The following is a 57,671-nucleotide window of genomic DNA, read 5'->3' as shown; positions in this document are numbered from 1 at the left end:
TGGCGGACAAAGCCAACTACGTGCTGATGGCGTTCCAGCTGCTAGTCATCGTGTTCTTTGTGGTGCTCTCTATCGGCAACGTGGTGTCCACGCAGGGCGCCGGGGGACTGGCCAGCACGCAGCCGTTCTTCAACGACACCTCCAGCTTCGCCACCATTTCCGCCGGTGCCGCCATCGCCGCGTACTCGTTCCTCGGGTTCGACGCCGTCACCACCCTCACCGAGGAGACCATCAACCCGCGCAAGAACATGCCCCGCGCCATCATGCTCATCGCCCTGATCGGCGGCGGCATCTTCGTGACCGTGTCCTACGTGACCCAGCTGGTCCACCCCGGCGGGGTGTTCGAGGACTCCGCTTCCGCAGCCAGCTCCATCGCTTTGCAGATCGGCGGGCAGCTGTTCGGAGCCGTGTTTCTCGCCGGCCTGGTGGTGGCGCAGTTCGCCTCCGGCCTCGCCGCGCAGGCCAGCGCCTCCCGTCTGCTGTACGCGATGGGCCGGGACTCCGTCCTCCCTAAGGCGGTCTTCGGTCGGCTCAGCGCGAAGTTCCACACACCGGTTGTGAACCTGATCCTCACGGGCATTGTCGGCCTGATCGCGATCTTCCTGGACGTGGCCACCTCCACCTCGTTCATCAACTTCGGCGCCTTCACCGCCTTCACGCTGGTCAACGTCTCGGTGGTGTTCCACTACATGCGCCAGCGCCGGGCCGGGCACCAGCTGAACCCCGTGTCCTACGTGGTGGTCCCGGTGGTGGGAGCCGTCATCTGCGCCTACCTTCTCTCCCAGCTGGACAGCAACGCGATTACGCTGGGACTGTCCTGGCTGGTGCTCGGCATCGTGGTCCTGGCCCTGATCACTCGGGGATTCAAAGCGGCACCGCCGGAAATGACGGCGACTGAAAAGGCGACGGTCGAGGCGGCCGCCTGACCTGGACACTTGAGTTCGGGCCGCCGCCTGACCGAAGGGAAGGAACCATCGTGAGGATAGCGCTCGGGCAGCTGGAGTCGGGGACCGACATCCAGGCCAACCTCGCTGCGATCGACCGGTTCACCGCCGAGGCCGCGCTCGACGGCGCCACGCTGGTCGCCTTCCCGGAATACGCCACCTACGAGAAGAAGAAGGTGGACGCGACGTTCCCCGAGATGGCCGAGCCGCTCGACGGCCCCGTCTGCCAGGAGCTGGCCAGCATCGCCCGCCGCCACCGGATCGCGATGGTGGCGGGCGTGGTGGAGAGCTCGGACGAGCCGGGTAAGGCCTACAACACGCTGGTGGCTTACGGGCCCGACGGCGGCCTGCTGGCTTCCTACCGGAAGATCCACCTTTTCGACGCGCAGGGCTTTGGGGAGTCGGAGTTCATCAAGCCGGGGTCCTCCACCGGCCCCGTGGTGTTCGAGTCCGGGGGAGTGCGGTTCGGGCTGATGACCTGCTACGACCTGCGGTTCCCCGAGCTGGCCAGGTCCCTGGCCGACGCCGGTGCCGAGGTTCTGCTAGTGTGCTCGTCCTGGGTGCCGGGCACGCACAAAACAGAGCAATGGCTGGCACTGAACGCGGCGCGCGCCATCGAGAACAGCGTGTACGTGGCAGGCGCGTGCCAGGCCCCGCCGGTCTCCGTGGGGCGGAGTGTCCTGGTGGATCCCATGGGGGTTATTGAAACTGACCTTGGCTTGGAGGCTGGGGTCCGGGCGGTGGATGTCTCGATGGAGACGGTGGCGCGGGTGCGGGAGCTGTTCCCGATGTTCCGGCAGCGGCGGTTGTAGGGCCCGTGCCATCGGCCCGCGGGTCTGTTCACGGCCGGGCCGGCCGTGCTGATCTCCTACCTCGGGGCAGGCACCTGCATCATCCAGGTGATGTGGGCGCTCGAGAGATGGCAGCCGCCAATCCGGACACCGGTGCCTTCTCCATCTACACCGCGATTGCCAAGGGGCCCACTGGCCGGTGCCATCATGGGCTGGCTGGGCTGGCTGTGCTGGATGCAGCTTGTGCTGGTCATCGCGGTCGAAGCACTCGGTGCTGCGGGCCAGCTTGCCACATCTTCCCGGTGCTGCCGGTGTGGCTGAGGTCCTTCGTGTTCATCGTGGTGCTCACTGCCGTGGACATGACGAGCGTGAAGAACTTCGGCGAGCTTGAGTGCTAGTTCGCCGGCTCAAGCTGGTGGCTATCGTCGGCTTCCTCCTGTTGGGTGCCTGCCCTGCTGTTCGGCTGGCTGCCGGGCGACGTCCTCGGACTCTTCGGGTCGGGGCGACATGGAGCTACGCGGAACTGCACCTGCCGACTATTCAAACGACGGCAAGCGTTGACGTCTCGATGACCACTCGCCTTGCGGAGAAAAAATACAGGACCGGCCGATCCTCGGGGATTGCTTTAGTTGGAATTGGTCGCGACATGGCGATATTTACCGGGGAATCCGAAGCTCGTTTGATCTACTAGCCAGAGAACTTATGCCACGCAATAACGCGCTGGTGTCTAACTATGGGGAGTCAAGGGGAGCAGTGACTGGTGTAGGCAGCAACGCTAGCGGCATGGAATTTGAACGCGAAGTGCTTCGGTTGGCACGGCTCCTGTACCCTGGAGACCCGTCGGGTGGAGCCACCAAAATTGATGGACAGGAACGGGACGGCATCTTCGTAACTGAGGACCTAGTAGTGGCGATTGAGGCTACGACGTCTCCCAGGAAGGACAAAGCGGAGAAGGACGGCAAGAAGCTGAAGGCTTTGGCGTCGCAACTTGCCACACAGTATCCGTTCAAGGCTATAAAGTGCTTTTTTGTAACTCAAGAAGAACCTACCGCCGATCAACGGGACGCTATTAAGCGGTTAGGCACTCCCCTAGCTGCAGTCGGATTCGATGATCTTAGGTCTCGACTGATTGACGTTCGGTCATATCTAAGCGCCCGTGGCGATCATGAGTTCGGCAGTGCAAGAGATCCTGAAACCGATGATAAGCGGGTCACGGATAAATATGTTGAGCTAGATTTCGTAGACAGCGCAAGCAAAGCCACTATAGGTGTTTCGGACCTTTATAGGATGATGCAGGACGGACGTCAAGTTGTTCTGATTGGTGATTACGGTACCGGAAAAAGCATGACCTTGCGGGAAATATACCTCCGCTTCCGCAAGGACTACTTCAACAAGGTAACGACGAAGTTTGCGCTCCACCTGAACCTGAATGATCACCAAGGGCAGTCTGACCCCTCAGAGGCGTTAATCCGGCATGCGAACTTAATCGGCTTCTCACAGCCGCACCAGCTTGTGCGCGCATGGAAGTCCGGCGAGGCCCATATCATTCTGGATGGATTTGATGAAATCTTCGGTTCGGGAGGTGCTGGCCGGCCAATCGCTGAAGTGCGCGAAAAAAGCGTGGAACTAGTCCGAACTTTCTCCCGAAAGACTCCACGCGAGGCGGGCCTGCTTATAGCCGGACGCGAGCACTTCTTCGACTCTACCCAGGAATTGCGCCGAGCCCTCGGTCTTAGACCAGAAGTAACAATTGCGAGTGCAAGTGAATTCACTGAGGACCAGGTCCGAGCCTACCTACAGCAGCGTAATTGGTTAAAGGAGTTGCCCAGTTGGCTTCCAAGGCGCCCATTGATAGTGGGCTACCTTGCGGGGCATAGACTGTTCGACTTGGTTGATGATATTGGCTCGGTGGACTCCGGCGAAGGATGGCACAGATTAATTCAAGCGGTTTGTGCACGAGAAGCTCGCATCGAGGCCGGCCTCAACGAAGATGCCATTCGAAGCATGCTAGAGAAATTGGCCACTCTCGCTCGAAAAACGAGCAGCGGCTTGGGCCCTCTTCAATTTGAAGATCTCATTACTGCCTTTCGCGATTTGAGGGGATACCTCCCCGATGAAGGCGCTTATGGTGTGCTTCAGAGACTGCCCGGTTTGAGGGTTAGTGACGGCCGCACAAACTCTCGATCCTTCGTCGATGACGATTTCGTCGATGCCGCCCGCGCGGGTGACATTTATAACTTCATTCTCAATCCATACCAGCCTAATTTTGGTGATGCATTTACGGGTGCTCAAACTTTGCTGGGTGAGGTTGGCTTGGCCGTGCTCGGCTATCGAGTAAATGGAGCGTCGTTGTCAGAAGGGGCGATAACGACATCGCTCACCAAAGCGCAGAGCATTGCCCGAACCGAAATCGTGCAGGCTGACATACTCCGATTGATACTTTCCCAAGGAATGTCCCCTCAGCGAGCAATCACTATCAATGACCAACATATTCCTTCTCTCCGAGTGACTGATGGTGCAGATTGCTCGTCGGTGGAATTTTCTAATTGCATCATAGAGGTTTTGGACCTGTCCGGCCTTGAGTATGCCGGAGATATCCCGAGGTTCACGGAATGCATAATAGAGAGAATTGATGGTATTGCGGCCCTGGATGAGCTGACGACGGAGCGAATCGTTGCCTCTGAAATTGGTGACTTCAGCGAGAGCAGTGAAACCATGGCCGCTATACTCAAACTCGACCTGCCAGATCGCAAACGAGTAGCTTTGACGCTTTTACGCAAGATCTTCGTTCAGTCAGGGCATTCCAGGAAAGAAAGCGGCCTCTATCGTGGTTCCTTGGAAGGACAGAACCTACGTAGCTTCGTTCCTGCGGTTCTAGATGAATTGAGAAGTATGGATGTTATAAGGAAAACTCGGCGACGGGATACCACTCTCTGGGAACCGAACAGAGTTCTATACTCGCGCGTGAAGCGCATACTTGAGAACCCGACAACTAGCGTCGACCCAATCATTTCTAGGTTTTAGGAGCCGGCGCGTGCAGGACATGTTTATGATACGAAAGTAATGCCATGACCGACATGATCGATATCCGCGTTGGTTCTGTAGCTGAATTTATGCAGGAAATTGCGTTTATTAGCTCTGATTATCCCGCACCGCTGTGGTATAGGGGCCAGCGTGATGCCTCTTGGCACGTGCAAGCGGCCTTGTGGAGGGAGGAGGAGAATCGACGGCGACCTTATACGCCGGCAGATGAAAGGAACTTCACCCACAGGTTCCGCACGCGGGCAGCTATGCGTTATCCAAATGAGCGCCTTGACTATGACGATCATTCAGCTTGGCTGAGCTTGATGCAGCACTATGGGTTACCAACTCGGCTCCTTGACTGGAGCCGTTCACCCCTGGTTGCCGCCTATTTCGCCGTGGAGGCTTACTTCAATGTCGATATGCCTGCGCGCGACGCTGCCATCTTTGTGCTTTCTCCTCATCAGCTGAACCGTGATCATGCCTATATTGAGTTCACACCCGCCATCAACTCCAGGGTCTGCGACGACTGGATAAAGCCTGCTTTTCTTGATCAAGACCGCGAAAGAAATCCTCCACGTGATTTGGGTAATGATGGTCCGATAGCAGTCATGGCCACTGAGTTGGATTTGCGTATGTTCGTGCAACAGGGGTGCTTCACCATACACAAACCGCACACCATGCCGCTAGATTCTCCTGAGGTATCTGGTCTTAGATGGCGCTTTGTGGTTCCAGCGCGCCATGTGCATGACTTCGCGAGGCAGATGGATGTACTAGGATTTCGTGGCGGTGACCTTTTCCCGGACCTACAGAATTTGGCTGGTGAGCTCATTCGATCTCATCCAGCGGGATCTATTAGACCAATGAAGTTCTAGTGGGTCCCACGGACTGTTCCTAGGTATCGGAGCTCCCATGTATAGGCACGGCTATGCCCTTTGAAATTTTGAATCTCTTAGTCGTACGAGGGCCTGATACCGTCTCGATGCGCCGCTCGCTTCTCCCTCCGTACTTATGTGCGTCATGACTCGTTCTCGACCATGTGTAGCCAGCAGCTTTTTCGCTTTCCATGTAAATAGAAATACGGTGTCGCAATGATTAATCTCATTGGCGGAGATGCGGAGGAAGAGCTGCATTAGGGGTTGTAGGCTCTTCGTGATTGATGGTGAAGCAGGTCCGTGTCTTGATACCTGAAGGGCTCGTAACCTGCTAAGACGGATGTTCTCTACGCATTACGTGTTCAACCGGGCCGGCATTCCGTCCGTCGCCGTCGACGGGACCACTCACAATGCCGACCGCGAGGAAGCCCTCAGGCGCCTGGGCAAGCGGGAGATCAACTGCATCTTCGCCGTCGACCTTTTCAATGAAGGCCTGGGCCTGCCGCAGGTGGACACCATCCTGCTGCTCCGGCCACGCAGAGCGCCATGATCTTTCTCCAGCAGCTGGGAATCGGGCTGCGCCGTGCGGAGGGCAAGGCGGTGCTGACGGTCCTGGATTTCATCGGCCAGCAGCGCCGTGAGTGCCGCTTTGACCTGCGCTACCGGGCGCTGACCGGATACGGGCGTAAGGAGCTGGAGAAGGCTGTCGAGGACGAGTTCCCGTGCCTGCCGTCCGGCTCGCAGATCGTGCTGGACCGGGTGGCGCAGAAAGTGGTGCTGGATAACATCAAGGCACAGCTGCGGTTCAACCGGGCGCAGCTGGTCCGGGACATCGCCTCGTATGCCGAGACTGAGCTGGAGGCCTATCTGGAGCGGTCGGGGAATGAGGTGAAGACGATCTACCGGTCCATCAGGGACTCGTGGACCGGTTACCTCCGGCAGGCAGGATCGATCGAGGGGCTTTCACCCCTGGAGACCGTGTTGCGCGGGAAGCTCGAGGAGCTGTCGGACGCGGGGGAAAAGAAGCTGCTGGGCCGCATGGCTGCGCTTATCCATGTGGACGACCTGGAACGTGCCGAGGCTACGCCAGCAAGAGTCTGGAACCGGTGCGAAGATCACTGGCACACGGATGAGACGAAAGAGAGTGTCGCGCCGCCGGCGACCCTCTGTGAACCGTAATCTGATCGAATGCCCAAGGAAACACGCCCGTCCCAGTGGTCTGATGCCGAGCTTGACGCACTCATCGACAGTTATCTAGGGATGCTGAAGCTCGAGATCGCAGGCGCAAGCTACAACAAGCGACAGAACAACCTGAAGCTCCAAGAGACCGTGAAGAGGTCACACGCCTCGATTGAATTCAAGCTCTGCAACTTGAGCGCTGTCCTGGACGGGATGGGCAGAAGGTACATTTTCGGGTACAAACCGCGTCCCCACTTTCAGGCTGCCCTGCGTGACCGCGTACTCCGGCGCTTGGGGGAATTTCCCTTCACCGATGATTACGATGCCGATGGAGACTCGGCGCTTGCCGAAGCAGTGAAACTTGACGGTGGAGCTCCGTCCACCGTCATGAACCCGGGGCGAGAACCAGATGATAGCTTTGAGCCACGCAATGAGGGGGAGCACGTGAAGGCCGAAGAGAGCGAATGCGCTTACTGGGACACGCTGGGGGAGTTGTGGGACAGGACAACCGGCGGGAGCGGCGTAGCGGCGAAGCCGGCCAGCGAGGGCCAGAGCCAATTGCCTACGGCGCCTCGGCCGGCCGGTGTGGAGGAGGCCTGCGCCTGGTTTAAAAGCGGCCTAAACAGCGACTCCCTTCCCCGCTTCCTTTTCCTCGTGGGAGGGCCCGGTGCCGGGAAATCCCATGCAACTTCTGAGATCGTCGATGGGCTTGACCCCATTGAACCCCCAGAGGATGGACTCGCCCATCGAAGCTACCGATACAGGGCTGGGGGCAGGGAGCTTCTGCTAATCAACGACGCCACTATCGGTAGCACCGAGCACCGGCGGAATCCACTCAGCAAAGAAATAGATGCCTCTCAGCGTGCTGGTAAGCACCTCGTGGCCTGCGTCAATCGAGGAATCCTAATTGATGAAGCCACCCCAATCACTGCCAACTCTACTCATGACCACACCGCGGGCCAGGCCCTTGTGCGCTGGTTGGCAGGGGATGCCGCAAGCGAATCTAATTGGAACGTCCAAACGGATTGCGATGAACCCTACCTGCGCGCCGGCCACCTATTCGATGGGCCTGACATCGTGGCCAGCGTTCTGGTTGTTTTCGTCGACGTGTGTTCACTCCTTGAACGGCGCCCCGAAGTACGCATTACATCCGGCGACAACGGCGGCACTATTTTCGAAGCTGAACCCTATGGAATCGCGGACTTTGCGAAGCGGACTGCCATGGACGTCGTTACGCCTGCCAGTGCCCTGTTCAGCAAGGTGACTGACCTCGTTTCGACTAGGGGATTTTATGGCGGATCAGAGCACCTAGTCGATCCGATAAAGGCGAATATCGAGTCCCTTAGCTCTAACCGCGTTCGTGCGGGAATCCTGACGGTGGTTCGGGGGGCCGAGCTCACGTCCGGGCAGCGCATGACTTTTCGCGAAATATGGGGGATGATTACGCGTTGTATCCTCGGGGACGCCCCGAACCAGGTCGCGAGGGACGAGCTCCGCGGTCTCATCACGCGTCTCCAACCAACCGAGGCCGACTCTGTGCTGCGGTTCAAGGACCTTCAGGTGCTCGCCGGATTGCGTTTCTCCCAAGCCATCTTTGGTGGCCGGAATCCGGGATCCGATAGCTTTGATCCCCTTGGTAACCCCATTACGAAGCTCACCCACTTCGTTGACCCGATGCGGGACGCTATTCCAGGACGCTTCGATCAAAGCTGGGAATCCGGGTGGGCAACACCGTTGGCCGACTCTTTCGCCGGTCCAGTCACCAACGGCTCACCCCTGGAAAGCCTGGAGGATGACCTCGATGCGGAGGATACGTTCTCCGGCATCTTGACTGAGTTCGATAGAATCTTGGACCGGGCGTTTGTCGGTGCGATGCGCGACCCTAAGATACGCGACAAGGATCGCTACGCCTTCATCTCTTGGTATGGAGGGTATCTTGGCCGCCTCTATGCACTTGCCAATGGAATTCCAGCCTTCAGGCCTCAGGTCGCCGCGTGGACCCAAGCTTGGTATCTAAGCCCAAATCTTCCCGATGAGCTGGGGTTTGGCCTCCGCACGCTACTTCGTCCTAAGCGCAAGCCGGGGGATATCGAGTCTGCTTCGCTGATTCCTGTTCTGGCGAGTCGTACTGATCCGATCGTGGGTGTTCAATCCGAACCTAAGCTCGCCCTCAAGACCGGAGACGTCGAAATGAAGACATTCAGGGACTCCGAGGCCTTGTTCCTCATATTGAGCGAACAAGGCAAGGAGATCTCGCGCATGCCATTGGACTTTGCTCTGGTGAGAGAAGCTCTGGCTTGCGGGCACGAGCATGCAGGAGTGACGGAAATGACTGATGTGACTTCGCCCCGCTTGGAGAGGTTTCGAGCTGCTCGCCTAATTCCCACGCAACTGAATAGGGCGAACTACCGCGTTGTAGTGGGTAACTCGGACTTCAGCATGACCGTCACTGGAGGCTATTAATGGTCGCTGCAACCCGCATCATTCTTCCTATGAACCGGCCTCAATATGTGTCGGTGCCGGAAGCCTTTATCACATCACTGGCATGGAGAGTCCACGACGATCGCAAGAAGGAATTAACCGAAGATGGTGTTCCCGTGGCGTATATGTTCAGGTCAGAGACGGCCGGTACACCGACGCTCAAAGTCAGGTCAACGGAGCCGGAGGGCCAGAAGCTGGTGGACTATGGTCACCAGCTCGTTGTTCATGGACTTGCAACGAATGCAAGGTACGAGGGCGACTTAGCCTCAGCAGTTCTAAATAGCGTAGCGGGAGTGCAGGCTGAGAAGAGTAAGAGCCAGGCTGCTAGCCCCATTACGCCAGCGTTTGCATTGCTTCAAGATATGCGCGGTTTCCAAAGAACAAAAAACCCCCCGGATCTGGGGGCTATTTTGGAATCTTTGTTCCGGCTGGGCCTCAAAGAGAACGACGGAAAAACTACAGCTGCCCGGCTCTGGCTTAATGCCGCTAACAAACGCTGTGAGATAGACCCCCTCTTATCCGCAATTAATGAGGCGACAAAAGTGGCGCTTCTCGATGCGGGATACCCTGAACTTGGCGAAGACGTAGACCCCGACACGACCCGTGAGTTGGAAAGTGATCCAGGGGCCCTGTACGAGGGCACTCCGTTTTCTTGGTTTGCCAGGTCATGGCAAAAGTTGACTAGTGATGAATGGGTTGGAGCCCTACCTGCCAGAGTATGGGTTGACTGGGCAACCACCGTATTACGCCTCGCGCTCGGACAGGGCTTCCTCTGGGAAGCGGCCTGGTATGAAACGCTGGCCCGTCGGATCCTCAGTGGAAAGCCGGGCACGTGGAGTGAGGTCATGGCGCAAGTGCCGGAGATTCTTCCTTGGAGGTCGAGTCGCTCGTCCGTTGCAGTGAGGGACGTCGCTCCGCTTCTCTCGTGGCGCGTGCACCGAGGCTCCAAAATCCGGAAGGTCTTAGAAGATTGGCTTGTGTCACGTCCAGCGTCTCGCGACGATTTTGCTGCTGCGCTGGCTGCAATGTCAGAGGACGAGGAGCTCCGGGGTTCCCTCACGTTGGCCCTCGGCAGCGGCGAACGGTCGGCCGCAAATACGTGGGAAGCGGTCAAATACGCGTTGCTGACGCGCGACGCGAGTGGCCCATTCGCCGACTACTACGGACTCTTGCGATCCAACGGACGCTTCCTCACCGTGCAGCCCGGGACGGAGTGGATGGCTGTCGTCGCCAGCCTTGCCTGTGAAGGTCCCGGAAAGACCTCGGATGTGGCGACGCTCATGCTGAACCTAGAGGAGCTCGGCCTCAGGCCCGAGGCAGGGGACCTGATTCGGCTGCTCGAAAAGGCTGGACTGGCGCGGGGTAGCGCCGATGCCGACCGCGGCGTCATCATCGAAAGTGCTTTCTAGGAGACATCGTGGAATTGGAACTGTTTGGATCAGTGCTAGGGCGTTGCCTGGCCTCTTTGGATACGCTGACGGCGGCGTACCTGCCCGAGGGTATAGATGACGCGACCGCGGCGGCCGTTGTCCGGCGAGCGAATCAGCTTCGGTCCGCTGTGCCTCCCTACGCGATCCTAGTGTCAGCCGGCGAGGAGAACGACGAAGATGCACTCTGCATCAGGGTGTCCGCTCAGAACGCCATCAAATATCGCCAGGACGACCGACTCGCGGTGGTCGTTGGGAAGCACCCCGATCTGGCATCCTTCGTACAGGCCTTCCGGGAAGTCCTAGGACAGAATTTTCCTGATGGCGCTGCTCAAGAAGTTTCGCTACAAGCTGTCGCAGCGGCCGCGATCGCCGAAGTTGCGGACGCGACCGGAATCGACGCCACGACGGATTGGGATCGGACGCTTGCGGGAGCCAGACTCGCACAGTGCTTCACGCTTCTGGCCGACGTGCACAAGGAACTTCGTCAGGGCACGGAAAGTTGGAACACGTACTGGTTTAGGCACGTAGGGATCGGACTTACTCGACTTGTCGAGAAGATTCGCGCCACCAAGGTGGTAGCGCCGGAATTGTCGATTGATGATGTCTTCGAGCAGTATACCTATGCCGCTTTCAGGCTGCCCCGGCCGCTTGGATCAGGTCCAACGAAATATTCGTCGAAGAAGTTCGTCGATGCCCTACAGTCCTACTGGGCCGATGAGACGACTATCAACGCAACTGCTAAGTCCCTGGGCCAGCTCGGCAGCGGCCAGCCGGGCCACCATGCGCTAGAAGACATTGACTGGTCGGGGATCGATAGCCAGATGGCCGCCGACGACAATCAGGCGGTTGCCCTTGCAAACTATTCACCGCTAGGGTCTGACGTTACAGAGGCGCTAAGCTCCCTCACAGATCGTGACTTCGTCGAGCCATTGGGCGCAGACCTAACAAAAGCTCGACTTGAGGTCACGGATGCAGCTGGTAGGTCCCTTAGCGCGACCGGCCCGGGGGATTCCGGCTCAGTGGCCGTCGCATGCGCAGTACCCGACGAAGAATCGAGTGGGATCGCGTCCGAAGAAATCCGTGTCAGGATTCCCGTTACGGGAGGCCCTTCGCATGGCGAACTTGGAACCACCAGCCTCACTTTCACGACCAAGGCAGCAAAGACGCATTGGTCCGGATGGCTGCAGTTGGACGAGGACGGTGCGCTCTGGGCCGTTGGCCACATTCGGCGCGACGGCAACAAGGGTCCGACCCGGCCTATACATTTTGAGCTCCAGATACCCGCCGGGGACGTCCTTTCTGGTCGAGTGAACACCGCCCTATCATTTGACGTATTTGTGGCGCCGGTCGACTCTGCGGGACTGCTATACCTGCCACTGAAGGCAAAGGGTGCTGCTGGTAAGCCTAAATATGTAGGCTCAGATTCCGACGGCGGGACCTTCGGCGCCACGCTAGACGGAAGAGCCTCCCAGTATCGCTATATTGTCGTTGCAGCTGCTGACGAGGCTGTACCGCTCTACGAAGGAACGGAGATGCAGCTGCTGAGCGGGCGGCCTCGCATCTTTGCGGTGGATGCCAGCCCCGTGGGTTTGGCGAATATTGTTGTCGGCGACGTAGTCTTCGAGATACGCGCTGCGGAAAGCCGCGAGGCCCCCCAATCGCCGATCGTAGCAGCAGTGAATAGGGACAGGATATCCAAGGACCGGCCAGACTTGGCCGTCCTTCAATCGCTTCGAGGCGTCTACGAGTCGCTGCTTGCAGAAGATCTTCTGGATAACGAGTGGAACACGTGCTTGGGACACGTCGTGATGCCCGCGGATAGGGCGTTCCCGCTTGACGATCTGGGTGCCCGTGGCGGCATATTGATGAACAGCGACATGGCCACAACATGGAGCAAGATCAGCGATTTCCGAATACCCGATGAGATTCTGTCTTCCGCTGAAGCGGAAGAATTCCGGGCTGCCCTAAAAGAATTAGACCCCTTAGAGGCCATGCAAACCCTCGACGCCGACGGTGCGACGTATGTCGAGTGGCCTTCGAAGACATCATGGCGTCACCTTTGGGATAACCGTGGTCAGGAATTGAAGCGGTATCTGACGGCGTATTCCGACCTCGTTGAAAAGGCTCGCTGGTTCGGAGATCCTGCGGGAGTCTTCTGGGCGGCCTATCCTTTCAGTATCAGCGTATGGGAGACCGAGCCGGCTGCGAAGTGCTCAGCAGTTCTCCTTAGCCCCCTGCATCCGATTCGACTGGCGTGGCTAGCGGGCGTCGAATCAGTCCTTTGGGAATCCGAGTGGGCAGAGCACCTCGCGGGAACCGTCGAGGGCTGGAACTTCCCCCTTCTCGGTCCGAAAGAAATGTCTAGTGGACGAATGCTCGCCGTTCCGATGGAAACTGGGGATGGCCAATTATTCCTCGGCTGGTCGATGCTGGTCCGCGCGTCGATCGAGGGATCGGAGCCCCTGAAGGCCCCAGACAGAATTGGAGATCAACCTGCGCCTGGGAGTGCAGCGAGTGGTCTGAACGCGACGGCTGTTGCAGCGGCGCTGCGCAGCTATCGGCAGATGAATCCTCATGTTTCAACGCTGACCGTTGACTTGTCTGCTTCATCAGAGGCGACTCGCCTCCATGAGGTCGATGACGCAGTACTAAAGGAAATCGAGGCTTGGACGGGGAGGCCCGACGTTCCATTGATCGGAGGGGCCAGGATCTGGGACTCGAATCGCCGGTCGGGCGAACCGCCCCGGGAAAAAATGGCGCGTCTGGTGCGCTCCTCAGAGGGTATTCCGCTCACATGGTCGCGATATGCTCCCGACAGCGCGAACATGAAAAAGTGCAACATCCGCATCCTCCAAGACGCCGGTGTGCACCTTGAGGTTCAGTCAGGTCAGGGGCGAAATCTGGGTGTACTGGGTGACTCGCCGCTGCGTCGCTTCGAGTCCGTGGCTGGCAACGGCCAATCAAAATCGTCGTCGACTTCGCACCCCACCTTTCGTCCGGAAACAGGGTGGGAGCCACTCTCGAGGGCACTACGCCTTGTCGAGGGCACCGCAAGCAGCCCACAGATCATCTCAAAGTTGTTCAAGGCCAACTTGGTCAACGATTCTGCGGACTGGACTGTTTCGGGCGAAGCCTTGATGAATCCCAGTGCTATGGCGGAGATCGTGCAGCATTCGAGCGGCGGCAGCCAGATGTTGTGGGAGTGGCGACCGCCCTTCCTTGACGCGTCGGCGGACGTTCCTCTCTTGGAGCGGCGCCCCTTCGTTTCGGTTGCTAGGGTTCCCGGAAGCTTTCGTGCGCAAATAAAGAAGCTGCTCGCAAAAGCTCAGGGCGGAACCGTGACCGATGAAGAGCTTGATGACCTGCTTGGCCAGCTAGGCGCCCGTGGAGTGGGACTGTCATCGCTGTTGGCGATGGGGGGAACGCACGCGTCAGGGGCCCTTGGCTTTTACCTGGCGTTTGCTCTCATGAATCGGCTCAACGAAGACTCCGAAAACACCTACGTATTGCCGATCGATGCTTGCGACAATTTTCTGAGGGCCCTCGCGCGCGGAACCAACCAGTCCGCCCAGATGCGCCGTGCAGACCTCTTAATCGTTCGAATGAACGACGAGGGCGTCACACTGTCTCCAGTCGAAATCAAGTTCTACGGTTTGGGATCGGAAGACACTAATGGCAACCTGCCCGGGCCGAACGATGCGGCCATGAATGAGCCGTTGGACCAGGTGCGCGCCACTCAAGAATTGTTGCTTAGTGTGGCAGAAAGTTCGCGCCAGATATCGGTCGGAGGATCGCGCGCGGATAAGGCATTGTGGTCCAATGGCCTCGCGGCGCTGATTGAAGCGGCGATTCGTTTGAGGCCAGGCGGAAGCGCCGAGCCAGAAGTTCTAGCGAGGCACCTGGACAACCTAGTCAACGGGAATCTCGAAGTCCGAACTGGTCAGCCGTTGGTGTGCTATTTCAAGCATGACGCCACTACTTCAGAGGGCGGAAACTTCCGAGCGGTGCATTCATCGGAGGTGGACGGTGCATTGCCCGGTGCTGGCTTTGGCCTTCTGGCGGCCAATGCAGGCCATGCATTCGAGGCAGTCACCGATCCGGAAAGCGAGTTGGTCCAAGAGTGGAACCGCCTCGTTCACTGGTCGCTGGGCAATCCGATAGAGGCCGTCGCCACAACGCCTTTTTACGAAGAGACTGATGAGGCGAACGTGCCGGAGGAGACGCACGCCCAGAAACCGGACGTCGTCGAAGTAAAGCGTGATCTGCCTGCTGAAATCACAGGGGAAGGCCCCGTAGAAACGGAGCCCACCCAAGCAGAAGCAGAGGAAGCAGAGGCCGTCCTGATGCCAGTCGCGAAGCCCGGCGTCGGAGGAGCTGGGGCGACCGGAGTATCTGGCGACACTTCTTTCGTCGGTGGCATTCGGGGCACAGGTGTTCGATTCCGCGTTGGCCGGGTCCTTGGGACGCTCGGCGACTCAATGGCGGAGTACTGGCCAAGCAATACCGAACTGAACCAGATGAATATCGGTGTTGTGGGCGACCTTGGAACCGGGAAGACCCAACTGCTGAAGGCCCTTGTCTATCAACTCAGGGAAGGCAGCAAGACTAATCAGGAGACGCCGCTGTCGATGCTCGTATTCGACTATAAACGGGACTTCCAATCGCCTGATTTCTTGGAGGCCGTTGGCGGAAAGGTACTAAAGCCTTACCGAATTCCGATAAATGTCTTTGCTCTCCGAGAGGGTTATTCCCCTCTGGCCGCATACCAGCGTGCCCAGCAGTTCGCAGACGTACTCGATAAGATCTATGGCAACATCGGTCCAGTGCAGACGGATCGCCTGGTCACGTCCATCGTCAACCTTTACAAGGAGAAACAGGGCGAGCCTCCCACATTGGCCGAGGTTCTGACCGCATACAGTGACGGCCAAAAGCCCGACGCCGTTACTTCTATTCTCAAGCCGTTCATACTCGGCGAGATCTTCAGCGATGACCCTAACGAAATGATGTCCTTTGAACAAATGATGGAAGACAGTGTCGTCATCGTTGCCCTTAACGATTTTGGCACGGACGACAACGGGAAGAACGCCCTGGTCGTTCTGTTCCTCAACCTGTATTACGACTATATGCTCAACTCCACCAAGTGGCCGTTCGTTGGGAACTCGCCTCAGTTGAGGAGACTCAACTCATTCCTTCTGGTGGACGAAGCAGTCAACATCATGAAGTACAACTTCCCGGTGCTCATGAACCTCATGCTGCAGGGCCGAGAATTCGGCTTTGGCGTTATTCTCGCCTCGCAATACCTCGACCATTTCAAAAAGGATGGGCGTAACTATGGGCAGCCGCTTCTGACTTGGTTCCTCCACAAGGTTCCTTCGGTAACGTTGAAAGAGCTTCAGCAGCTGGGGCTGCCCAACGTAACGCCAGATATCGCTGGCAAGATTTCAAGCCAGAAGGTGCATCATGCCCTGTATAGCTCATTGAATTTCTCAGGAAAGTTCATTGAGGAAGTGCCCTTCTTCAAGCTGATCAGCGGAGTCACTGGCGGCGACCCAACTGAGGTGTAGCCCGACGGATGCGCGGCTCTTGATTTCGGAGGTAGCCATCACACCCTCACCTCGCGACGCATCCGCGGGGTGAGGACAAGATGTCGGAGGCATGAGGTTAGGTGGGGGAGAATAGGAGTCTTATGAAATACGTTGACCTGTTTTCCGGCTGCGGGGGCCTCTCCCTGGGCATCGAGCGAGCCGGCGGCCAGTTGGTGCTCGCTGTCGAGAAGTCCGACATGGCTGCCCGCACGTTTTACCACAACCTCATAGACGACGCCTCCGACGCGGCGAAGTGGGGGCGGTACGTCGCGTCTGAAGAAAACAATCAGATCGCGTCGCGCCTTCTCGTACGCGAACTCAGCGTCCTGCTAGAAAACACCGCCGCCATGAAGGACATCCGCTCCAACGGACTAGACCTCGTCGTCGGCGGGCCGCCATGTCAGGGCTTCTCCCTGGCCGGACGTCGCAACCCTGCTGATATCCGGAATGAGCTTCCCTGGCAGTATCTTACGTTTGTGGGCGCAACTCGCCCGCGAGCGGTTGTTATCGAAAATGTCGTTGGCATGGATAGAAGCTTTGCAAAAGGAGAGGCATCATCGTTCCGCCAGTTGCAGCAAGCATTGGCTGAGACCGGCGATGGATATGTTGTCCAAGGCGTGCACGTCAACGCGGTTCATTATGGTGCGCCGCAGCACCGTCCGCGGCTGATGATTATCGCCGTTCGGACGGACGTCGCGGCTGACCGCGGCATTACTGCGACGGGGGAAACTTGGCGTTCCGCTTTCGTCGACCAAATCGAGGGCGACATCCCGTCATTGGCGCCTCGCCCTACGAAGCAGATGTCGGAGATGGAGGCCGTTGGCCATGCCGTTGGTGACCTCACGGCACGTGGAGCCGCCATCGCGGATGCTGATTCCGTGGCCTACGTGCGGTCGCTATCCAAGGACTTCTGGCCAGGACGCAACCCAGCCCCGGCTGAACTGCGAAACCATGTCCGGCGCCGGCACGGCGAGCGCACAACACAGCGGTTCCGCTTCTACCAGTACCTTTCGCAGAGCGGCCTCGACCAGCGGCTCCTGAGCCACGCGGCGCGGCTTCCGGAGGACGACGCAAGGCTTTTGTTGAAGCACCGACTCCTGGAGGCGCCCCTGCCTGCGAGAGCGCCGGACGGCGTTTGCCTTGCCGAGTCTCTGGAAGATCTTGTTGAACTCGCGTATGGGCTTGCCACGAGGAAACACTCCCAAAAAGTGCTTACCTGGGGTGAACCAGCCAGAACAGTGGTGACGCTCCCGGACGACTACGTCCACCCCATCGAACCGCGGATTTTCACAGTTCGAGAAATGGCACGATTCCAAGGATTCCCGGACCACTTTGAATTCCTTGGCAAAGAAACCACTGGCTCTCAACGCCGACGCTTTGAAGTTCCGCAGTACTCTCAAGTCGGAAATGCTGTCTCACCGTGGCTGGCTCTTGCGGTCGGCAGAAAGATGAGCCCTATTCTGTCTGACTGATTAATCGAAGAGCCACGAGGACCACGTTGGTCGGAACTTCGCGCGAGCTCCAGCCACGGACATCAGAGTATGGCGGCCCCCCGCCACCCCTTGTTGGGAAGGGCAGGTAAAATGGGCCCATGGCGGACTTCATGACCGCGGCGCAGCGCAGCGCACACATGGCAAAGATTCGATCGAAGAACACGAAGCCGGAATTGTGGCTCCGGCGCGCTCTGCACTCGGCTGGATATCGCTATCGTCTTCACGACCCAGCTCTGCCGGGGCGTCCCGACTTAGTGTTTGCGGGCCGGAAGAAAGTCATCTTTGTAAATGGGTGCTTCTGGCATGGGCACGACTGCCCTGTAGGCAGCCGTTTACCAAAGTCCAATACAGCATTCTGGGCAGACAAGCGGCGCCGGAACCAAGAACGAGACAAGAACCAGAGATCGCAATTGACGGAGTTGGGCTGGAGCTACCTCGACGTATGGGAGTGCGAAGTGGGGACAGGCCTTGGTCCGCTGGCAGAAGTCCAGCTATTTCTAGACGAGTAGGGCAGACCGCGCCACTTCTTCAAGGGAAAGTTCCTAGAACTTCCCCGGCGCACGTGCGCCGGCGGAACTTGCTCAGATGACGGCCCAGCGCTTATCAGTTGGCACCTTACCCCAACAGCGAAAAGGGTCGAGGATCTGGGTCCTACGGGCAAACCTGTTCACGTCGACCTAGAACACATAACAAGAACCTTGTCGAATTATGGATATTCTGTCTTTAGCCAATTGCGGATTTGTTCGAGATCGGATTTGCCGCTCCTGCGGAGCGACTCAGTGATGTCCGCTCCTGCCAAAACAATGATCGGGTGCTGATCTTCAACTATCTCCTTGTATGCCTGTAAGTTTAGGTAACTGGTAGTCACAAGTATGCCGAATTGCCGGTGCCGCAGTCGGGAAATTAGGCGTGACACATGTCGAACTCCAACCCCGTTACTCTTGGAATAACACTTTGCCTCCATGGCAAAGTCTATAAGTATCGAGCTGGGTCCTGTTCCGACCCGCAACATTCCAATCGCATCGCGTCCCCCATCCCGATGGGGCCTTGTGACATCGATGGAAGCAATGTTAGGTATGGTCAGGTGGAGAAGGTCAGCGGCAAAATGCTCAAAGTCAAAGGGCCGATCTTTGAAATAGCTGTAAATAAAATCAAGAACGGCTTGGGAATGGCTATCTCGGGGTAGTTGTTCTTCCCGCGTCCGATGACGTTCTGTGAGGGGGGCCAAGAGAGGCTGTATCACTCCCGTCTGGATCCAGGAGCGCCAGGCTCTCGGTGCCGCGTCTGAGTAGTGGTTGCCCGCCTTAATGTCGTCAATCCATTGTCGTTTTATTTCCGGAATATCGAGGACGGTAAACTTGGCCCTATAATTCTGGAAACGCTGCTTCGCTTTCGTCCTCCAGACAGCTACTAGTGGACCGTCTGCATCTTCCACTCGGGTAGTTGGGACTGCAACCCCTAGTAGCTTCATGTCTCGCCAGACTCCCAATGATTGGAATACGAATATAGGCGGGATTTTGTGCCGTTCTGCGGGGGTGGATTTGGGTGCACCGAAGATCTGACGGAGGATTTCATTTCCTCGTCTTGGAGTCCCGTGGAGGGGCTGGCCAGGCTTTTTGTTATCCCCAAAGTATGTGAAGACCCCAGTTTCGGGATCGAAGGAGTCCGGCCAATCCAAGTCAGTTCCTGCAGTGGTGACGACTAGCAAACGCATGTCTTGTTGTTTACCTAAATAACGAAAACCGCCCATGTTGTTGACGCCAAGAAGTGCCGCTAGTGGATCGTCACCCGCATTTCCTGAACGTCCACCGATAATGGGTGCGTCAACGTGAATGTCAGCTCGGCTCAACGACATATGTCAGCCCATCTTATCGCGGTACTAATGCAGCACATCGAGTCAGCATAAAGCAAGGCGCGGATAGGCACTACACTCAGTCAGCGGATAGGCACTACAGTCAGTCATCCCTTCTCTGCCGCGCAGTGCCCATCGCTTCTTCCTGACATCTCAGCAGAAGAGCAGCAGCAGTGATCAGGAATGGGGTAGGAGTCTCCGGAGCTAACTCCACCTCCCTAACCATCTTGACTTGCAGCATTCATGTCAGTGGGTTGTTAGATGTATCTGAAACCGGCAGGCTGGCTGGTTGTTTGGGATCAAAGCGCTTTACAAGCCACTTGACAACCTCTTCGGCCGCCTCCGTCCAGGCCAACGCCCGGGACGTTGTTACATTTTCTCCATCGCCGTGGGCGATTTTCTTCCGTGCAGCCACCATGGCTCCAATTCGCCCACGTAGAAGATTGTCTTCGCAGCTGAGAAGCGCGTCCAGTTCTCCGTGCCATGAAGGATGAAAGGAGTTCACGAAGGTCAGCAGTTGTTCGGGCGTTACGCCCTGACCTCCCCGCAAGTGAACCCGGATCCGTCGAGCAACCTCACCGGACGCCTTTTCTGTAGCAAATAGATCGGCCACATCGTCTCGTACGGCCTCGATGAAGCCAGCAGCCCGCACCACTAAATACCGAGCCATCGCACGCTCAACTACGTCTGGGTTATTTCGATCCAAATTTCTCAAAGCGTCGCGAGTCTCGCGGAGGTCCAGCTGACGCTGCCTAAGAGACGCAGGGGGCCAAGTTTGCATTCTAGGCCGTAAATGCCTCGGTAGCCAGCGACAGGCGCAACTGCGTCGAGTCCTTGTCTGCTGTAAAGCGGGTGGTGGCGGCGACAAATTCTGCGTTGTTCTTTAGCTGCTCCACCCTCTCCTTCGTTTTATCACTCAAGCGACCGGTTTCGATAGCTCTCATCATGCCCACTAGGATTGCTTCGGACTGGGCTACGTTCGGAGTCTTCCCTCCTGGGCGTCGCAGTGCACTAGGCCCAACTTCACTCAGTAGTACCTTGCATGCAGACTGGAACAATTTTCCGGATGTGGCGACGTTCTGAGGCGTTTGTCGATTTTCCGCCGCAAAGGTGTTGAGGAAACCCTTCAATGGCTTGGTGTAACTGTCGGCTTTCAAATGAAGTGCCAGTATCCGCATGATCAATTCTTGGTCCCGAATGCGGGCTGACTTCTGGCCGTACAGCCCCCGCCAGTTCTCGTCCTTGTTGAGGGACTCGAGAAAACCTATCAACGGGCCGGCGTATAGAGCAACGCGTATCTCGTGCGGTGTGAGCTGCGTTCCACCGGAATTGAGGCGTTCGAAAATTTGATAGATGGCGGAATCGACACCCGCGGATCCATCGGCAACAACGATAGTCGCCTGAAGAAAGCTGTCATCGAGCTTGAAGCGCAGTGATTCGTTGAGGGTTTTGTATGAGAGTCCCTTAAAGTCGTCTCCCACATTGGTCAAGACGAATTCCTTACCGGCATGCACCCCATCGTGGAATCGACGGAGCGTTACCAGCCGTTGCTGACCATCCAGCACTAACATCCTGTTATCGGTCTGCTTGATTAGGAAAATTCCCGGTACCGGATAGCCCAAAAGGAGTGACTCAATGAATCGGTCCATTTGTGCCTTTGTCCATACAAAACCACGTTGAAATCCTGCAGTTGAAATTCTTTCATCAGTTCCCCCAAACTGGGGAACTAGCATGGATTCTCGCTGTAGTCGGGTGACTAGGCCTGCGACGTCAAAATCTTGAGTCGTATAAGTGACCGACACTGGAGTTTCATCCACAGCCACTAGATCATCAAGTTCCTCATCTGTAAGAGTCCGCTCAAGCGCGTGATCCTCGTGCAGGTCGTCGATCTGTTCCGCTTCCATGTTTATAGGTTAACGTATAGATACGACGGCTAATGCTCCTCACTGGTATGCGCTTGAGACGGGCGTGAGAACAATTTTGACTACGAAAGCGATCATCCTTGCCGTGAGGAAATGAAGGCGAACTAATCTGGTCATGCCATCGCGGGGACATGATGAACGTTCATGCAAGCTAATTAGTCCAATGCCGGAACTCTCTCGAGTTAGTTCCACCTACGACATTTCGTCGCGGGCGCTGGTGAACACCTCAGCCACCTCAACCCCCACCCCAGCGTCCCGAAACTTTCGCACCTGCCCGGGATCCACGCCGTCGTCCGTCACCAGCGTCCAGGGCAGCGCCAGCCGCGCCCAGGCATGAAAAGGCCGCAGCCCCAGCTTCGACGAATCCGCCAGCACATACACCTCCCGGCCGCGCCGGGCCATGAGCTCCTTGAGCCGGGTTTGGGCGTGGTCGGCCTCGCAGATGCCGTCCTCGGCCGTGACGGCGTCTGCGCCGAGGAACACCCGGTCAAAGCTCATCCGTTCCAGCGCCGCTTCGGCCAGCGGTCCCACAAAACTTTGCGAAAGGCTGCGCAGCCGTCCGCCCAGGCAGTCCACCTCGATGCCCTCCGAATCGGCCAGCTCCTGCATGGTGTTGATGCCCGGCGTCGTCACGGACAGCTTTTCGAACCCCCGCAGCTCGTGCGCCAAGGCACCCACGGTGGAGCCGGCGTCCAGCAGGATGTTCTCCCCGGGCCGGATCACGGACGCCGCCCAGCGGGCAATCGCATGCTTCTGCTCAAACGCCTCGCCGGTTCGCTGCCGCAGCGAAGCCTCCGGGTGCGCGCCCATCGCCATCGCCCCGCCGTAGGTGCGGGCCAGCCGGCCCTGCCCGTTTAGCAGGGCCAGGTCGCGGCGGATGGTGGAGGCCGTCACCTCGAACCGGGCGGACAGCTCCTCCACGGACGCCAGGCCGGTGGTGACAGCAAGGTGGTAGATCTCCTCGCGCCTGGCATTTGCGCTCAGCATTCCCGGTCTCCTTCGCGTGGGCGTGCTTACCATGCTAGTTCCGGCCCCCAACAAATCAGTGCTGCTACACGGCCACGGCAGGCCGGGTGGCCATCTCCGCCGCCTGGTGCAGCGCCTCCACCATGCTGCGCGGATCCGCGATCGCCTTGCCGGCAATGTCAAAGGCGGTGCCGTGGTCCACGGACGTCCGGATCACCGGCAGGCCCACCGTGATGTTCACGCCGGCCTCGATGCCCAGCACCTTCACCGGCCCGTGCCCCTGGTCGTGGTACATGGCCACCACCAGGTCGTAATCGCCCCGGCCGGCCAGGAAGAACAGCGTGTCCGCGGGCAGCGGGCCCGTCACGTCGATCCCGGCAGCCTGCGCCGCCTTCACGCCCGGTTCGATCTTCTCCGCTTCCTCGCCCTGGCCGAACAGCCCGTTCTCGCCCGCGTGCGGGTTGATGGCGCACACCCCGATCTTCGGGTTCGGGATGCCCGCCCGGACCAGCGCCTCATGGCCGCGGCGGATGGTGCGCTCCACCAGGTCCGGGTTGATCTTGCGGATGGCGTCCATCAGCCCGATGTGCGTGGTCACGTGGATCACCCGGATCTTGGGCGTGGAGAGCATCATGGACACTTCCTCCGTGCCCGTCAGCTGCGCCAGCAGCTCGGTGTGCCCGGGGAAAATGTGCCCGGCCGCGTGCAGCGCCTCCTTGTTCAGCGGCGCCGTGCAGATGGCCTGCACCGTCCCGGCCATCGCCAGCTCGCTGGCCACCCGGATGTACTCGTACGCGGCGTGGCCGGCCACGGGGGAGAGCTGCCCCCACGGCAGGTCCTCCGGCAGCAGCGCCAGGTCGATCACGTTCACCCGGCCCGGCGTGAACACCGCGTCCTCCACCTTTTCGATCGTGTGGATGTCCGCCTCGATCCCCAGGACCTCCGCGGCCTGGCGCAGGCGCAGCGCGTCGCCGATCACCACGGGCCGGCACTCGGCATTGCTCTGCGGATCCAGCACGGCGGCCACCACCACCTCCGGCCCCACCCCGGCGCCGTCGCCCATGGTGACGGCCACGTAGGGGAGGGCGTCCTGCTCGGTCTTGCTTGCTGCTTCGGTGGTCATGTCTGCTCCAGATCGTTCGGAAGTCTTGCTGGGAAGGGTGTTGGCGGGAGCCGGCGCGGACCGGCCGCGGCGCTCCCGGATTTCGTCGTAAAGCTGTAGGAGGGCCAGGTCATCGCCGAAGCTGCCGGGCTTGGTGCCCACCAGCGTCCCGTCCTCGGCGCGGCTGAGCACCGCCCCGTGCTGCACGGCCGCGAGCGGCACCAGGCTGTGGAGGCCGACGGCGTCCAGGACTTCCCGGGCCGTCTCGCCGCCGGTGAGGATCAGGTCAGCGCCCGATCCCTTGGCTGCTTCGGCCGCGAAGCCGGACAGCGCCCGGACGATGCCGGCGGCCTTTGCCGGATCCACCTTGGCTGCGGCCAGGGTGACGGCCACATTGGTCCCGGTTGCCAGAGCCTGCCGGACTTCGTCCAGCTGCGGCTGGTAGGCCCCGGTGGCGCCCGCGTACAGCGGGTGCAGCCTTATCACCGCGAAGCCGCGCGCTTCCAGCTGGGCCAGCTGCGCCTGTGCCGTTCCGGAAGCGGAGCCGACGACGGCGAGCACCGGCCTGGTGCCCACCTGCAGTTCCGCGGCGGTTGCGTCAGCCGGTGCCTCGGATTGCGCATTTCGCGCAGATTGCGCGGCCAGCCGCTGCGCGAGAACGTCGGCCGTCCCGCCCGTGCCCACCAGGACCACGCGGCGGCCGCCGGCGCTGAAGCCAAGCTCCAGCAGGGCATCCACCACATTTTCCAGATCCTGCACGGTCTCGCCGTCCGCCACCACCAGCGCGGGCCGGTCAGATTCCAGCAGACCGGCCAATGTCGCGGAAAGCGAGCCGGACCGGACCGCGGCCAGGTCCAGGGTGTGCACCGAGGCGGGAGCCTCCGGGCGCAGCAGGGAAAGAATATCGGCGGGCGGCGCGGACAGTTCTGCCTGCCACAGTTCCGTCTGCGCCAGGGGAGTCCCGGCAACCAGGGGCTTGCCGTCCCGGACCGATCGCTGCAGCTGGGGGAGTGCCCCGGCAACAACGGCGTGGAAGCCAAGGCCCGTCAGCGCGGCGATTTCGGCGCGCACGTTCCCGCGCCACAGCGAGTCGATCTTCTTGAAGGCCACCTGCGCGCCGGCAGCAACAGGACTCGAGAAAGCCTCAGCCACCAGCGCGCCGGCATCAGCATCAGGAAGCCCGCGCGAATGCGTATCGGTGACCACAACATCGGTGACCGGCCCCGCAGGGGAGGCGCCGCCGTCGTGCGTTCCCGGAAGAACTGGCGTTCCCAGCGAAACCTGCGCGGACAGCCCATGCTGCACAAAGCAGTAGCCAACCTCGGCGGCGCCGGAGAAATCGTCGGCCTGCACATACACGGAAGCCACATTGCTCCTCTCGCGCTACTAGTCGGTTGGGCCCCGCCAAACGCGGGATTGCATTTATCATGGCACGATTGCGCGAATCACGCTAGATGGGTTGCGCAATTCGCGCAGGAGTGGCAAAGTGATGGAGACAACATTCGGCGCAGCCAACCGGCAGGCCGCCGTCCCCGTTCTACCGAGAGGTCAACGATGACCGTTCTTCCTCAAGGAAGTGAGATTTCCCGCCGCAGGCTGCTGCAGTTCGGCGCCGCGGCCGGGTTTCTGCTGGGCACAGGAAGCCTCGCCGGCTGCGCCGGCCCCACCGGCCTGCCGGGACCCAGCACCCTGACCCTGGCCCTCAACCGGTCCCTGGTCAGCCTGGACAACAAGCTCAACCAGTTCGACGCCGCCGTCACCGTGCAGCGCTCCGTCCGTCAGGGCCTCACCGCCATCGGCCCCGAAACCAAGCCCGTCCTGGTGCTCGCGGACCGCTTCGAGATGACCGGACCCACCGAGTGGACCGTCCGGCTCCGCGAAGGCATCCGCTACTCGGACGGCAGCCCGGTCAAGATCGAGGATGTGGCCACCGCCCTGAAGATGTACCAGCAGGTGCAGGGCTCCTTCGTGGCCGGCTTCTTCCCCGAATTCCCCGCCGTGGTGCCGGTGGATGACCGCACCTTCAAGATGGTGTCCAAGAAGCCCGTCCCCATCCTGGACTCGCTCATGAGCATGATCCTGATTACCCCCGCCGCGCAGAACAAGCCGGAGGAACTGCAGGACGGCCTGGGCACCGGCCCCTACGTGGTCACCAAGTTCAACCGCGGCGCCGGCACCTACAGCCTGGCCCGCAACCAGAACTACTGGGGCCCCGCCCCGCAGGTGGAGAACGTGGAAGTCCGCTTCCTCCCGGAGGAATCCAGCCGCGTCATCGCGCTGCGCAGCGGCGAGGTGGACATCATCGACTCCATCACGCCCGACTCGCGCGAACAGCTGGCCGGACTTCCCGGCGTCGAACTTAAGGAAGCCTCCAGCCTCCGGCTGAACCAGATCTTCTACAACTTCCGCAAGCCCGCCGGCCACCCGCTGGCCGACGTCCGCGTCCGCGAAGCCCTCAGCTGGGCCATCGACGGCGAGGCGCTGGTGAAGGACGTGCTGGTGGACTCCGTCAGCGCGGCCGAAGGCGTCACCCCGTCCAGCCTCACCGGCTACCACAAGACCGGCACCTACACCTACGATCCGGCGAAGGCCAAAGCCCGGCTCGCGGAATTGGGCGTCAAGGACCTCACCCTGAAGATCATCTGGGAAACCGGCGAATTCGCCTCCGACACCTCCGTGATGGAGGCCCTGGTGGAGATGTTCGGCGCCATCGGCGTCAAGACCGAGCTGCAGCAGTTCGAACCCGGCGGCAACATCCTGGCCTGGCGCCAGGGCAAGCAGGGCGACTGGGACCTGCTGGGCAACGGCTTCAGCAGCCCCACCGGACTGGCCATCACCATGATGCAGGGCATGTACGCCGGCACCCCCGAAAAGGAAAAGACCCGCGACACCTACCAGGGCTACGTGGTCCCGGACGTGCAGGCCAAGATCCAGGCCGCCTCCTCCGAGGTGGACCCGGCCCGCCGGCAGGAACTCCTGGCCGTGGCACAGCAGGCCATCTGGGACACCTGGCCCTGCGCCTGGGCGTTCGTGCCCAAGTCCGTCCTCGCCCACCGGGAGCGGGTGTCCGGGATCAACCTGGCACCCACCAACTCCTACCCCCTCGTTGATGCCCGGCTGGAGGCCTAAGCCATGACGAACTACATCCTCAAGCGCCTGGGACAGGGCCTGCTGACCGTGTTCCTCACGGTGTCCACCGTCTTCGTCCTGATCCGCATGGCCCCGGGCGATCCCGCCGTCTCCTACGCCGGACCGCTGGCCACCACCGAACAGCTCGACGCCGTCCGGGAACAGTTCGGCCTGAACAAGCCGGTGCTGGAGCAGTACTGGATCTTCCTGCAGCAGCTGTTCACCGGCAACCTGGGCCAGTCCTACTCCTTCCAGGCCCCGGCCATGCAGGTGGTGGCCGAGCGGATGCCGTACACGCTGACCCTGGCCACGGCGTCCATCCTGCTCACCGCCGTCGTGGCCATCCCGCTGGGTGTGTGGATGTCCCGCCGGCCGGATACCGGCAAGGAACTCGGCGTGAACGTGCTGACCATCGCCGGGCAGTCCATGCCCGACTTCTGGACCGGCATCATGCTCCTCACCGGCTTCGCCGTGCTGGTCCCCATCTTCCCGGCCTCCGGCTTCGCCACCTGGGGCGGGCTGGTGCTCCCCACCATCACCATCGCCATCCTGCAGATCGCGCTGATCTCCCGGATGGTCCGGCGGGAAATGACCGCCAACTTCGCCGCCCCGTACCTCACGGTGGCCCGCTCCCGCGGCGTCAAGAACTCGGTGCTCACGTGGCGTTACGCCATGGGCAACTCCGCCATCCCGGTGTTCACCGCCCTCGGCACCCGCTTCGCCGCCATGCTCAACGGCGTGGTGGTGGTGGAAGTGGTGTTCGCCTGGCCCGGCGTCGGCTCCCTGATCGTCCGTGCACTCGAAACCCGCGACTACCCCCTCATCCAGGCAACGGTCCTCCTCACCGCACTGCTGGCGGTGGGTGTCCAGCTGGTCATCGACCTCGCCTACCCGCTCCTTGATCCCCGCGTTCGTCTTGGAAAGGCGGCAACAGCATGAGCATCGATACGGCAACTCCCGCCGGAGGTTCGTCACCACTGCCGGCCGGGCAGCCGGCCCGGCAGCCGAGCCCCAGCGCCGTCACCAAGGCGGACATCGCCAAGGCGGGCGCCACCCGCCGTCGTAATGCCGCCAAATGGAAGCTCATCGTGGGCACCGTCTGCACCCTGCTGGTGATCATCCCGATCATCCTGGCCCAGGTGCTGCCGCTGCCGGACGCCAACTTCCAGGACCTCTCCGCCCGGCGCCTGCCGCCGTTCACGGACGGGCACCTGTTCGGCACCGACCAGCTGGGCCGCGACCTCCTCTCCCGCGTGCTGCACGGCGGCCAGGTCTCGCTGACCATCGGCCTGCTGGCCGTGCTGGTCTCCGGCGCCATCGGCATCATCCTCGGCGCGGCCGCCGGCTACTTCGGCGGGTGGGTGGACACGGTGGTTTCGAGGCTCCTCGAAGCCCAGATGTCCCTGCCGCTGCTCATGATGCTGCTGCTGGTGGTGGCCCTGTTCGGCCCCTCCATCCCGGTGATCACCTTCGTGATCGCCATCGCCCAATGGCCCGAAGTTGCCCGCCTCACCCGCTCCATGGTGCTGGTGGAACGCGAAAAGCCCTACGTCTCCGCAGCCCGGATCCTGGGCCTGCACCGGATCCAGATCCTGATCCAGCACATCATCCCCAACGTCATCAAGCAGGCCACCCTGGTGGTGCTGCTCCTGCTGGCCCAGGCCGTGCTGCTCGAATCCGCACTCAGCTTCCTGGGTGCCGGCCCGCAGCGCCCCTTCGCCACCTGGGGCCGCATCATCTCCGACGGCCAGGACTACATCACCACGTCTTGGTGGATGGTCACCCTGCCCGGCCTGGTGATCGTGCTCATGGTGGTGGGCGTCAACCTGCTGGGCGACGGCCTCCGCGACCGTCCCCGCCGCAAGAAGAAGGGTGCCTGACATGACCGCTTCCACTGTCACCGAACAGCCGAAGTTCACCGAGCAGCCGCTCCTGGAGGTCCGCGACTTCCAGGTGGAACTGATCACCGACGCCGGCATCATCCGCGCCGTCGACTCCGTCAGCTTCAGCATCCACCGGGGCGAGACGGTCACCATTATCGGTGAGTCCGGTTCCGGTAAATCGACGACGGCGATGGGCATCCTCCGCCTGCTGCCCGAGGACCTTGCGGTGCTTTCCGGCACCGTGCTGATCGACGGCGTCGACGTCACCGCCGATCCCAAGGCGATCGACAAGGTGCGCGGCAAGACCCTGGCGCTCATCCCTCAGGACCCCATGACGGCGCTGAGCCCGGTCCACTCGATCGGCAGCCAGCTCTTCGAGGCCATCCGGATCGCCGGCGCCGCCTCCGCCAAGGACAAGGGCGCCCTGCAGGCACGGGCCGTCCGGTTGCTGGAGCAGGTGCACATCCCCACCCCGGAGAAACAGCTGAAGAAGTACCCGCACCAGCTCTCCGGCGGCATGCTCCAGCGCGTGCTGATCGCCATCGCCCTGGCCAGCGAACCCCAGCTGCTGGTGGCGGACGAGCCGACGTCCGCCCTGGACGTGACCGTGCAGGGCGGCATCCTGGACCTGCTCCTGGAACTGCAGGAACAGCGCGGCATCGGCATCCTGATGATCACGCACGATCTGGGCGTGGCCCGGCTGATCTCGGACCGCATCCACGTGATGAAGGACGGCTCCTTCGTGGAGTCCGGCGACGTCCAGCAGATTGTGGACCACCCCGCCACCGAATACACCCGGGCCCTGCTGGCCGCCGTGCCCGTCCTGGGCCCGTGGGACGAAACCCCCGCCGCCACCACCCTGACCACAACTGGAGCAAGCCATGACTAAGCCGTTCCTCGCCGTCGAAAACCTCGTGGTGGACTACCACGTGCCGGGCGGCACCTTCCGGGCCGTGGACGACGTCTCGTTCTCCGTGGACAAAGGCAAGACGATCGCCGTCGTGGGTGAATCCGGCTGCGGCAAGTCCACCATCGCCAAGGCGCTGATGCGGCTGGTGACCCCCACCAGCGGGCGCATCGACCTGGACGGCACGGACATCGCGTCCATGAGCGAGGCGAAGCTGCGGCCGCTGCGCTCCAAGTTCCAGATGGTGTTCCAGGACCCGTATGGCTCCCTGGACCCGCACATGACCGCGCAGGAGATCGTGGCCGAGCCGCTGAAGCTGCAGGGCGTCCGGTCCAAGGCGGAGCGGCACAAGGCCGCCGCCACGCTGATCGACCAGGTGGGCCTGCCGGTCAAGTCCCTGGACAAGCACCCGTCCGAGTTCTCCGGCGGCCAGCGCCAGCGCATCGGCATTGCCCGGGCGCTCGCCTCCAAGCCCGAACTGCTGGTCTGCGATGAGGCCACCAGCGCGCTGGACGTGTCCGTGCAGGCGCAGGTGCTGCGGCTCCTGAAATCCATCCAGGACGAAACCGGCATCACTTACGTGTTCATCTCGCACAACCTTGGCGTGGTGCAGGAGATCAGCGATACCGTCATGGTGATGCAGCGCGGCAAGCTGGTTGAACACGGCTCCACCGCGTCCGTCCTGACCGCCCCCAAGGAGGACTACACCCGCAAACTCCGCCGCGCCGCGCTGGACCCCTCCACCATGACCGGCCTGAAGCCGCGGCACCTGGTCCGCTCGCTGGCCCTCGCCAATCAGGCGAACTAGCCCAACCCGGCCTGACCCCTTCCGTACTTACTGACCAAAGCAACCGCAAGGAATCAACGCATGAGCAAGCAGCCCGAAGGCGCCCAGGTGGACGGCCTGAAACTTCCCATCTCCCGGCTGGTCCTGGGGACCATGACGTTCGGCGACACGGTGGATGAAGCCACCGCCGGGCGGATGGTGGAGGAAGCGCTCGACGCCGGCATCACCACGATCGATACCGCCAACGCCTACGTCGGGGGAACCACCGAGGAAATGCTCTCCCGGCTCCTGAAGGGGCGGCGCGGCGACGTTGTTCTCGCCTCCAAGGCGGGCATGCCGCACGCGGACCACGGCTCGAATTCGCCGTTGTCGCCTGCGGGGCTGCGTGCCAGCGTGGAGGGTAGCCTCCGCCGGCTCGGCGTGGACAGCATCGACCTGTTCTACCTGCACCAGCCGGACCGCACCACGCCTTTGGCTTCGACGTTGTCCACGGTGGCCGAGCTGTACGCCGAGGGGAAGATCGGCGCCCTGGGCGTCTCCAACTTCGCCGCCTGGCAGATTGCCGACGTCATCCACACCGCCCGTGAAGTGGGGGCGCCGCGGCCGGTGGTCGCGCAGCAGCTGTACAACCTGGTGGCCCGCCGGGTGGAGGAGGAATACCTCGAATTCGCCGCCACCCACAACGTCCACACCATGGTCTACAACCCGCTGGGCGGCGGGCTGCTCACCGGCAAGCACAGCTTCGACGCCAAGCCCACCGAGGGCCGCTACGGCGACTCCAAACTGGCTGCCATGTACACCCAGCGCTACTGGGACAAGCAGCTGTTCGATGCCATCGGGGAGCTCGCCCGCATCGCTGCGGATTCCGGCATCACGCTGGCCGAGCTGTCGCTGCGCTGGCTGGCCTACCGGGACGGTGTGGGTTCGATGCTGCTGGGCGGTTCCAAGGTGGAACAGCTGCAGTCCAACATCGCCGCTGTGGCCAACGGGCCGCTGCCCGCCGACGTCGTGGAAGCCTGCGACGCCGTGGGCACCTCGCTGCGGGGCCCAATGCCCGCCTACAACCGCTGATTTTCTCCCTACGCCTGACCCGACTGCTTCCCTGTACCGAACTGACTGAAGGACTCTGATGACCTCCCAACTGGCCCTCGAATTCGCCCGCAAAATCCGCGCCCGGGAGCAGGCGGTGGGCTACTGGGCCGTGCTGGACGCGCCCGTGGCCACCGAACGCATCGGCCGGCTCGGCTACGACTACGTGGCCCTGGACGCGCAGCACGGCCTGCTCGGCTACTCGGGCGTTCTCAACGGGCTGATGGCCATCGACGCCGGGCACACCGCCGTCGGCATGGTCCGTGTGGAGGCCAACGACTTCACCGCGATCGGCAAGGCGCTCGACGCCGGCGCCGTGGGCGTCATCGTCCCGCTCATCAACAACGCCGAGGACGCCGCCGCCGCCGTGGCCGCCGCCAAGTACCCGCCGCTGGGCGGCCGCTCCTACGGCCCCATGCGCTCGGCCCTGCGGATCGGCCCCAAGCCCGCCGACGCCAACGCCACCACGCTGGTCTTCGCCATGATCGAGACCCCCGAAGGACTGGCCAACGTCAAGGAAATCTGCGCCACCCCCGGCCTGGACGGCATCTACGTGGGACCGTCGGACCTGGCGATCGCCGTGGGCGGGGCGTTCCCCGGGGATCCCGCCGTCGACGCCGAATTCAACGCCGCGCTGGAGACCATCTCCGAGGCCGCCGCGTCAGCCGGGATCGCCGCGGGCATCCACACCCCGGCGGGCACGGTGGCCAACCAGCGGCTGAGCCAGGGCTACACGTTCACCACCATCGCGTCGGACCTGACGCACCTGGAACAGATCGCGAAATCCCACCTCGACGCCGCCCGCTCCGACGCCGGAACCCAGGAGAGCTGACCCATGACGAACACCACCACCGACGCGTACAGCACCATCACCCCCGACGGGACCGTAAAGCGGGCGGACGGCGCGGACTTCGCCTACCTCCCGGCGCCCACCGTGCAGAGCCACGCCGCCAACCTCCTTACCCTGCCGGACGGCCGGCTGGGCTGCGTCTGGTTCGGCGGCACCCAGGAAGGCGTGCCGGATATCTCCATCTGGTTCTCAACGCTGGAGCCCGGCAGTAGCCAGTGGTCCGAACCGCAGCAGCTCTCCGACGATTCGACCCGGTCCGAACAGAACCCGATCCTGTTCACCGCGCCTGATACTTCCCTCTGGCTGCTGTACACCGCGCAGAAGGCGGGCAACCAGGACACCGCCGAGGTCCGCCGTCGTACGTCAACGGACGGCGGCCGCACCTGGGGCGAGGTGGAAACGCTGTTCCCCGCAAACGAAACGGGCGGCGTGTTCGTCCGCCAGCTCCCGGTGGTGCTGCCGTCCGGCCGCCTGATCGTGCCGATCTTCCGGTGCATCACCACGCCGGGGGAGAAATGGGTGGGCAACAGCGACGACAGCGCCGTGATGATCTCCGACGACGCCGGCGCCACCTGGACCGAGCACGTCCTGCCGGGGAGCCTGGGCTGCGTCCACATGAACATCCAGCCCGTGGCCGACGGAACCTTGCTGGCACTGTTCCGCAGCCGCTGGGCCGACTCGATCTACGAATCCCGCTCCACCGATAGCGGCTCCACCTGGAGCGAGCCGGTCCCCACCGAGCTGCCCAACAACAACTCCTCCATCCAGTTTACGGCGCTCGCCGACGGCCGCCTGGCACTGGTGTACAACCACAGCCGGGCCGAGGCTTCCACTGAGCGCCGGCTGTCCCTCTACGACGAGATCGAAGACGACGGTCTGGCCGAGGAACAGGGCCAGCTCGCCGAGCCGGATGCTGCTGCTTTCTCCGAGGACGATGGTTCGCGGAAGGCATTCTGGGGCACTCCGCGCTCGCCGATGACGCTGGCGATCTCCGAGGACTCGGGCCGTTCGTGGCCGATCCGCCGCAACCTGGACGTGGGGGACGGGTACTGCCTGTCCAACAACTCCCGCGACGGGCTCAACCGCGAATACTCCTACCCGTCCATCCACCAGGGCCCCGATGGCGCCCTGAACATCGCGTACACGTACTTCCGGCAGGCCATCAAGTTCGTCCGGGTGGACCCGCAGTGGGCGTACGAGGGCACCACCACGCCCGGCGGGGACGAATGACCAAGCACGCCATAGTCACCGGCTCGAGCTCGGGGATCGGCAAGGCCATTGCGGAACGCCTGCTGGCCGACGGGTGGCGCGTGACCGGACTGAGCCGGACCGAGTCCTCCATGGGCGAGGGCTTCCGGTGGCAGCAGGCCGACCTCTCGGAGCCCGAGTCCCTTGCCAGCATTGTGGAGGCCATCGGGCCGGCGGATGCCCTGGTGCACGCCGCCGGGTTCCAGCGGACCGCGCCCTTGGGCGAGCTGGACCCGGCCGCACTGGCGGGAATGTTCACCGTCCACGTGGCCGCCGCCAGTGCGCTGGCCAACGCAGTGGTGCCGTCCATGCCCGACGGCGGGAGGGTGCTGCTGCTGGGCAGCCGCACCTCCACCGGGTCGCCGGGCAAGAGCCAGTACGCAGCCACGAAGGCTGCGTTGATGGGCCTGGGCCGGACGTGGGCGCAGGAACTCGCGCCGCGGGGGATCACGGTCAACGTGCTCTCCCCGGGCCCGACCGACACCCCGATGCTGAACGACCCCGGCCGGGCAGCCACCCCGGTGCGGATGCCGGCACTGGGTGCCCTGGTGGACCCGGAGGATGTGGCCGCCCTGGCCGCGTTCCTCCTGGGCCCGCACGGGAAGTCCATCACGGGTCAGAACTACGTCATCTGCGGCGGCGCCTCCCTCTAACCCCCAAACCCCCAACGCCCTCTCACTTTTCGGGCCAAACCGGTGAACCCTCTCTCACTTGGGCTTTAAGCGGCTGTTCCTTGCGAAGAGCGTGGGAGGACAGTTCAAAAGGCAGGATCCGTCCCTCCTCCAACCCGCCCTGGAATCGCACTGGGTCGACGACGCAGAGGTCCTCTACATCGGGAAAGCAGGTGCAGGAACTGTCGGCACTAGGGGACTCCGAAAGCGCCTTCAAGAGTTCGCTGACTTTGGCCGAGGGAAACCCGTAGGGCATTGGGGTGGGCGGCTGCTGTGGCAGCTCGCCGACTCTCAGTCACTGGTTATTGCCTGGAAAGTATTGGAGGCGGCCGAGGTCGATTCCGCCGAAGCCGAATACCAAGCAGAGTTCATCAGCATTTACGGTCGTCTGCCATTCGCCAACTTGGTCCAGGCTCGGTTCAACGGGGTCCAGTAACTGGGACGATTCGTCGCGGCGTTCGCTGCCACCGATGCGAAGTGCTTAGATGTGCCGGTAGCCGAGGTACTCGGTGACCTCGAGGACTGCGCCGGACGGGGGAGGTGCGTCCGGGTTCCAGGTCTTGCTGGACCTGCCTCCCGTGACGAAGGTGCCGAGCTGGTCTCCGTCCATCAGGAGTTCGCCGTCCGGTGCCAGCACCCGGAGGCCCGTGACGCGCTCGGCCTTGCTGCTGATGACGAACGAGCCGTCATCCGTGGCGATCTGAAGTTCTAGGCCGCCGAGTTCCGGGGTGCGGACGGGTCCAGACTGGAAGGGCACGCGGCTGGTGCGAAGGATGTCCTCGGCAAGGACCCTGAAATCGACAATCAGTGAGGCGAGACTTCCGTCTGCGGCCACACCCCAGTAGCACGGGTACATCCCGTCGCCGTACCCGCTTGAGACCACGGCCGCATCCGTCACTTCTCCGGTGAGGCCGAACATTGTGCCCGGTGTTCCCACCAGCAGTGCCGCTTGCTCCTGGAACAGCTCCTCGATGTGCTGGGCCTGGCATCCCACCAGCGACCCGGCGTCGAGGATGGCGACGTTCCCGGCGTCGACGCCCACACCTTCCGTGCCGTCAGTGAACTCGGCGGGGTGCCAGCTGACCGCTGGCGCCTCGAAGAGCCGCAGCCGAACGGCAACGGTCATCTCCGCCACGGTGGCGACGTCGACGGCGTACGTCCCCGGCATGATCCGCCGCGCCAGAGGGGCGAATCGCGCGTCGACAAAACCCAGGTCCAGGACCGCGAGCACGCCGGAGGCGCAGGTGAGTTCGCCAAGGTGGACGACTTCGAGCTGCGCCGGGTTGCCGAACGGTACCACCACCCGGCCGGCTGCAAACAACCCCGGAAAGTCGAGTTCCAGATGGGGCGGCAGGTCGGGGAGCGCGGCTTCAGGTGTTGCACCGAGCAGGAGTGCCTCGGCGGCCGCCGGATCGATCAATGGTTTGCCGGGCGGGTCGAGGAAGGCCGAGAGGTGGGAGATCCGCCAGCCGTCATCGCCGCGCAGCAGCCGGTACTTGTAGTAGGAGGTGTTGTTCCCTGCGGCGTGCATGACCGAGCGGGCCGTCGCAGTGTCGCCGTCAACCTCGATGCCGGTGATTTGTTCGGCGTCCGGTTGGTGCGCGGGAGTGGAACTCAGTGCACCTTCCTGGCCGGTGCGCATCCCCGGCGTGCCATGGGTGGCCACCAGGTCCGCCAACTCGTTTGCCCACGCTTCGAACACGCCGGGGTCGAAAGCGAACATCCCCGGCGACGTGCCTGACCGCTGCCAGCTGGCGTGGAAATCGGCCACGAAGGCCTCTATTCTGCCGCGGACCTCTTCCTGAGTCATGCGACACACCCTACCTGCACATTCAGCCACGACAGACGGAAAAACGACGGCGGGGCGCTCAGCAAAATTCCTGGCCACCCCGCCGTCGTCGTACCGGTTTTTCAGTGCAGATCTTACTTGGCGAGCAGCCCCGGCGCTCCGTCCTGGATCGCGAAGGAGGCCTTCGTGCTGACGGGGGATCCCGGCGTCGTGACGTAGTCCAGCACGCGGAAGTCAGCGGTCAGCGCATCCTTCGTAATGCGGGTGTTCACGTACCCGCGGTTGTCGTTGTAGAACTTCAGGTGCGGGTTCCAGGCCATGGTCGGGTCCGTCGTGGAGCCCGTCCCATTGCCGGTGGAGGTAATGGAGGTGCAGACCAGTTCGGAGCCGACCACGGGGGAGGCGGGGTCCTTGTAGTCGACCTTGACGTCGTTGGCCCAGTTGCGGTGCACGTCGCCGGTGAGGACCACCGCGTTGCGAACGTTCGCGTCCACCCAGCCCTGGGTGATGCGGCGGCGGGAGGCGGCGTAGCCGTCCCACCCGTCCATGGAGACGTCGTCGATCTCGGGTGCCTGGGCGCGGTCGCGTTCGGCGAAGAAGACCTGCTGGCCGAGGATGTCCCAGCGCTGCGTGGAGTTCTTGAAGCCGTCCAGAAGCCACTTTTCCTGCTCCGCGCCGGTGATGGTGCGGTCCTCGGCGAGGCGCTCGCTGACGTTCTTGCGCCAGCCGTCGCCGGCGAGCTGGTCGTCACGGTACTGCCGGGTGTCCATCATGTGGAAGTTGGCCAGCTGACCCCACTGCAGCGTACGGTAGATCTTCATGTCGGCACCAGCCGGCACGGACGAGGCGCGCAGGGGCATGTTCTCGTAGTACGCCTGGAACGCAGCAGACCGGCGCTGCCGGAAACGCTCGGTGGTGTCGTTCAGCTGGTTGGCGTCCTTGTTTTCCGGGACGTCGTCCGCCCAGTTGTTGTCCACCTCGTGGTCGTCCCAGACCACCAGCCACGGTGCGACGGCGTGCGCAGCCTGCAGATCGGCGTCGGACTTGTACTGGGCGTGCCGCTGCCGGTAGCCCTGCAGGGTAGTGGTTTCGGGCCCTTCGTGGTCGCGCGGATTGCCGCCGCCGATCACGTAGCTGCCCTTCTTGTACTCGTACAGGTAGTCACCGAGGTGCAGGACGAGGTCCGGGTGGTCCTGCGCCAGCCGGGAGTAGGCGGTGAAGTAGCCGTGCTCGGACTGCGCGCAGCTGGCGAACGACATGGCCAGCGCCGCCGGCGTCTCATGCAGTGCCGGGCTGGTGAGGGTGCGTCCCACCGGGCTGATGTGCTTGCCGGCGCGGAACCGGTAGAAGTACTCCCGTCCCGGCCGCAGGCCCTTGAGTTCGACGTGCACCGAGTGGGCGGTTTCGATCCGGGCGTTCTCGACGCCGCGGGCTACTACAGCGCGCATGCCCGCGTCTTCAGCCACTTCCCACGCCACCGCGACGTTGCGGGAGGGCATGCCGCCCAGACCGTCCTCCGCTACGGGGTCAACGGCCAGGCGGGTCCAGATCACGAAGCCATCCGGCCACGGCTCGCCGGAAGCAACGCCGAGCATGAACGGATCGGTGCGGAGACCGGCGTCGTCCGCGGTTGACGTAGCGAGCGCGGCCCCCGGCAGGGCGGCCACGAGACCGGCCCCAAGGCTGGCGGACAGAAGGGATCTGCGAGAAATGTTTTCCATGCAGTCGACCGTAGGGAGGCTGGTTGGACAGGTTCTGAGGGAGATATGAATGGGCGGTTAACTGCGTGACAAACATTGTCGAGCCGGTTTAGGTCCGGGAGTTACCCATTGTTATTACCCACCACCGCGGCCGGGATGAGGTTCCGAAGGGGTATCTTTGGGCAGGGGGGCCGTACCGGTCAAGTCCTACACCGGTGCCTGTGTTTGCCCGCGGCACGGCCGAGCAGCAACACATCTCCGGTGTCAGCGTCGACAGCGATGTCGTCATCATGACTGAGGAGAGTGACTGGTGAGTAACGCCAGCGAATGGGCTGCCACGCTCAAGGCATTCCACGAGAAACAACTGGACCGTCCCCGCCGGGTGTACCGGCTCGGCCGCACCAAGGTCATCTTTTCGGGTGGCCATGCCGCTTGCACCGTGGGTGCGGCAGTAGCGGCATCAGCGTGGGATTTTCCCAGCTGGGCGTTTTGGATTGCCATCGCTATCGGCTTTGTCGTGGGAAAGTTCCTCTTCCCGGTCCCTCGCAGCAGCGTAGCGAGCCGATATGGTTCCAAGGAGCTGGCCAGGAAATCTCCCGGCGATCTTGATTACATGACGCCGGCGGAGATCCGTGCCTACCAGTACAACGTCCAGTTCATCCAAAAGGGCGTTACCCCGTTGGCGCTGGGGACCGAAGAAGCTCTTGGCCGCCAGTCTGAGGCGGTCAGGACGGTGTCCCTGGCCGCGGGGGCTGACGGGGGGTTGTTGGCTCACCTTTCCCTCGCTGATGTCAAGGAGTACGGGCGTACTGCCGACCGTCACGATCTGCTTGAACGCCGATGGCGCCAATACGAGATGGACCCTCAATTGCAGTTCGATTTTCCCGCCATGACTGATGCTTCCCTCCCCACAACCTCGGCAATGATCAGGGCTAGGCACGCCGCTGGTCAAGAGAGAAACACAGGCAACCCGGCCGGCTACAAGCTGGCTGTGGACAGGTTTTCGCAGACCCTGGCAGCAGCAGAACAGGCGGCAGGCGTTCCGTACCAGGAGTAAAAACCACTGAATTACGACGGCGGCCGGCAGCAAAGCCTGCCGCCGTGTGGCACGGTCTCCACTAGCAAAGTGGTGACAGGTCAGCCCGTGAGTAATACCTTGGGTTCATGCAAGGCACAGCCGCCGCCATGCCGCAGCTCGACGGTGTGACCCACCGGTGGGTCGACGTGCGTGGGATAAACATCCATATTGCGGAGGCCGGCAGCGGGGAGCCTGTATTCCTGCTCCACGGATTCCCGCAGCACTGGTGGGAGTGGCACGGCGTCATTCCCCACCTGGCCAAGCACTATCGGGTGATTGCCGTAGACCAGCGCGGCTTCGGCTGGAGCGACGCGCCCGCGGGCGGCTACAACTCCCGGACCCTCATCGAGGACATCGTCCTGCTCATGGGCGAGCTGGATATCCCGCGGGCGCGGTTTCTCACCCATGACTGGGGTTCCGTCGTTGCCCAGCTCCTGGCGATGGAACGGCCCGACGTGGTCCAGGCCCTCGTTGTCACGGGCGCCCCGGACGTGCACATCAGGCCGAACGCCCGGCTACTGGGGCTCTTCCCCAAGCTCTGGCATGCCTTCGTTGTCGCGGCTCCGGGAATCGGCCCACGCCTGCAGCGGAACGAAAAGTTCATGCGGCACCTTTTCACGGCGTTCGAGCCCGCAGGCGGAGTGCCGGAGGAGGACATCGAGCTCTACCGTGCGGGGCTGTCCCAGCCCGCGAGGGCGCGAGCAGGCTCAGCCCTCTACCGCGGCACGATCCTCCCGGCGTTCATGGCTATCATTTTCGGGGCGTACGCCAAACGTGATTTCACGGTGCCGACCCTAGCCCTCATCGGTGCCAGGGAGCCGTCCGCGGCTCTTCAGGAGATGGGCCACCGGGCCGGACGCGGGGGCAACGTGACCACGGAGATCCTTCCCGGCGAGGGCCACTTCCTCGCGGACCACTGCCCGGAACTGGTTGCCGACAGGGCTCTGCGGTTCTTCGCGCAGGAGCGGGGCCGGAAGGCAGTGGGCGTAACGGACTGCCGTCTGTGAGCTGAACGCCCGGTTTGCACGTTTGTGCAGAGGCGCATGAGAGCTCTCTCAAGGCAAGGTGCGAGCCAAACAGCTACTGACCAGTAACAACAGTCGGAATCGGGCGTTTTATGGGCGGGGAGAGGGCACGGACGTGCGAGGCTTTTTTGCCGCACATTCGTGCAGCCCGGCTCAGGAGGAACGGCCCTGCTGCCTAGCATGGAAAACCGGCCGAGGCGTGGTGGCCACTGAGGACCATCACCGCCGGCCGCCCCCGCTGACACGCAAACAAAGAGGTTTCTATGTCACTCCTAGCAAGAACTCTGTCCATCGCCGCAGCCGCCGTCCTTGCCGGATCCCTGGCCGTTGCCCCAGCCCAGGCGGACACCTTGGACGTGGCGCCGCCGGGAGCCAACGACTGGTCCTGCAAACCCAGCGCCGAGCATCCGTATCCGGTCATTCTTGTGCCTGGAACGTTTGAGAGCATGGCGAAGAACTGGTCCACCTTGTCGCCGTACCTCAAGAGCGCCGGATACTGCGTCTTCGCCCTCAACTACGGCGAGACGAACGGCGTGTATGCCACCGCCCCGGTGGCTAACTCCGCGCAGGAACTCGCCCCGTTCGTGGATGCGGTACGTGCCTCCACCGGCGCCAAGAAGGTGGATCTCGTGGGCCACAGCCAGGGCGGAATGATGCCCCGCTACTACATGGGTTTCCTCGGCGGTGCCAACAATGTCAATAAGCTCATTGGGATCGCACCCTCCAACCACGGCACCGAAGGCGTCATCGTCCCGCCGCCTGGCTTTGTCGCGGATCCGAATTACACCGGCCTGGGCTGCGCAGCCTGCGCCGACCAGCAGGCGGGCTCGGCGTTCATGCAGAAGCTCAACTCCATCGGCGACACCGTGGCTGGACCGTCGTACACGGTCATCTCGACTGTTCACGACGAAGTGGTTATTCCCTACAACAGCCAGTTCCTTAGCGGCCCGGCACGGCAGGTCACGAACATCACCATCCAGGACAAGTGCCCGGCCGATCTCTTCGAGCATGACCAGACGCCGAACGACCCGGTGGTGCACCAGATCGTGGCCCATGCACTGGGCAAGCCTTCGGGTCCTGCAGACCCGGCCTATCAACCCGCCTGCATCTAGCAGTCGGCTGAACCACTGACGCACGGCGGGCGGCCGGCACCAAACGCCGGCCGCCCGCCGTCGCCATGACTACTTGGGGGAGTTCAGGGCATTGAATTGCTCCTGCCAGTGGGCCAGTTCCCTGTCGACGTCCCGCCTGCGCGACGGAGTCCACTTGGGCCAGATGTCAGAGGTGCTGCTGGCCCCGGCCGCGGGCTGTTCGGCGGCGGGCTGATCGGGGGCGGCCGGCTCGGGGGCGGGGGGAGTGTTGCGCGTGGAGCTGCCGGCGGGTTCCAGGGGCGGCTTCGGTTCGGAAGGCCCCCGGGGCGCGTTGGGCCTGGAAGCCACAAGGGGCTCTTTGGGCTTGGAGTTGGCAGCCTTTTTCCGACCGACGATCCGGTGCCAAACGTTCTCAAAGCAAACTAGGAGTCCGAGTACGCCCCAAATAATGCCGAGCAGGGCCGATACCACAACAAAATAGGCAATCCACAGCAGCATCCCGGCTAAAGGAATGAGGAAAATCAACATCTTTTAGAGGATGATTCGGCGCAGGAGGACCGGCTCGACGCTCTCGAGCCGTTGTGAGTTTCTTGCGGCCCGCCAGCTCGGCGGCGGATTGACTTTCAATGCCATCGTGATTGCCCCATTTACTGCAAGCATTCGTCATGAATGCGAACGGTGCTCCGGCGCATGCCGGCTTGTAGGTCACCCTACGCAGGGGGTCTGACAGTTCATGTGAATTGCCAAAAGGCACTATCCAGTGGGTGAATTCTGCCGCAAGATAACTGAATGAAACAGATCCTGGTAGCTAGTTTCGCAGCAGTAGTCATGGGCTTCAGCGGAATTGCCGCAGCGGTCCCAAGCAATGCGGTTCCGAGTAACGCAGCCTCAGAGTCCTCGCATATCGCGGGACAAATCATGGTTAAATTCCGCGACAATGGCGCGGCAGCCGGCGTGCTTCGCCAGCATGGGCTCAAGGAGGGTGCCGGCATTGGCAGCACAGGCGCTCAACTCATCAAGGTGCCGGCAGGCAAAGAATTGAACCTCATCGAAGCCCTAAACCGGAACCCGGCGGTTGAGTACGCCGAGCCGGACGAGATCGCTACCGCCGATACCGACGACCCATTCTTCCCCCGCCAATATGCGCTGCAGAACGATGGCCAATCATTTACTAACACCCTCAACACGCTGACTGTCACCGCGGGCGATAACGACGCTGACGTGGACGCCGTCGAAGCATGGAGCACCACTAGAGGAAGGGACATCCGAGTCGCCATTGTCGACTCAGGCGTTGCAAATGACCACGAGGATATTTCGCAGAAGGTCGTTGCGCGGATCAACTACAGTGGCACGAAGATTGTTAACCCTGAGGATTACGACAAATACGGCCACGGCACCCACGTGGCCGGGATCGTTGCCGCGGTCGCCGGCAACGGCAAGGGTGTCGCCGGCGTGTGCCCGGAGTGCAGCATCCTGGACGCCAAAGTCCTCAACGACAACGGATCCGGTTCCAGCTCAACGATCGCCCAAGGCATCGACTGGGCGGTGGCCAATGGTGCCAAGGTGATCAACATGAGCCTTGGAATGCGCGTCTCGTCACGCACGCTCGAGACGGCCGTCAACAACGCCTGGAACCGGGGTGTGGTGCTGGTGGCCGCGGCCGGCAACGCCGGTACTCCGGCCCAGATCTACCCGGGCGCCTACCCCAACGTTATTGCCGTCGCTGCAACAGATAACAAGGACGACAAGGCATCGTTCTCCAGCTACGGTGCCAAGTGGGTGGATATCGCGGCGCCGGGTGTCAACGTCTACTCGACCTTCCCGTTCCACCCCTTCGTCCTGGGTACGCAAAACGGCCGGTCCATGGGCTATGACATCGCCAGCGGCACCTCAATGGCCTCGCCGATCGTGGCCGCCACTGCCGCCCTTGTCTGGAGCTCCCAGGCCGACCCGGATAACGCAACCGTCCGGGCAAAGGTCGAAGCAAGCGCCGAAAGAAAGGCAGGCACTGAAACCTACTGGGCGAACGGTCGCGTGAACGCCTGCAAGGCCGTCGCGAAGCCCTTGGACGCTGGTACGTGCCCTTAGGGCTCCACTAGGGCAAGCGCCACTACGGGAAGGGACCTACGACGGCGGGCTGGCCGCCGTCGTACGTCCCTTCCGCGCGTGCCTTGATGCCGCGCAGCATGCCGACTTCCATGTAATGGTGGAACGGGTCAGCGACGAAAAAATCGATGCCGCGGGCCAGCAGCAGTGCTCCGGGCACACGATGCAGGGCAAACACGACTGCTTTGGTCAACACCGGAGCATCGGCCGCAGCGCCCTGAGCCGCTCCACTGATGTACCCCATCCCACGGCAGCGAACGATCAAGCGGGTGCGGTTCCCCGGGAGGGGACGCAGCACGAACGCCTCTCCCGCGACGAGGTGCCGGTTCGGCTCGATCTCTGCCACGGTCGCGTACACGCCACCGCCATAGGGAACCAGGTCGCCGACGTTGAGGTCCTGCAGTTCCGGGTGGATGCGCGTCGCCGAGTGCTTTCCTTCGACGTACCGGGCGTGGAACATCGCCCGTTCCACGCGGTCGTGCGTGTAGAACCCGGCGCGGTAGATCCCCATTTGCACTATCCAGGGCCATACGCTCTCCGGCGGCGCGTCGATGGTGATGGCCCGCGTGCTTTGGAACGCCGGGCGGGGCACCTGGTCATCACCGGGCAAAGGCTCCACGGCTTCCTCGCCCTGCGTTCCCCAGCGCAGCATGACCGGACGCCACACCAGATACGCCGCAACCTTGACGGCCACTACTCCGCCCATAACCAGCAATTTTGTGCGGTTTGCCATCCCGTTCACCTGCCTAGTGGTAGCAGCCGCCATACCTCCACCCTCTGCGTGATCCTGCGGCCGGGGAAGTGCCGAAAGTCCCCGGCACCCCGCCGTCGCGAACGGCCGTCCCATTCTTGTCAGCCCCACCCGCCGCGAGGAGACTTACTGTATGCCGTTCGCTAGCGCTGGCGGCGGTTTTTCGCCTCTCGGGGGCCGGCGCCCTCCTGGCTGGTCGGGGAAGTCGTGGATGCATCGGGGTTGCGGGACGAGTTCGTGGTGGTCAACGGTGAAGCGGCGGGACGCCGGCTCCGCATTCCGCACGGCACCTCCACCATCGGCAGCGGGGAAGGCTCACGGCTGCGCCTGCGGGTGTCCGGAGTCAGCCGCCGCCACGCCGAGCTGACCTCCCTGGAGGGCCGGACAATCCTTGCCGATCAACAGTCGCGCAACGGCACCTGGGTCAACGGCCACGAGATCACCTCGCCCACGGAGCTCGCCAACGGCGATGAGGTCCAGATCGGACAGGTGCTGCTCCGGTTTGTTGAAGGGACGTACGACGACGGCGGCTCACCTCCCGAGGCGGCCGGCCGGCCGGAGGGCCGCAGGCCCGCCCCTGCCGCCGCCCGCAAGAAAGGTCTGGGCGCGGCGCTGCTCTTCGCGGCCGCGATCAACGTGGTGGGACTGATCGGCAACAGCCTGACCGCGTTCCTGACCGAGCTGACCCCGACATGGACATGGTTCGTGACCCCGGCCATGGGCCTTGTTGTTGCCCTGGGCGGCGAGGCGCTCGACTTCCTCAAAGACAAGGCACAGCCGCCACCCAGGCGGCCCAAACCCCAGTACCGGCCGTCAATGCGAGTGCAGCCGTCGCGGCCCGCACGGCCTCTGAGGCCCGGTTACCCGGATGCCCACGCCGGGCCCTATGACAGCGGGACCGCGTATCCGTCTGCGCCGGCTGAGGCTGCGCCGCGTACGCGTTCCCGTCCACTGATCGCCACGGTGCTGGTGACCTTGCTCCTGCTTGGCGGCGGTGGATGGCTGCTGGCAGCCGGGGCGAGTTACGCCGTCGGATATTTCTCGGGAAACGAAGAGGGGACCCAGCGGCTGGCACGCCAGGTGGTGGCGGAAGCGCAGGGCGTCACGGTGACGGTGCTCGGCGTGCAGAGCACCGCCCACTTCACCCGGGTGGAGATCCACGTGCGTAACGGGACCGGCAGCTCCATGTCACTGCCCCTCTTCCACAACGCCATCCTCACCGGCCCGGACGGCACGACGTTCGACGCCGATGCGTTCCGCAGCAGCTGGCAGCCCGAAATACCGCCCGGGGGACAGCGCAAGGGAACCATCAACTTCGAGAGCCAGCTGCCTGACGCGGGCGGCACGGTCTCCCTCAGCTTCGTCACGGTGTTCATGCAGGGCTTCGACGGACCGCAGTCGATCACGGTCCCGGACATCCCGCTGATGCCCGTGGTAAAGCCGCTCTGAAAACCCGTGTACAGTAGAGACCGTTGTTGTGTTTGTATTTGGTAGTTCAGGCAGTACGCGGGGTCGAAAGTCCTCGTTCTTCTGAAGTAGCGGTTTTGAACACCCCACACCGGAGGACCCGAAAGTCGGGACAGTTCCTCCACCTTCACGAAGGACATAAATAATGGCTACTGGTACCGTCAAATGGTTTAACGCTGAAAAGGGCTTCGGCTTCATTTCCCCCGATGACTCCTCACAGGACGTTTTCGCACACTACTCTGCGATCAACTCCTCCGGTTTCCGCTCCCTCGAAGAGAACCAGAAGGTCTCCTTCGAAACCGAGCAGGGCCCCAAGGGTCCCCAGGCCGTAAACATCCAGGCTATCTAATTTCTTAGATACCCGGGACCGTTTAGGTTTCATAAAGCAGGACCTGCCGATTGGCAGGTCCTGCTTTTGTTTAACCAGTTCTTGCGGGGACTGATGATTTCGAGAGCATCAACGCCAGAATTCCGTGAGCTGCACGGCAAGGGCCCTGCCTTGCTCGTAACCCGCCCGGGCGGCGGGCGGGCGCAGCGACAGATCCATCGCATTGGCGCCGAACAGATGCTCGGAGCTGCTATCGGGGAAGATTGTTTCGACGCGGCTTCCGCGTGCGCGTAGTTCGTCGACCTGTGTTGCAAGATGCATGCCCCAGTCCGCCGGTGTCCGTGACCTGCCGCCGAACGGTGACAGCACCAGCACCCGTGCGTAGCCGGCTGCCAGGTCGGCATTGTCGGCGTTGGTTCGGTAGCCGCCGTCGATGTACCCGCTGCTGCCGATACAGTAGGCGAAGCCGCTGGCACAGCTGGCCGCGACGGCGTCCACCAGGTCGACGCCGCTGTGGCGGTCGAACACGACCGGTTCGCCGGTATGGGCGTCGACCGCGGTGATGAGCACCGTCCGTTCCGGCCAGTGCTGGCTGGGCAGCCGGGAGGCGACGGTATCGCGCCACCGCGTTTGCCCGGAGCCGTCCGACGCCGCAGCCATTTCGAGCGCTGCCGCACCCATTCTGCGGCGCATATCGGCTACATCCGCGGCGGCGGCGATGATGCGGCTCGTCCTCTCCATATGGTTCGCCGCCTGCCCAGCACGGGCGCGTCCGCCGTCGTATCCCCCCGGGGCGATCCGTTGCGGGAGTGCAGCGGAAAGGATGTCGGCAAGCAGCTGGGTGGGGCTCGTGCCGGTGATTTGGGCCGCGGCCGTCGATCCGGCCGAGGTGCCGATGATCAGATCAGCCTCGGTCACATCCAGCCCGGCTTCGAAAAGGCCCGCGACGACGCCGATCAGCCAGGCATTGCCTGTGGATCCGCCGCCACCGAGGACCAACGCCCGCCCAACGGAGGCCGTCGTTGACGTGGAGTTCAGGGGTGAAGAAGGTGTGGTGTTCATGGGAGTCGCCCTTCGCGAATTGCCTGTTTGGCACTCCCGGCGGCGACTACTTCAGCCGCGCGATCGTGGACTGCAGGGGAGCACCCACTGTGGATACTGCGTTCATGGGACTCACCTCCTGCCGAAAGATCACGATCCACGAAAGCTACCATGCCCGCGACGCAGTGCGCCACAGGGATCGTGCCCGTCAGTCTCAACCGCCGTGCCGTTGCTTGAGGAACGCCTCCAGGGCCGGGTTCTCGATCTCCTTCGCGAGCCACGGCACGGCCTGCGCGGCCACCTCATCGCCCAGCACTGCACGGTGGGACTGCGCCCGTACAGTGAACTCCCGCATTCCGCTCCGGCTGGCCAGCTCGGCGAGCTTCTCCACGAACTTTGACGCCCGCGGCGAGCCCATTGCCATGGCCACTTCCGCCGCCGTATCAAGCAGCCGGGCCGAGTACCAGAGGTACCACGGCTTGGGCTCCAGCCCCCGGTCTATCCAGTGCTCGGCCGCGGCCAGGTCGCCGTGAGCGAGGAACAGCCGCGCCTCGGCACCGGCCGCCAAGGCCATGTAGCAGTGGTCACCGGCCAGATCCGCCATCACCCAGGACCGGTCGATCATTGCCGCGGCTTCCTCCAGCTTTCCGGCAGCCAGGTAGGTCTCGCCCCGGACCCCGTCCACGAACGGCTCGAACGCCGTCCAGTGCTCCTCCGCAATCCAGACGAGGGCCCGGTCCAGGCGTGCCGCTGCCTGGTCCAGTTCCCCGCGGAGCAGGTGCACCCTGCCGAGCAGTGCCTCGCTGAACGCCTGCTGCCGGCGGTTCCCGATCGCTTTGGCCAGCTCGCCGGATTCGGTCAGCGCAGTCACCGCTTCCCCGTACCTCGCCGTATCGGAGGCCAGCATCCCCTGGATCGCCAGGACCCTCGCCTGCTCGTCGGGGAATCCTTCAGCGGCTCGCAGCGCCCGGTCCAGCCACCCGGCGGCACGGTCCGGAACACCGCGCTGCACGGACAAGTAGCCCAGTTCGCGGTACGCCGCGGCGGCAGTCCGGGAGGCGCCGTCGGGCCCTTCCGCCTGCAGCGCGCGGTGCAGGAAGTCCGCCACCTCCGCGCCGCGCCCGCCCGCCTGGTGGATCAGGGCGCCGGACAGGGTCACCAGGGATTCGGCGATCAGGTGGGCGTCGCCGGTGCGCTGGGCGAGGACCACCGCGAGCCGCAGCTGATCGAGCCCCCGGTCCACGGCGCCGGCCCAGAGTGACGCGCCGCCCGCGTCGAGATAGGACCTCACCGTCGCTGCGGTGGCCGGCATCCCCGGGTCCGCCTCCGGAACCGCATCGGACAGCGCCCGCCGGATTTCCGCGGGCAGCGGCAGCCCCAGCTCCTCGCGGTAGAGGTTCCCGCACTTGGTGACGTGCTCGCGGGCATGGCGGTGCTCGCCGAGGGCCACGAGCGCTTTGACGAGGACGGCGTTGCAGTCCGCGTGGAAGGGATCGCGCTGCAGTGCCAGTGATGCGAGCTCCGCCGCCTGGCCGGGAGCGCCCGACGCGAGGGCCGCCAGCGCTGCCTCGTAAAGAAGGGACTGGACCACGTTGTCCAGACGGTAGCGCTGGTCCGCCAGCCACGAGTCAAAGACCGGGGAATCGGCGAAGGTCAGCCCTTCCAGCAGTTGGCCGCCGAAGGTTCGCGGATCAACGCCCGGAACTCCGGCGGAATCGACCACTTCCAGCGCATCGCAGCGCCACGGCGGTTGAAGTGTCAGCCGCAGGGGATCGCCGGCCACCGTTACGCCGTCGAGCGTCCGGCGCAGCTCGGACAGGTTCCAGCGGAGGGCGCCCAGGGGGTCTTCGGCATCCGGGAAGAGCAGCGATGCCGTGCGGGAGCGGCCGGTGCCGTCCGCCTGCAGCGCGAGGTAGGCCAGCACCGCCCAGGCCTTGCGGCCCCTGGGCTGCAGGGGAGTTGCGCCGGGGGACTCGATCCGGGGCGGACCGAGGAGCCGAATCCAGTTCTCGGCCATACGGCTCATGGTACGCCGCAGGCTCTCCGGCGTCTGCGGGGCTCACACGTTTGCTCACACGCCGGCCGGACACACTGAAATCACCCAATCCGCACACACTCAACCGAGGTGCAACACAATGGAACTGATCGGCATCCTGCTTCTTGGACTCTGGGTTCTCAGCGTCACCGTCCGCGCCGTCCTGACCGACGGCCGTTGCCACCTGCCTGACATCCGCTCTACTGCGCCGTGGACGGCAGGCAACCTTCCCAGTGCGCCATACGCATCGCCGCGGATCTAGCCGGGTCCGACAGCTTCACCTCTTAAGAAAAGTACGACGGCGGGTGGCCGGCAATCGATGCCGGTATCCCGCCGTCGTGCGCTGCTTCCGACGTTCGCGGCGTATCAGCCGGCCCTGTAATCAAAAACAAGCGACGCAGGGAGGGGGGCTCGCAGCATCTCAGGGGTGATGCCGTGAATTGCCTGGATCTTCTCCCCGAACCATTGATCGTGCGGATCGCCCGAGTTCGCGGCGGTCTGGAAGGATTTGGCCAGATCCTCGGCTTCGTGGAACAGGCAGGCAAAGTCCCCCTGCGGGGTCTGCATGAGGCTGACGACTTCCCGGGTCAGGCCCATCCGCTCGCGGGAACGCCGGTGGTCCTCCTTGCGGGGGCCCTCAATCTCCTCGATGAGAGACTTCCACTCGTCCAGTTTCCCGGGCAGAATCGGCGCGAACCAGGTGATGCATTCCATGACAGGTCCTTCCACGCAGTTGCTTCAGCCCTGATGCGGCGGGGAGTCCAACCGCGGCTGTGCACCTGCATGCTAGTCCTGCGGAAAGACGCGGTACAGAGGCTTTGGATGGCTGGCCGGCTGTGGATAACTTCTCCGGGAAATCGTGACTTCCGCTAGCGTGGTCGGAACAGCAGGGCGCGGCCGACCGAGGGGATGAAAATGGCCGAAAGACTTCGCAGAACCCAGGCCACGGCTTGGACGCTGTGTGCCGTGGCGTTGCTGACGTCATGCTCCAACGAAGGCCCGCCCCCGCCGCAGCTTCCGACGTCCATATCTGCGACTGCGTCCCCGGCAGCCGATGCCACAGTGCCGCCAACCGCTTCCCCTATTCCCGCGGGGGCCCACGGGCCTGCCCGGAACGTCGTCCGGCCCGTCATGCGGCCCAATGGCGGTGACGAATCAAAGGAAGGCCTGGAAAACTTCACGCGGTACTTCTTCGATCTGCTGAGCTACGGCTTCGAGACGGGTGACGTCGATGACTGGCTCAAACTGACCGATCCGTCATGCAAATTCTGCTCCAACCTGGCAGGCGGAATTCGCGCCGGCTACGAGGGCGGAAAATGGCTTGGAGGCGCCAGGGTGTTCACCGAAAGCGTTGATGCGATGACGAAAGACGGGGTCCTGACCCGGAACGTCACGCTGCTGGTACGCCAGGAGGAGATCCGGTTTTTCAGCCCAGACGGGACTGAGACCCGCGCCCCCAAGGCACAGATCGAGCAGCCAACTGTGGTCTTCTTGAGCTACAGGGAGGGTGCGTGGTTCGTTGATGACATGGGGCGCCTGGTGGAGTAGCTCGGCAGCACGATCAGCCCTCGAGCACCAGGACCAGCTCTACGTCCACGTCATCTCCGGCGCGGATGCCGGCCGCGGTCCGGATGGCCTTCTTGACCGGGAGGACGTACGACTGGCTCTTGCTCTCCGGGAAGATCGACGTGGCCCAGCTGTTGCCCGCGATCGACGCCGTGACCTTCACCGAGCCGAATCCCTTGCGGAAGGGAGCGGCCTCGCCCTTGATCTCGTCCGCCAGGTCCGGCGGCAGCGTGATGAAGTGCCACCCGGATGCATCGGGGTAAAGCCACAGCTCGCCACGGAACGAGTACGTCGCAGTCACGATTTGAGTATGGCACCAGCAGGGGTTCCGGCAAGCCCCACCGGCGGTTAACACCCCCGCCATGATCGGTTCACCCGCCGCCGCAACGATAAGCAGCATGACTGCTTTCACCCGCCGAAATGTCCTCAAAAGTGCCCTTGCCGCCGCCGGTGCTGCCGCCGTCGTGCCCGCCGCAGCCTCAGCCGCGCACGCCACCAGCCATGCCGGCGTCGCGCTGGTCCGCAACCGACTCACCCTCCCGTCCGGTATCGCCACCGGCGATGTGACCGCCGATTCCGGCGTCCTGTGGTCCCGCGCGTCAGGCCCCGGACGGCTGGTGGCCAACCTGCTCGCCGTGGACGACGATGGTGTGCCGCTCCGCGGCGGCAGCGCCTTCCAGCGTGTGCTGCGGGGGAGCGCCGGCAGCGAAGCCACCGACTTCACCTCCCGGATCAACGCCGAGCACCTCCCGGCCGGCACCCGCTTCGCGCTCACCCTGCACTTCGAGGACGCTGACGGCAATGCCGGCGAAACCGCGCAGGGCTCCTTCAGCACCGCGCCCAGTCAGGGATTGCTCAGCAGCGGCCGCGCGTCCCGCAAACAGAGCTTCGTCTGGACCGGCGACACCGCCGGCCAGGGCTGGGGCATCAACGAGGAGATCGGCGGCATGCGCGGCTACGCGGCCATGCACGCCACCAAGCCGGACTTCTTCATCCACTCCGGCGACACCATCTACGCCGACGGCCCCATCGCCGCGCAGGTCACCGAGCCCGACGGGCAGATCTGGCGCAACCTGGTCACCGAGGAAGTTTCCAAGGTGGCCGAAACCCTCAGCGAGTTCCGCGGCCGGCACCGCTACAACCTGATGGACCGCAACGTCAGCGCCATGTACGCCGAGGTACCGGTGATCGCCCAGTGGGACGACCACGAAACCCACAACAACTGGTACCCAGGGGAAATCATCACAGACGCCCGCTACACCGAACGCCGCATTGATGTCCTCGCAGCGCGCGGGCGCCAGGCCTGGCAGGAATACCAGCCCGTCTCCGGCCTCAGCACCCGGATCGGCGACGGCAGCACCGGCTTCGAACCCGCCCGCATTTACCGCAAGATCTCCCGTGGTCCCCAGCTGGACGTTTTCTGCCTGGATATGCGCACCTTCAAGGACCCCAACACCGACGGCAAGGAAACGCACCTCACCCACATCCTGGGCCAAGAACAGGCCGACTGGCTCATCCGCGAGGTCAGCAAGTCCAAGGCCACTTGGAAGGTCATCTCCGCCGATCTCCCGCTGGGACTGATCGTCCCCGACGGCCCGGTGAACCAGGAATCCCTGGCCAACCGCGACGCCGGTGCACCCTTGGGCAAGGAACTTGAGATCGCAGGGGTGCTCTCCGCATTAAAGCGCAACCGGGTTAAAAACGTGGTTTGGTTGACCGCGGACGTCCACTACTGCGCCGCCCACCACTACTCGCCCGAGCGCGCAGGCTTCGCCGACTTCGATCCGTTCTGGGAATTCGTGGCCGGCCCTATCAACGCGGGCAGCTTTGGCCCGGGCGAGCTCGACGGCACCTTCGGCCCCGAGAGAGTGTTCTACAAGACCGGCGCCTACGCCAACCAGTCACCTCGCACCGGCGAAAACCAGTTCTTCGGCCACGTGGACCTCAACGAGGACGACGTCTTCACCGTCAGCCTCCGCAACGCCAACGGCACGGTTCTCTGGCGCAAGGAGCTTCAGCCGGAGCGGTAGGGGTTTCCCCCCGGTCAGTCCGCGATGTCCACCGACCGCCCTTCCGCGTCGCTGAGCCGGGCGGCGTCGAGGACTTCGAGCGTGTGGACAGCCTCGGCGCCGGGGACAGGTTCGGGCCCCTTGCCGGCAACGGCCAGCGCGAACTGCTCGTAGTAGGCCTGATAGGCGCCCTGTTCAGACGGCACGCGGACCCGGCCGGCCGCCGTCGTCAGCGTTCCCCAGCGGCTCTCCTCTTCGTAACCCCACGCTGCGGGATCGTCCGCCGGGCGTTTGCCGGCCATTGCCGCCAGGGCCTGGACGTCGGACTGCTGGGACACGTAACTTCCCGCGGAACCGAGCAGCCGCAGTTCCCGCGCGACCAGCCGGTTGCTCTTGGTGGCGGATACGTGGGACTTCACTCCGTTCCGGTGCGCGACGGTCACAAAGAAACCCGAGTCGGTGCGCCCGGCGTCCAGGTCCACCCAATCGAGCGTGGCATAGACGCGGGCGGCCGGGCCGAAGAGCCACAGTGCCTGGTCCACCAGGTGGCTGCCCAGGTCGCGCAGCAGTCCGCCCGCGGGGCCGGCTTCGAGGGTGTCCGGCTGGTCGAGGTCGAAGCGGGACTCGAACCGTGCCACCTTGCCCACTGCGCCGGAGTCCACCACGGAGCGAAGAGTCCGGATGTCCGTGTCCCAGCGGCGGTTGTGGAACACGTTGAGGATCACGCCGGCGTCCGCGGCCGCCTTCACCAGTTCGCGTCCCACCTCGGCGTTCGGTGCGAACGGCTTGTCCGCCACCACGTGCACTCCGGCCGCAACCGCCTCGAGCACCAGCTCGCGGCGCGTCTCCGGGGGCGTGGTGATGACTACTGCATCCACGCCGGCGGACAGCAGGTCGGTGAGGGAATCGTAGAGCGGCACGCCCGGGTACTCCTCCGCGGCCTGCGCACGGCGGGCGGGGGAGCGGGTCACGATGCCCGCCAGTTCCACCCCTTCCGCGGCCGTGATGAAAGGAGCGTGGAAGATCCGCCCGCCGAAGCCGAATCCAACGAGTCCAAGTTTCACAAGATCTCCTTCGTCCCCGTGAGGGTGTTTGTTCGCGCGTGGCGCAGTTTGTCCTTATGTTAGAACAAAGTGCCTCGCGTGGGGAAGGTCTGGGATATGAGGGGTCCGGGAATTTCTGTACCGGCGAGTAGAAACCGTGCTAGCACGGAAGTGCGGGAGGGGTGCCCGGATTCACCATGGATACATCGGAACGCGCGGGAAATACCGGCGAAACCGAAGCCTCAATCCAAGCCCGGAATCAACGGGCGGCACGCCTCATCCACTCGCATCTTTCCCCTCAGGAGTACCTTCATGTCCGACGCACCCACCACCAAGAAGTCCCACACCGTCCGCCGCAAGGTGGCCCTGCTGACCGCCATCGGACTCGGGGCGGTGGCGGCACCGTTCGCCCTTGCAGCCCCGGCCCAGGCAGCCGGCACCAACTACGCCTGCACGGTCACGCCGCTCCGGCCCGTGTTCGCCGGCCACAACTCCGCGGGCGTGAAGCTGGTGGACTACCAGATCCAGGTCCGCTGCAGCACGGACCGCTACGTCAACATCACCCAGCAGCGTTGGGAGGAAGACGACTGGCCCAACGGCGACGACCACCTGGGCACCTCGACGTTCAGCCGCCACCTGAACCAGTACAGCGGAACCGTGACCATCCACAATGTCCGCACTCTGGTGGACGGCGAGATCGGCAACGAGGAGATCTACCAGAAGGTCAGCTTCCAGGAAGGCAGCAACGGCGTGTGGTCGCCGTACACCGGCTGGTACACCAGCGGCGTCACTTCAATGTCGAACTGACGCCCCTCCCCGGGGGAGCTGCTGCGCCGGCTCCCCGCAACGCCCAAGGCCCGGTTCCCCCAGCCGGGTCTTGGGTTGTTAACCCGGCCGTCCGCGCCGTCGTCGGGCGCTATTTGCTCCGGTGACGCCCCGCCCCGTCCAAAAGTGCGGGACACTGGAAGTCACACCACCACGAAAGCGGACCACACTTTGATGAATCTCCAGCAGGATGCCGACGGCTTTATCAGGATGAGCCGGCACTTCCCGGAAAAAGTCCGGATCGCCGTCACCTTTGCCGACGGCACCACGGAGGAACTCTCCGGCGGCAGGCTCAACAAGGCCTATGACGACGCCTTGGCCGAGTTCCGCGCCCGGAACCACCTGGACGCGAAGGGCTTCTCGCGGTCGCCGAAGAAGAAAACCAGCTCGGGAAACAAGATCGAGTTTGTCCCTGTCCACCCCGGCATGGGCGACTGACCCCGGCCGCACGTTCCCGGATCACGAGGAAGGCAGCCCATGGGACTGAACGGAGAACCGGGTACCGGACTGACGGACGCCGATGGCTCCGGCAGGCTCGACCCGCTGCTCTATCCGTGGGATCCGCCCGAGACCTCGGGCGTTATGGGCCGTGACGGCTTCCTGACCCTGGACCTGGCGGACCTGAATGAAGCACTTGCGGACGCCAAGGCTGCGCCGCTGGAGTCCCGCTCCCTGGTGGTCTCCATCGGCTCGAATGCCAGCGCCGAGGTGATGCGGCGGAAGTTCGCCGCCTACCACCAGCCGGTCAGCCCGGTCCTGCCCCTGGTCCGCGGGCAGCTCGGCAATATCGCGGTGGGCCACTCCGCCCACGTGAGCCGGGCCGGCTACATCGCCGCCGCACCGTACCCCCGGCCGGGGGAGTCCACCACCGTGTGGGTTTCGTGGCTGGACGAACTCCAGCTGCTGGCGTTGGACGAAACGGAGCCCAACTACCGGCGGATACAGCTCGACGGCGACGCCTGCCCGCTCGCGCTTGACCTCGGCGACCGTCCAGAGGACTTTTCGCTGTTCACCTCGCGCTGGGGCATCCTGACCGATGGCGACGGCGGGACACTTCCTTTCGTGGACCAGCCGGCCCTGTTCGGGCTGCTTGCCGGAAGCGGTACGGGGGAGCAACTGGAAGCGGGGCAGTCCGTGTTCGACGGGCCGCCGGAACTCGTGGCCGAGCAGCTTGCCCTGCCGTCGGTCCAGGCGTGGGCCAAGGAATGGTTCAGCTCGGCCGGGCTGGCCGCGGCGGTGGACTTCGACGGGCTCTGCTCCGGATAGCCCGCGTCTGCTGCGGCTTCAGCTGGCCGCGATGTGCTCCGCAATGTACTTGGCGTCGCGACCCACGCCGGCCACGATCGACGAACCATGTCCGGTCAGCCACGGCAGCCCCACGGCGTACAGGCCGGGGTGCTCGGTGACGCCGCGGAGGTGCCGCGGGTAGTTCCATTCGTCCAGCACCGGGATGTCCAGGATGCCGAAGTCCAGCCGGTAGCCGGTGGCCCAGATGACTGACGTGATGTTCGCAGCTTCGAGGTTCAGCCGCGCCGGTTCGGCCGGCAGCCAGTCGTCCTTGCGGGGCGGCTCAGCTTCCGGCGCCGTCATCCCGGCAGCAGCAATGTAGGCATCGAACATCGGCCGCATGCGCTGGTAGAACGTGCGCTCAACAACGCCCAGGCGCTCCGGAAGGTCGTCGCTGAAGGTGAGTTCGCCGTCGTCGGCTGCTTCCAGATGGCCGTGCAGACGGACGCCCTGGCGGCCGAGGTCGCGCAGGTGGATATCGTGGCCGCCGTCAGCGCCGGAAACCAGCGGGTTGCACATGAAGCGCGCGGCGGGGGAGGGCAGCTGCCCCACGGTGAGGCCGTTGAGCCCGTACTTGGGCCCGTGCTCGGCGAGCTGCATCATCCAGAAGAGAAGGTCCTGGCCGCGGTACCGGCGGGGTGCTTCCGGGCAGGCGGACACCGCCAGATGGATTTCCCGGCCGACGGCGAGCAGTTCCTCCGCGATCTGACCGCCCGACTGTCCTGTCCCCACGATCAGGACAGCCCCGTCCGGCAATTGCTCCGGATTTCGGTAGCTGTCGGTATGCAGCTGCAGGATGCGGCCCGGGAACTGCGCGGACAACGCGGGGATTTTCGGTTTCTGGTAACCGCCGGTGGCCAGCACCACGTGGCGTGCCCGCCAGACGCCCCGGGACGTCTCCACGTTGAAGCCGCCGTCCTCCGCCGCTGCGATGCGCCTGACGTCCGTGCCGGTCCGAACCGGCGCGCCGATGGTCTCCGCATAACGCCGGAAGTACTCGATGAGGTCGTTCCGGGGCATAAAGGCCTCCGGAGCGGGGCCTTCGTACGGCATGCCCGGCAGCGTCAGTGAGAAGTTCGGTGTGTTCAGGCAGAACGCGTCCCAGCGGTCCTGCCAGGCACCGCCGAGGGCGACACGCCGGTCCAGTAACTGATGTTCGACGCCGGTCCGGTCCAGCCAGTAACTAGTGGCCAGGCCCGCCTGCCCGGCTCCGATAACAAGGGTGTCCTGCATCGGTCCCATGCAAAAACCATACGCCCGGCGGGGCAGGTTTCAAGGGGGTGAGGGTCCGCTCCGGAATGGGCCGGGAAGTGGCTGCCGGGAGCCTTGGATGGCGCCTGGACAGCGGCCTTCATGCCGGCAGCGCGAGCCGGCGGCCCGGCGTCGTACGTAATTTTCCGCCGGTACAGCGGCCGAGATCTGGTTTGCCTCCGCAGTCTGCAACAATGCTGGAGGTGTCCGGACGGCTCAGCGTCCGGCACCATCTGTTTTTGCGGCCGGACCCGTGGGGAAACAACCACCGTCCCGCAGTTTTGCGAGGCTCCCATCTGGTTTGAGACCGGTGTACGGGCAAAGGCGCTCGACGCCGGCCGCTTCGAGCTCGACGCCGTCAATGGGAGGCTCGGACTGCCCAGCCTGACGCTGTGGCCGCGGCCCTGGAATTACATGGTGACGACGATCGGGACTCCCTACCCCTAAGGAGTGGGTGTAGGACATCGACCGTACCTGCAGGTGCAGGCGCTGCCAGGGGACAGATAGCCGGGTGTGACCCACTCCATAAAAGTCCGACGCCGGCCACTTGGCCTTTTGGGGCGGTGAGGAGGGTTGGGTTTCCGTGTGTTTGCGGGGTTTTTGGTGGTGTGGGTGTGGTGTTGGGGGTGGATTTGTGCGGGGTCCTCTGGCCGTGTAAAGTAATTCGAGTCGCCGCCGCTGATGCGGAAAGATAGCGACCGACCCCCTTCTGAATGGCCTGAAAAACGGCGTCTTTACTGGCGTGCGGAAACCGGGTGGGGATCCTTCCTGTGGTGCTTGTGGGTGGCGGAAACGCCGGTTTGCATAGCGGTCCGGGATCGGGTAAGTTTGGAAAGTTGCTCCGGAGCGATCCGCGACTGAATGGCCTGTTGGTCTGGTTGTGGTGGTGCCGGGTGTGTCTGTTGTTTGAGAACTCAATAGTGTGCCAAGTTTGTTGATACCAATTTTTTGTATTGAATTGGTTGAATTGACTGGATTGTCCATCCCGTGGATGGTCTGGTTTTTACAGCTGGTTTCAAATTTTGTGCATTGTGTGTATCCCGTTTTCCCGGGGGCGCATGGTGTGTCTGTTTT

At 63.1% G+C, this 57,671-nt stretch carries 47 protein-coding genes and 1 pseudogene (1 of these 48 running past the window's edge); 33 read left to right on the top strand and 15 right to left on the bottom strand.

What is annotated here, in order from left to right; genetic code table 11:
* From BS38_RS0118910 to BS38_RS26850, 12 genes and pseudogenes are all read left to right on the top strand, one after another.
* Window positions 1-926, top strand: the 3' portion of a protein-coding gene (locus tag BS38_RS0118910) for an APC family permease (protein ID WP_028272222.1). 430 nt of this gene lie to the left of the window's left edge; only the last 926 of its 1,356 coding nucleotides appear in the window; its start codon lies off the left edge, out of view; the stop codon is at window positions 924-926.
* A gap of 50 nt (window positions 927-976) precedes the next feature.
* On the top strand, window positions 977-1,756 hold the full coding sequence (locus BS38_RS0118905) for a carbon-nitrogen hydrolase family protein (RefSeq protein WP_028272221.1): 780 nt from the start codon (window positions 977-979) through the stop codon (window positions 1,754-1,756).
* A 24-nt stretch (window positions 1,757-1,780) separates the two neighbouring features.
* A pseudogene (locus BS38_RS26860) lies at window positions 1,781-2,211 on the top strand (amino acid transporter); the annotation flags it as partial.
* Between the two features lie 307 nt (window positions 2,212-2,518).
* Window positions 2,519-4,759: an NACHT domain-containing protein gene (locus tag BS38_RS0118895; RefSeq protein WP_197024984.1), complete on the top strand. Its 2,241-nt coding sequence runs from the start codon at window positions 2,519-2,521 to the stop codon at window positions 4,757-4,759.
* Window positions 4,760-4,803: 44 nt separating this feature from the next.
* The gene (locus BS38_RS26855; RefSeq protein ID WP_081818974.1) at window positions 4,804-5,631 is read left to right on the top strand and encodes an FRG domain-containing protein; all 828 of its coding nucleotides are present in this window, start codon (window positions 4,804-4,806) and stop codon (window positions 5,629-5,631) included.
* Window positions 5,632-5,971: 340 nt separating this feature from the next.
* On the top strand, window positions 5,972-6,181 hold the full coding sequence (locus BS38_RS27705) for a helicase-related protein (RefSeq protein WP_231511327.1): 210 nt from the start codon (window positions 5,972-5,974) through the stop codon (window positions 6,179-6,181).
* On the top strand, window positions 6,178-6,810 hold the full coding sequence (locus tag BS38_RS0118880; RefSeq protein WP_028272217.1) for a hypothetical protein: 633 nt from the start codon (window positions 6,178-6,180) through the stop codon (window positions 6,808-6,810). The genes BS38_RS27705 and BS38_RS0118880 overlap by 4 nt, the downstream gene beginning before the upstream one ends.
* Before the next feature lie 9 nt (window positions 6,811-6,819).
* The gene (locus tag BS38_RS26540; RefSeq protein ID WP_051629023.1) at window positions 6,820-9,273 is read left to right on the top strand and encodes a hypothetical protein; all 2,454 of its coding nucleotides are present in this window, start codon (window positions 6,820-6,822) and stop codon (window positions 9,271-9,273) included.
* A complete protein-coding gene (locus BS38_RS0118870; protein WP_156037183.1) occupies window positions 9,273-10,700 on the top strand; it encodes a hypothetical protein in 1,428 nt (475 codons plus the stop codon). Before BS38_RS26540 ends, BS38_RS0118870 begins: the two co-directional genes overlap by 1 nt.
* Before the next feature lie 8 nt (window positions 10,701-10,708).
* On the top strand, window positions 10,709-16,285 hold the full coding sequence (locus BS38_RS0118865; protein ID WP_028272215.1) for a hypothetical protein: 5,577 nt from the start codon (window positions 10,709-10,711) through the stop codon (window positions 16,283-16,285).
* Between the two features lie 122 nt (window positions 16,286-16,407).
* A complete protein-coding gene (locus BS38_RS0118860; protein WP_028272214.1) occupies window positions 16,408-17,778 on the top strand; it encodes a DNA cytosine methyltransferase in 1,371 nt (456 codons plus the stop codon).
* Between the two features lie 119 nt (window positions 17,779-17,897).
* Entirely contained in the window at window positions 17,898-18,308 is a 411-nt protein-coding gene (locus tag BS38_RS26850) for a very short patch repair endonuclease (RefSeq protein ID WP_081818973.1), read from the top strand.
* Between the two features lie 197 nt (window positions 18,309-18,505).
* Here the strand turns inward: BS38_RS26850 and BS38_RS26845 are convergent, their stop codons facing one another.
* The 5 genes from BS38_RS26845 to pdxA form a co-directional block, all read right to left on the bottom strand.
* Entirely contained in the window at window positions 18,506-19,648 is a 1,143-nt protein-coding gene (locus BS38_RS26845) for a restriction endonuclease (RefSeq protein WP_197024983.1), read from the bottom strand.
* A gap of 244 nt (window positions 19,649-19,892) precedes the next feature.
* The gene (locus BS38_RS27220) at window positions 19,893-20,366 is read right to left on the bottom strand and encodes a hypothetical protein (RefSeq protein ID WP_156037182.1); all 474 of its coding nucleotides are present in this window, start codon (window positions 20,364-20,366) and stop codon (window positions 19,893-19,895) included.
* Window positions 20,367-20,433: 67 nt separating this feature from the next.
* A complete protein-coding gene (locus BS38_RS0118850; RefSeq protein ID WP_043439244.1) occupies window positions 20,434-21,555 on the bottom strand; it encodes a DUF262 domain-containing protein in 1,122 nt (373 codons plus the stop codon).
* Window positions 21,556-21,765: 210 nt separating this feature from the next.
* Entirely contained in the window at window positions 21,766-22,560 is a 795-nt protein-coding gene (locus BS38_RS0118845; protein WP_043439242.1) for a DeoR/GlpR family DNA-binding transcription regulator, read from the bottom strand.
* A gap of 64 nt (window positions 22,561-22,624) precedes the next feature.
* Entirely contained in the window at window positions 22,625-25,009 is a 2,385-nt protein-coding gene (pdxA, locus tag BS38_RS0118840) for a 4-hydroxythreonine-4-phosphate dehydrogenase PdxA (protein WP_028272211.1), read from the bottom strand.
* A gap of 186 nt (window positions 25,010-25,195) precedes the next feature.
* Here pdxA and BS38_RS0118835 point away from each other — a divergent pair, with 186 nt between their 5' ends.
* Genes BS38_RS0118835 through BS38_RS0118795 form a run of 9 tightly spaced genes read left to right on the top strand, consistent with a single transcriptional unit; the run spans window position 25,196 to window position 34,187 of the window.
* Window positions 25,196-26,770: an ABC transporter substrate-binding protein gene (locus BS38_RS0118835; protein WP_028272210.1), complete on the top strand. Its 1,575-nt coding sequence runs from the start codon at window positions 25,196-25,198 to the stop codon at window positions 26,768-26,770.
* A gap of 3 nt (window positions 26,771-26,773) precedes the next feature.
* Window positions 26,774-27,709, top strand: coding sequence for an ABC transporter permease (locus tag BS38_RS0118830; RefSeq protein ID WP_028272209.1), 936 nt, complete (start codon window positions 26,774-26,776; stop codon window positions 27,707-27,709).
* Window positions 27,706-28,650: an ABC transporter permease gene (locus BS38_RS0118825; protein WP_028272208.1), complete on the top strand. Its 945-nt coding sequence runs from the start codon at window positions 27,706-27,708 to the stop codon at window positions 28,648-28,650. Before BS38_RS0118830 ends, BS38_RS0118825 begins: the two co-directional genes overlap by 4 nt.
* Before the next feature lies 1 nt (window position 28,651).
* Window positions 28,652-29,542 (top strand): ABC transporter ATP-binding protein, encoded by an 891-nt coding sequence (locus BS38_RS25665; protein ID WP_051629022.1) that lies wholly within the window; start codon window positions 28,652-28,654, stop codon window positions 29,540-29,542.
* On the top strand, window positions 29,535-30,368 hold the full coding sequence (locus BS38_RS25660; RefSeq protein WP_051629021.1) for an ATP-binding cassette domain-containing protein: 834 nt from the start codon (window positions 29,535-29,537) through the stop codon (window positions 30,366-30,368). The genes BS38_RS25665 and BS38_RS25660 overlap by 8 nt, the downstream gene beginning before the upstream one ends.
* 60 nt (window positions 30,369-30,428) lie before the next feature.
* Window positions 30,429-31,418, top strand: a complete 990-nt coding sequence (locus BS38_RS0118810) for an aldo/keto reductase (protein WP_028272207.1) — start codon at window positions 30,429-30,431, stop codon at window positions 31,416-31,418.
* Window positions 31,419-31,476: 58 nt separating this feature from the next.
* Complete coding sequence (locus BS38_RS0118805; protein WP_028272206.1) at window positions 31,477-32,268, top strand: HpcH/HpaI aldolase family protein; 792 nt, start codon at window positions 31,477-31,479, stop codon at window positions 32,266-32,268.
* Window positions 32,269-32,271: 3 nt separating this feature from the next.
* Window positions 32,272-33,516 (top strand): sialidase family protein, encoded by a 1,245-nt coding sequence (locus tag BS38_RS0118800; protein WP_028272205.1) that lies wholly within the window; start codon window positions 32,272-32,274, stop codon window positions 33,514-33,516.
* The gene (locus BS38_RS0118795; RefSeq protein WP_028272204.1) at window positions 33,513-34,187 is read left to right on the top strand and encodes an SDR family NAD(P)-dependent oxidoreductase; all 675 of its coding nucleotides are present in this window, start codon (window positions 33,513-33,515) and stop codon (window positions 34,185-34,187) included. The genes BS38_RS0118800 and BS38_RS0118795 overlap by 4 nt, the downstream gene beginning before the upstream one ends.
* Window positions 34,188-34,686: 499 nt before the next feature.
* Here BS38_RS0118795 and BS38_RS0118785 read toward each other — a convergent pair whose 3' ends face one another.
* Together BS38_RS0118785 and BS38_RS0118780 are read right to left on the bottom strand one after the other, a co-directional pair.
* Window positions 34,687-36,015, bottom strand: coding sequence for a DUF4241 domain-containing protein (locus tag BS38_RS0118785; protein WP_081818971.1), 1,329 nt, complete (start codon window positions 36,013-36,015; stop codon window positions 34,687-34,689).
* Between the two features lie 113 nt (window positions 36,016-36,128).
* Window positions 36,129-37,715, bottom strand: coding sequence for an alkaline phosphatase D family protein (locus tag BS38_RS0118780; RefSeq protein WP_028272202.1), 1,587 nt, complete (start codon window positions 37,713-37,715; stop codon window positions 36,129-36,131).
* A 289-nt stretch (window positions 37,716-38,004) separates the two neighbouring features.
* Here BS38_RS0118780 and BS38_RS26535 point away from each other — a divergent pair, with 289 nt between their 5' ends.
* The 3 genes from BS38_RS26535 (at window position 38,005) to BS38_RS0118760 (ending at window position 40,909) form a co-directional block, all read left to right on the top strand.
* Window positions 38,005-38,751, top strand: a complete 747-nt coding sequence (locus tag BS38_RS26535; RefSeq protein ID WP_051629020.1) for a hypothetical protein — start codon at window positions 38,005-38,007, stop codon at window positions 38,749-38,751.
* Window positions 38,752-38,858: 107 nt separating this feature from the next.
* Entirely contained in the window at window positions 38,859-39,779 is a 921-nt protein-coding gene (locus BS38_RS0118765; protein WP_028272201.1) for an alpha/beta fold hydrolase, read from the top strand.
* 281 nt (window positions 39,780-40,060) lie between these two features.
* A complete protein-coding gene (locus tag BS38_RS0118760) occupies window positions 40,061-40,909 on the top strand; it encodes an esterase/lipase family protein (protein ID WP_028272200.1) in 849 nt (282 codons plus the stop codon).
* Between the two features lie 69 nt (window positions 40,910-40,978).
* Here BS38_RS0118760 and BS38_RS27215 read toward each other — a convergent pair whose 3' ends face one another.
* A complete protein-coding gene (locus BS38_RS27215) occupies window positions 40,979-41,236 on the bottom strand; it encodes a hypothetical protein (RefSeq protein WP_156037181.1) in 258 nt (85 codons plus the stop codon).
* Window positions 41,237-41,677: 441 nt separating this feature from the next.
* Between BS38_RS27215 and BS38_RS0118750 the strand changes: the two genes are divergently transcribed.
* Window positions 41,678-42,976: a S8 family serine peptidase gene (locus tag BS38_RS0118750; RefSeq protein ID WP_028272198.1), complete on the top strand. Its 1,299-nt coding sequence runs from the start codon at window positions 41,678-41,680 to the stop codon at window positions 42,974-42,976.
* A gap of 22 nt (window positions 42,977-42,998) precedes the next feature.
* Here the strand turns inward: BS38_RS0118750 and BS38_RS0118745 are convergent, their stop codons facing one another.
* A complete protein-coding gene (locus BS38_RS0118745; RefSeq protein ID WP_028272197.1) occupies window positions 42,999-43,727 on the bottom strand; it encodes a hypothetical protein in 729 nt (242 codons plus the stop codon).
* 225 nt (window positions 43,728-43,952) lie between these two features.
* Between BS38_RS0118745 and BS38_RS26530 the strand changes: the two genes are divergently transcribed.
* Together BS38_RS26530 and BS38_RS0118735 are read left to right on the top strand one after the other, a co-directional pair.
* Window positions 43,953-45,194 (top strand): FHA domain-containing protein, encoded by a 1,242-nt coding sequence (locus tag BS38_RS26530; protein WP_197024982.1) that lies wholly within the window; start codon window positions 43,953-43,955, stop codon window positions 45,192-45,194.
* A 163-nt stretch (window positions 45,195-45,357) separates the two neighbouring features.
* Entirely contained in the window at window positions 45,358-45,561 is a 204-nt protein-coding gene (locus tag BS38_RS0118735; RefSeq protein ID WP_003806113.1) for a cold-shock protein, read from the top strand.
* A 108-nt stretch (window positions 45,562-45,669) separates the two neighbouring features.
* Here BS38_RS0118735 and BS38_RS0118730 read toward each other — a convergent pair whose 3' ends face one another.
* Window positions 45,670-46,602 carry a patatin-like phospholipase family protein gene (locus tag BS38_RS0118730; protein ID WP_028272196.1) on the bottom strand — a complete coding sequence of 311 codons (933 nt, stop codon included), beginning with the start codon at window positions 46,600-46,602 and terminating at the stop codon, window positions 45,670-45,672.
* Window positions 46,603-46,795: 193 nt separating this feature from the next.
* On the bottom strand, window positions 46,796-48,607 hold the full coding sequence (locus BS38_RS0118725; RefSeq protein WP_028272195.1) for an SARP family transcriptional regulator: 1,812 nt from the start codon (window positions 48,605-48,607) through the stop codon (window positions 46,796-46,798).
* A 109-nt stretch (window positions 48,608-48,716) separates the two neighbouring features.
* Here BS38_RS0118725 and BS38_RS27435 point away from each other — a divergent pair, with 109 nt between their 5' ends.
* Window positions 48,717-48,878, top strand: coding sequence for a hypothetical protein (locus BS38_RS27435; protein ID WP_197024980.1), 162 nt, complete (start codon window positions 48,717-48,719; stop codon window positions 48,876-48,878).
* A 104-nt stretch (window positions 48,879-48,982) separates the two neighbouring features.
* On the opposite strand, the gene BS38_RS0118715 is transcribed toward BS38_RS27435, so the two are convergent.
* Window positions 48,983-49,330 (bottom strand): hypothetical protein, encoded by a 348-nt coding sequence (locus BS38_RS0118715; protein ID WP_028272194.1) that lies wholly within the window; start codon window positions 49,328-49,330, stop codon window positions 48,983-48,985.
* Between the two features lie 201 nt (window positions 49,331-49,531).
* Here BS38_RS0118715 and BS38_RS0118710 point away from each other — a divergent pair, with 201 nt between their 5' ends.
* Complete coding sequence (locus BS38_RS0118710; protein WP_156037180.1) at window positions 49,532-50,164, top strand: DUF6318 family protein; 633 nt, start codon at window positions 49,532-49,534, stop codon at window positions 50,162-50,164.
* A gap of 13 nt (window positions 50,165-50,177) precedes the next feature.
* On the opposite strand, the gene BS38_RS0118705 is transcribed toward BS38_RS0118710, so the two are convergent.
* Window positions 50,178-50,483, bottom strand: a complete 306-nt coding sequence (locus tag BS38_RS0118705) for a DUF1905 domain-containing protein (RefSeq protein ID WP_028272192.1) — start codon at window positions 50,481-50,483, stop codon at window positions 50,178-50,180.
* Window positions 50,484-50,580: 97 nt separating this feature from the next.
* Here BS38_RS0118705 and BS38_RS0118700 point away from each other — a divergent pair, with 97 nt between their 5' ends.
* Window positions 50,581-52,212 (top strand): alkaline phosphatase D family protein, encoded by a 1,632-nt coding sequence (locus BS38_RS0118700; RefSeq protein WP_028272191.1) that lies wholly within the window; start codon window positions 50,581-50,583, stop codon window positions 52,210-52,212.
* 14 nt (window positions 52,213-52,226) lie between these two features.
* On the opposite strand, the gene BS38_RS0118695 is transcribed toward BS38_RS0118700, so the two are convergent.
* On the bottom strand, window positions 52,227-53,255 hold the full coding sequence (locus BS38_RS0118695) for a Gfo/Idh/MocA family oxidoreductase (protein WP_028272190.1): 1,029 nt from the start codon (window positions 53,253-53,255) through the stop codon (window positions 52,227-52,229).
* Window positions 53,256-53,546: 291 nt separating this feature from the next.
* Between BS38_RS0118695 and BS38_RS0118690 the strand changes: the two genes are divergently transcribed.
* The 3 genes from BS38_RS0118690 (at window position 53,547) to BS38_RS26525 (ending at window position 55,325) form a co-directional block, all read left to right on the top strand.
* Window positions 53,547-54,041, top strand: a complete 495-nt coding sequence (locus BS38_RS0118690; RefSeq protein ID WP_028272189.1) for a hypothetical protein — start codon at window positions 53,547-53,549, stop codon at window positions 54,039-54,041.
* A gap of 189 nt (window positions 54,042-54,230) precedes the next feature.
* On the top strand, window positions 54,231-54,497 hold the full coding sequence (locus tag BS38_RS0118685) for a hypothetical protein (RefSeq protein WP_028272188.1): 267 nt from the start codon (window positions 54,231-54,233) through the stop codon (window positions 54,495-54,497).
* A 39-nt stretch (window positions 54,498-54,536) separates the two neighbouring features.
* Window positions 54,537-55,325, top strand: coding sequence for a hypothetical protein (locus BS38_RS26525; RefSeq protein ID WP_051629018.1), 789 nt, complete (start codon window positions 54,537-54,539; stop codon window positions 55,323-55,325).
* Window positions 55,326-55,343: 18 nt separating this feature from the next.
* On the opposite strand, the gene BS38_RS0118675 is transcribed toward BS38_RS26525, so the two are convergent.
* Window positions 55,344-56,588 (bottom strand): flavin-containing monooxygenase, encoded by a 1,245-nt coding sequence (locus BS38_RS0118675; RefSeq protein WP_028272187.1) that lies wholly within the window; start codon window positions 56,586-56,588, stop codon window positions 55,344-55,346.
* Between the last annotated feature and the right edge of the window lie 1,083 nt (window positions 56,589-57,671).

It is taken from the genome of Arthrobacter sp. UNC362MFTsu5.1, assembly GCF_000685965.1.
Classification (GTDB): Bacteria; Actinomycetota; Actinomycetes; order Actinomycetales; family Micrococcaceae; genus Arthrobacter.
The sequence above is the reverse complement of the archived record's forward strand: the minus strand, read 5'-3'. Positions and strand labels throughout refer to the sequence as shown.

What these genes read in the sequence shown, in the direction of transcription:
- BS38_RS0118880 (WP_028272217.1), top strand. Translation starts at nt 6,178, where the DNA reads ATGATCTTTCTCCAGCAGCTGGGAATCGGGCTGCGCCGTGCGGAGGGC.
- BS38_RS0118860 (WP_028272214.1), top strand. Translation starts at nt 16,408, where the DNA reads ATGAAATACGTTGACCTGTTTTCCGGCTGCGGGGGCCTCTCCCTGGGC.
- BS38_RS26525 (WP_051629018.1), top strand. Translation starts at nt 54,537, where the DNA reads ATGGGACTGAACGGAGAACCGGGTACCGGACTGACGGACGCCGATGGC.
- BS38_RS0118825 (WP_028272208.1), top strand. Translation starts at nt 27,706, where the DNA reads ATGAGCATCGATACGGCAACTCCCGCCGGAGGTTCGTCACCACTGCCG.
- BS38_RS0118780 (WP_028272202.1), bottom strand. Translation starts at nt 37,715, where the DNA reads ATGGAAAACATTTCTCGCAGATCCCTTCTGTCCGCCAGCCTTGGGGCC.
- BS38_RS0118690 (WP_028272189.1), top strand. Translation starts at nt 53,547, where the DNA reads ATGTCCGACGCACCCACCACCAAGAAGTCCCACACCGTCCGCCGCAAG.
- BS38_RS0118830 (WP_028272209.1), top strand. Translation starts at nt 26,774, where the DNA reads ATGACGAACTACATCCTCAAGCGCCTGGGACAGGGCCTGCTGACCGTG.
- BS38_RS0118895 (WP_197024984.1), top strand. Translation starts at nt 2,519, where the DNA reads ATGGAATTTGAACGCGAAGTGCTTCGGTTGGCACGGCTCCTGTACCCT.
- BS38_RS27435 (WP_197024980.1), top strand. Translation starts at nt 48,717, where the DNA reads ATGGAACTGATCGGCATCCTGCTTCTTGGACTCTGGGTTCTCAGCGTC.
- BS38_RS26850 (WP_081818973.1), top strand. Translation starts at nt 17,898, where the DNA reads ATGGCGGACTTCATGACCGCGGCGCAGCGCAGCGCACACATGGCAAAG.
- BS38_RS26540 (WP_051629023.1), top strand. Translation starts at nt 6,820, where the DNA reads ATGCCCAAGGAAACACGCCCGTCCCAGTGGTCTGATGCCGAGCTTGAC.
- BS38_RS0118710 (WP_156037180.1), top strand. Translation starts at nt 49,532, where the DNA reads ATGGCCGAAAGACTTCGCAGAACCCAGGCCACGGCTTGGACGCTGTGT.
- BS38_RS0118735 (WP_003806113.1), top strand. Translation starts at nt 45,358, where the DNA reads ATGGCTACTGGTACCGTCAAATGGTTTAACGCTGAAAAGGGCTTCGGC.
- BS38_RS0118730 (WP_028272196.1), bottom strand. Translation starts at nt 46,602, where the DNA reads ATGAACACCACACCTTCTTCACCCCTGAACTCCACGTCAACGACGGCC.
- BS38_RS0118850 (WP_043439244.1), bottom strand. Translation starts at nt 21,555, where the DNA reads ATGGAAGCGGAACAGATCGACGACCTGCACGAGGATCACGCGCTTGAG.
- BS38_RS0118760 (WP_028272200.1), top strand. Translation starts at nt 40,061, where the DNA reads ATGTCACTCCTAGCAAGAACTCTGTCCATCGCCGCAGCCGCCGTCCTT.
- BS38_RS0118810 (WP_028272207.1), top strand. Translation starts at nt 30,429, where the DNA reads ATGAGCAAGCAGCCCGAAGGCGCCCAGGTGGACGGCCTGAAACTTCCC.
- BS38_RS0118845 (WP_043439242.1), bottom strand. Translation starts at nt 22,560, where the DNA reads ATGCTGAGCGCAAATGCCAGGCGCGAGGAGATCTACCACCTTGCTGTC.
- BS38_RS0118675 (WP_028272187.1), bottom strand. Translation starts at nt 56,588, where the DNA reads ATGGGACCGATGCAGGACACCCTTGTTATCGGAGCCGGGCAGGCGGGC.
- BS38_RS0118700 (WP_028272191.1), top strand. Translation starts at nt 50,581, where the DNA reads ATGACTGCTTTCACCCGCCGAAATGTCCTCAAAAGTGCCCTTGCCGCC.
- BS38_RS26855 (WP_081818974.1), top strand. Translation starts at nt 4,804, where the DNA reads ATGACCGACATGATCGATATCCGCGTTGGTTCTGTAGCTGAATTTATG.
- BS38_RS0118750 (WP_028272198.1), top strand. Translation starts at nt 41,678, where the DNA reads ATGAAACAGATCCTGGTAGCTAGTTTCGCAGCAGTAGTCATGGGCTTC.
- BS38_RS0118785 (WP_081818971.1), bottom strand. Translation starts at nt 36,015, where the DNA reads ATGACTCAGGAAGAGGTCCGCGGCAGAATAGAGGCCTTCGTGGCCGAT.
- BS38_RS0118765 (WP_028272201.1), top strand. Translation starts at nt 38,859, where the DNA reads ATGCAAGGCACAGCCGCCGCCATGCCGCAGCTCGACGGTGTGACCCAC.
- BS38_RS0118870 (WP_156037183.1), top strand. Translation starts at nt 9,273, where the DNA reads ATGGTCGCTGCAACCCGCATCATTCTTCCTATGAACCGGCCTCAATAT.
- BS38_RS0118725 (WP_028272195.1), bottom strand. Translation starts at nt 48,607, where the DNA reads ATGAGCCGTATGGCCGAGAACTGGATTCGGCTCCTCGGTCCGCCCCGG.
- BS38_RS0118800 (WP_028272205.1), top strand. Translation starts at nt 32,272, where the DNA reads ATGACGAACACCACCACCGACGCGTACAGCACCATCACCCCCGACGGG.
- BS38_RS25665 (WP_051629022.1), top strand. Translation starts at nt 28,652, where the DNA reads ATGACCGCTTCCACTGTCACCGAACAGCCGAAGTTCACCGAGCAGCCG.
- BS38_RS0118795 (WP_028272204.1), top strand. Translation starts at nt 33,513, where the DNA reads ATGACCAAGCACGCCATAGTCACCGGCTCGAGCTCGGGGATCGGCAAG.
- BS38_RS0118835 (WP_028272210.1), top strand. Translation starts at nt 25,196, where the DNA reads ATGACCGTTCTTCCTCAAGGAAGTGAGATTTCCCGCCGCAGGCTGCTG.
- BS38_RS0118745 (WP_028272197.1), bottom strand. Translation starts at nt 43,727, where the DNA reads ATGGCAAACCGCACAAAATTGCTGGTTATGGGCGGAGTAGTGGCCGTC.
- BS38_RS25660 (WP_051629021.1), top strand. Translation starts at nt 29,535, where the DNA reads ATGACTAAGCCGTTCCTCGCCGTCGAAAACCTCGTGGTGGACTACCAC.
- BS38_RS0118715 (WP_028272194.1), bottom strand. Translation starts at nt 49,330, where the DNA reads ATGGAATGCATCACCTGGTTCGCGCCGATTCTGCCCGGGAAACTGGAC.
- BS38_RS27705 (WP_231511327.1), top strand. Translation starts at nt 5,972, where the DNA reads ATGTTCTCTACGCATTACGTGTTCAACCGGGCCGGCATTCCGTCCGTC.
- BS38_RS0118805 (WP_028272206.1), top strand. Translation starts at nt 31,477, where the DNA reads ATGACCTCCCAACTGGCCCTCGAATTCGCCCGCAAAATCCGCGCCCGG.